Origin of the sequence: Collinsella sp. AM36-4AA (assembly GCF_003467795.1) — a bacterium.
GTDB lineage: Bacteria > Actinomycetota > Coriobacteriia > Coriobacteriales > Coriobacteriaceae > Collinsella.
On record NZ_QSHS01000007.1, the window covers coordinates 1 to 57,671 of the forward strand.

Here is a 57,671-nt window from a genome sequence, read left to right on the forward strand (position 1 = left end):
TCGGTGGAGACGTGGTGGTAGCGGATGCCATATTTCCTCACGGCCTCAAGCAGGCGGAAGGTGCCCTCGACGTTGGTGCGCAGGAAGGGCTCCGGGTCGGCGATGGAGTTGTCGTTGTGGCTCTCCGCGGCGTAGTGGACGATGGCGTCATGGCCCGGGACGATGCGGTCGAGCAGCTCGGCGTCGCAGATGTCGCCCACCACGAGCTCCACGCGGTCGGAGGGCAGGCCCGCGATGTTCTCGGGGTTGCCGGCGTAGGTCAGCTTGTCCAGGACGGTGACGTGCACCTCGGGGTGGTTGTTGACCACGTAGTGCACGAAGTTGCTGCCGATGAAGCCGCAGCCGCCAGTGACGATGATGTTCTTGGGTTCGAAAATCTCAGACATGAAAATCCAATCTGAAGCATGTACAGCTTCTTTAGTATGCCGCAGGAAGTGACGCCGCGACGCTATTCAACAAAACTATCGGACATTTCGGCATGCGATAAGAGCCATTACCTTCGCAGAATTACCTCCTGTACAAAACGCCTCCGAAATGCAGTCTTTGTCGTAGTGAAAAACCGAATCCCCAGTTATTTCACGTAAGTACTTATAGAAGAAATCCTCCCAGCTTTTATACTTCTCACTGTTTACAAAGGCTTCTGGGGTTTCCAAAACCGTCTTAACATCTAGCCCTGAAATTACGCCGGAGCTCAGTAGAAGCCACTCGAATGATTCGGGAAGACAAACCGTAACAGTATCGCGGTGAATGTCTTGCAGCTTAAGGACGCGGTCCGCATAGCACCCAAATGCCGCCCCGTCCGCGACAACAAACACGCGATCGTCGAGATGCTGATCCAACCAGCGCAAAATCGCGCTGTTCGTCATGGCCGAAGTGCAGGTAAGCTCACTGTCAGCGAAATGCCGTTCAAAGAACTGGAAACCAGACTTACTGTCCTCGCATAGAAGGATAGAAAAGTCCCGTTTTGGCGCCGACCGGGAAATAGCATAACGATGATTCCCGCGATCTTGATAAACAGGGACGAAAGAATGGTATTTTCCGCTCGTCTTAATCTTGTAAATCTCATCCACGCTATACGGAAGATTGGGGAAATCAGCCCTTGAGATCAGCACGAAATAATTCGAGGAAAACAGCACATGATGGGCAAACTCATCAGAATTGATCTCTTTTAAGCCCTCATCGACAAATACAATCGAGTCATGAACGGACGAAAGCTGGTTTCGCCAATCATAATCGGTCAGGGCGACACAGGGACAATCGCATTGCAAGGAAACACCCGACTGCTCGCCCGTTCGCATGTAGTCTGCGACCATGTCAAACAGTGTCGTCTTACCCGTGCCGCTATCGCCACGCACAATAGTGATGTTCCGCTTGATGGTAAATGTGTACTTGGTTCCCCTGCGGCGGGAAATCTTAACGAGATGCGAACCGTTCATAAGCAGTACCTACAGATACGGGATCGACTCGTGAATCAAATCGGCCATGCTGTGAACGATTCGGCCGCTATTCACGACTTTAATTTTAAAATCCTCGCGACCAAAGTCCATCACATGATAGAGATTCACAACGAGCTTGCGGCCTTTCGCCATGTCGAGAATCCACTTGGCACAGTTGTCACCACAGGTAGAAGCGTTAAAAATATGCTTACGATCAAATCTCATAAGCAGCAGCGTTTTCACGCCACCAGAAAGCTGGAGTGGGGAGATGGATCCAAGCACAGGGCTTTCGATGACGTTTTCGGAGACAACAACCGATCGATCGACATCTTTAATTATCGAGACTGCATAGGGATCCGTAATCCAAGAAGACCGGTAAGAGTTTTTGAAATATGTCGCTGTGTTGTAAATCGCTTCTGGCATATCGCCAAAGTAGACGCTTAACACATCCACTCCCAATCATATTGTCTTTATGGTCAACGTAATCATAACGAAAGGGGCCACCAGATAAACGGTGACCCCTAAAGAAAACAAGCTTGCGCTAGTACTCGCGCGGGCTGTTGACGATCTCGCCGGCGGCGACCTTCTTGAGGTGCTGCCCGTAGACCGACTTGCCGTAGGCCTTGGCCGCCTCCTCCAGCTCGGCGGTCGTGATCCAGCCGTTCTCCCAGGCGATCTCCTCGGGGACGGACACCGGCAGGTCCTGGGAGTGCTCCACGGCGCGGACGAACTCCGCCGCCTCGTGGAGGCTCTCCATGGTGCCGGTGTCCAGCCACGCGTAGCCGCGGCCGAGGGTCACCACGGACAGCGTCCCCTCCTCCAGGTACATCTGGTTGAGCGTGGTGATCTCCAGCTCGCCGCGGGCCGACGGCTCGACCTCATGCGCCTTGGCGGCCACGTCGCCCGGGTAGAAGTACAGGCCGGTGACGGCGTAGGAGCTCTTGGGCTCGGCGGGCTTCTCCTCGATGGACACGGCCCTCCCCTCGCCGTCGAACTCCACGACGCCGAAGCGCTCGGGGTCGTCCACGTGGTAGCCGAAGACCGTGGCGCGGCCCGACTCGGCGTTCTGGACGGCGCGCGTCAGGTGGCGCGACAGGCCGTTGCCGTAGAAGATGTTGTCGCCGAGCACCAGCGCGCACGGCTCTCCGCCGATGAAGTCCTCGCCGATGGTGAAGGCCTGCGCCAGGCCGTCCGGCGAGGGCTGCTCGGCGTAGGAGAGGTTCACGCCGAAGCGCGAGCCGTCGCCCAGCAGGCGCTGGAAGTTGGGCAGGTCGGTCGGCGTGGAGATGACCAGGATGTCCTTGATGCCCGCCAGCATGAGCGTGGACAGCGGGTAGTAGATCATGGGCTTGTCGTAGACCGGCAGCAGCTGCTTGGAGGTCACGAGAGTGAGCGGGTACAGTCGCGTGCCGGACCCGCCCGCGAGGATGATGCCTTTCATTTAATCTGTCCTCTACAATCGAAATGCGCTTTAGATCGAGTGATAAATAAGACTTGGGTATCCTATTTTGCTAAACCCCCTCATTCTTAACGAAATAGGCAAGGTAATGACTGCGGAATATGGCTACCTGAATTGCCCCTTCCATTTTTCAATGCTCGACCAAGGGAGATTGATTCCGGTTATTTCAGGTTGGTTAATCCAATCAGCCATTTTGAGTAAAAAGTCATCTTCTCGTTCGAAAACAGGAAGTCCGGTATCTTCACCGATGATCGCGTGCCAAATGTTGGTAATGGACTCACTTTGCTTTAACGCTATGAAAAGCGCCAGTATCGAAAATCAATTTATAATCCCACAATGATGTGAATTCGTTCGGGCAAATAACGACCGCAAAGTGATACAAGCGAATAAGATCCGGCAAGAGTTAGCGCCCAAACAGCAAATGTCGAAACACCAAGTGGAATGACGAATAATCCAAGCAGTTTCCAAACGGCCTTGAGAACAAGTATATGGCAGAGGTAGATTCCAAAAGAGGCGTTCCCAAGGTCAACAAGCAAAGTAGAAGATAATCGCGACTTGAATGATCCCGGAACCGCCATAAGAAGCGCGATCACAGCTAAAGAGGTCGCGGCAGAACCGAGCTTAAGCTGAGTTGTGGCCATATTGAAATCGCCAGTCAAATACCACCAGAAGCCTGCGACCTCCTGAATTATTAAAAATATAAAGAGCACTGCAACAAGCTGAGTGGTTCGTCCTTCAATGAGCGCAGCCCAACGCCTCCAGTCGAGACCGAAAACATAAAAGATGAGCCACATGGGGCAGAAAACCTGTATTAGAGGCAATGCGATACCGGCAACGGCAGCGAGCTCCCTTAGAAGCAAGCAAGCCGGTGTCACACAATAGACAAAGAACCTATACCGTGAAAGGAGCCTGAACAGTACCGGAGTAAGCAGCACAAGCTGTGAATGGACCAATAGATAGTACATCTGAGCCGATACGGAGCCCACGGCGAACGCCAGAAACCCAGACGCCCATGAAGGGCGGGAAACGCCGCAAGATAGATAACGCTCCAGAACGCATAAGGTCCGGCAACCTTGCTAATGCGGCGTCGAAGACCCCTCCCGCATTAAATTTGCGCTCGTCGGTAAGAACACCGGATAAAAACAAGAACAACGCAACAGAAAAGTTGAGGAATGGGCGAATGGCGACCGACGCGGCACATTGAGGAAGACAGTGGATAAGCACCACTGCGGAAATCGCAAGCCCACGAAGAGCTTGAAGGTAGCGATCCTTGGCCATCTAGGCTCTCCTTCCAACGAGTCTCTTTAGTCGTCGTTTAATACCACCAAGCTTGCCGCGGACACGCTGCCAGAGAGTGGGACGGAAATCCCACTTGTCCATGAGATCTGGGATGGAAAGCCCGGCAGACACGTCGTTCAAGAACTCGTCGCGCTTTGGATAAGGCGTGACAGAATGGACGAGGCTAGGGTTGCCCGCGATTACCCCATCAAGCGTCGCCGGACCGTTTGCAGTAAGCCCAGAAATAGCCTCGAATGCCCGCACGCCCTTCTCGGTATTGCATAGGACGGCAGATACGCCCTTGGAGTTGTCGACCTCGGGATGGGTATTCTGGAACCCCCAGAAATCACCGAGCGTGATATCGGCGCCGCTGGAGCGCTTTGCTGGACATGCCAGACAGGACGAACGAAGGCTCGCATTGGCCAGAAACGCTTTCATGTACCAGTCTTTGCCGAATATCTGGGACTCGGTGTCCCCGGTGTTGTCTTTCTCCGCTATGTGCTTGTACATAGCGGAGTAAGACAACCATCCGGTTGTCTTACTCCGCATATTGACGTCGCAGACGTCCGTCCCGAAGGCCTCACCACGGTAGTCGACCCAGCGCGACCAGAGCTCTGGAGACGGAACACCGTGGCAGATGACGTCGACGCCGAGGAAGAGGTCAGAGTCGGCGAGTTTCCCCAGGTATGAGCGCATGCCAGCCACCTGGCATGCAGTACCGGCAAAGAGCGCCGGCCTGCCTTCACGCAGGGCAGCGCGGACGCCCTCGAAGACGCCGCGGCCAACCGCGCTCTGAACGTATTTCGAGCGCATAACGGCGCCGAGCGCCGGCCTGTCCTCCACGAGCACGTGACGAAGCTCGCGGCAACCGTCCGTCCACGCGGCGCCCGCCACAACACCGCCGCGCGAGAGAGCGTCACCGGCGAGTAGACCGAACACGCCGCCCGACGACGATCTATCGAGCAAGCCGACGTCATGAGCCTTCGCCCAGAGGGCGAACTCGCACCCGTCCTCCCCAGGGGCGTTGAGCGCCGGGCATACGGCGTCGCACGCCCCGCAGCCTACGCACCCGGAGGCGTCGACGGTGGGGTGTAGGAAGCCACAATCATCGGGTTCCATGGAGATGCATGACTTGGGGCAGCGGGCAGCGCACGCGCCGCAGCCGCAGCAACGGTCGCCAAGCGAGACGACCCTCGGGGATTTCTCGGAATCATTCATGATGGACCCTATCTAAGGAACGGGAGACGAGAGACGACCGCGATACGTTCGTCCTTCGTTAGGACGGCGAGCCAAAGGGCTATGGCGAAAAGCGCGCTGTAAACGGCGCCCCACTCGAGGAACGCGGGCCATCCGTTGACGGGCAGGACCGCCGTGCCAGCGAGGCAGGCGACGGTGACGGCAGCCCAGGCGAGCAGCACCGGCAGGTTCCGCTTCCAGAAAAAGAGCATGTCGAGACCGACCCGCTTCTGGTAGTACCAGTTCATCCACAGTCCGTTGCCGAGCACGATGCTGACGACATAGGCGATCGCGGGGGCCCACGGCCCCAGCGCCGGGGCGGCCGCGGCGGTGAAGGCAACGTTCCCGACCGCCATCGCAAGGTAGACGAGACTCCTGGCGTGGTGCATGTTCTTGGCCCTCTGGATCTCGATGCCGACGTTCTGACAGAGGGGCACCATGACGGGTAGCGTCATGGCGAGCACGAGCCAGTAGGCCTCGGCGAAGCCCGGGCCCGCCCACCTCGTCACGAAAAACTTCCCGAGAATAGCGAAACCTCCGTACACCCAGCAAAACAGTACCATCTGGTAGCGGCCCACGCGCGTCATAAGGCGAGTGAGCTCGGCGTTGTCGTCCGAGGTGGCGACGATGCGGTTGACCTTCGGAATGAAGACGTTCGACATCGTGGTGGAGAGCGAGTAGAAGACCTGGCGGATGTTCACGGCCACCGCGAACAGAGATACCGCAGTCGCGCCCGAGATGGCCCCCAGCATGATGTTGGGCACGCTCTGATTGACCATCTCGCAGACCTGGTTACCGAAGATCCAGGCACTGAAGGCGGCGATGCCGCGCATGACGCCCCAGTCGGCACCCCTGAGCTCGAAGCGCATGCCCAGCACGACGATGGCGTAGCGCGCGTTGAGGGCGAGCAGGACGAGGTTCACCGCGAGCTGTGCTAGGGCAACGCCCACGGGCCCCATACCGGCGGCCAGCAGGGCCCAGGCGCACAGCGGCGTCGCAAGCGTGGTGACGAGCTGCCTGGTCTGCTGGTAGACGAAGCGCTCGTGCGCCGTGATGTAGGAATTGAACACGACGGTGAACAACGTCGAGGCGACGTTGAGCGTCATGATGGCGAGCAGCTCCCGGGCGAGCGAGACCTGCGCCTCGGTGAACCCGGCCGAGAACACCGCGCCGGCGTTTGCGGAGAAGCCCATGCCGAGGGCGACCGCCGCGGCTGTGACGGCGACGTAAAGCGTGAGGTACATGCCGTTCAGGTGCCGGATGTCGCGCTCGCCGCCGTGCGCCACCGTCTGCGTGTAGAAGCGCACGTAGGCCTCGGAGAAGCCGAAGGACAGGAGCGTCAGCGAGAAGACAAAGGAGTTCGAGCTCTGGAAGACGCCGTAGTCCGCCTGCCCCACGTAGGACAGTAGCATCGGCGTGTAGACGAGGTTGACGAGGTTCTTTGCGAGGATGTTGGCGTAGCCGAGGAGGGCGCCCGCCTTACGCTGGCTAGCCACGGGCGGCCTCCGAGGGAATGCTCAATCCACATCTATCGAGGAATTCAACAACGATCTTCCTCTGAGCTGCCAACCTGTCATACGCCTTTGAATAGTCACTCTCGAGCAGTTCCGAATTACATACGGAAAGAATTGACCGCTCAACGAAAGAAACACCCAGCTCGCTGGCTAGCGTGTCGAATCGGCTGCTCATGTCTGGACCAGTGGACTCACGAGGGCAATAAATCAGCGGCTTCCCGAACAAGATCGAGAAAATTGATCCGTGATATGAATCTGTCGCTACAAGCTTTGCGTGACGGACGGCATAGAGGAACTCTGAAGGCCCGAGGGCGTAGTAGCGCGCATCCCCTAGTAAATCGACCCTCTTGCAGCTAAGTGAATCACAGATTTCGGCAACCCTCTCTTCGTAAGCTGCACTCCCGAGGAAGTACGTCAATACATAATCATTTGGAAGCCCGCAGTGCGGCTCTTTTTCATACCTTTCCCACCAGGAGCCGTCAAACATCAGTGTTGGGTCAATCAACACCTCGGCCTTTAAGCCGTACAGACTGTTTATAAGCTCGGCGCTCTTCTGCTCACGAACGGACAGCCTATCAAACCCCTCGAAATAGCCGTGGAACAGCTCACGCTTCTCCTCGGGAATCGTCGGAGCTGCCAAGCTTGGCGAAAAAGCAATGCGCTTTTCTCTTGGCGAAAACGTGAGAAACATAGTGGAGTTAGCGTCAGGGGAATACGGAGACCAAACTTGGTCGCTCCCAGCAACGAAAAAGTCATAGGATTTAATGTCACGTGGAGGGTTGGAATCAGATATAACCTCCCGGCTAAAGGAAATGTTACGGGAATTGAAATCCTCAAACGAACGATGCCTCTGGATGTGGGCAACGGCAAGCCCCTTTGGAATGAGCGAAGCCAAAGACTTGAGCTTGTATTTGGCAGATCTCGAGTCCTTCTGTCTGAACGTAAGGACATCTGCACCCGAGAGTTTGAGAGTTTCTTGGACAGCAAGGTTCTGGAGCCTCTGCCCATAGTTGTCCCCATGCGTAAATGTGGAAATGCCTATTTTCATGTTCAAACCTGTTCTTCGTCTCTATCAATAATCAAATAGTCTGCAGCCGAGGAATTCCACGACCAAGCCAGCGCTCCACAGAGCAGCAGTAGGCACAAGCAGCAGTTCACCCTTGTAAAGCACTGCGTATACAGAAAGGTAATAAGAATTGTTAGCAAAAGGAGCAAACGAACAATCCGGCCATTAGATCCTTTTTCCTGCTCCATAAACTCACTAACCACGGAGTGGAAAAACGCTACATACGCTGCCGTCTCCCAAACCCCCATGAGAATCAAGAAAGACCCCATATCCGCTTGACCAAAGTGGTTAAACGACATGAACCCGGACGCGTAGAAGCTTGAGGCTCCAAGACCCTCTCCGAGACTCCATGTAGCCGGTCTCAAGAGAGCGAAGCCGATGATAGCAATCCTCTCGTTACTGCCGTCGGCAGCAGTACCGACGGAAGCTGAACTGCCAACCATATCGAACAGACCAAACACTTGCGTATCCACGAGGATCTGGAACGCAGGCACCAAGGCGTATGCAATTGTCAGGATAAAATACAAGGCGACAAGCCAAAAGAAGGGACCCGAAACATCCGCTTCTCCTCTCATGACTGAAATAAGCCAGAACATCACTAAAACGAGAGGAAGGATTATGAAGAGCGCCTTATTATCGTTGAGTGTCGCAAGATAGAAGGACAGGACGATAAGGCAGACGTTGTAAGCGATGGCAAGGGATGGCCAGAGAGGACCCCGAAGCCTCCTAATCCAGACGAAGTTGTAGAGCACGACGAATGAAGTGTAAAGGGCCACCGCATGGACGGACGCATAAGAGAACAGGCCGGAGATATTGTCCTCGAAGTAACTGATGTCGTTCGTTGTCGCAGCGATCATCCCATGGGTAGAGTACTGGATAAACATGATCGCCATATTGAGAAGCAGTATGGCGTTGAAGACCGGAAAACCTGCATCAAAGAGTCCAAGAAGAAAATCCCTCTTGTTAGTGACCAAAAGAAAGAAGTAAAGCGTATAGACAAACGGGTAGAGGAGCAGCAAAATATTCGCCCTAAACGTTTCCATATTGCCACCCAAGAGGGCACCAGACAGCCACCCTGCAACGGTAATCAGCCCAAGTAGTAGCGCTCTACCGCTATATTTCCATCCGGAGAAGAGCGCCCTCACGCAAATCATGCCGGTAATTACCCAGTTGAGGTATCGCCCCAGACCATAGTACTCAAGGAAGAAAACCTGCGCCAAGATACCTATAACGATCGTCGCATCCGCCAGGTCACCCATGCAAACGGTTAGAACGCCTTGCTTATTAGGGAGATACCAACGACCTCTTCGACCAGCCCGCTCCTCCGCTTTATTTATAACGAGCCTCGCATGCCTATGATCTTGCATTGAGTACCTCCAGCAGCACACGTTCAATCAGCCTCGTGTGCATGTGAACTCCCGTGTTGAGACCTACCGAGGAGCATGGAAGCAGGTCTACGATCTCATCTGAATCGACAAGATCGAGCGGACCAGGCTTTCCGCTCCTGAAACGATTGACCTCCCTGATAAGCCGGCTCTTATCCCTAAACAGCCCGATTAGCTCCTCCTCGTTATTCAGCACCAAACCGGACCCATGCTCAACGACAAAGTCGGCGACATTGCCTGCACATGCACTCGAAATCGTATAAGCGTTTGCGGAGTAAGATTCCATACAGGTGTAGCTATAGGTCTCTGGACAAGATGGCCACATGACAACGATGGCAATCTCGCACTCCCTGAGAGAGTCGGTCATGGCATTTGGGTGCTTCTCATCAAATTCGACAAACCGCTTGTTCATCCCTGGATACATATCGTTCGAGCTGTTGAAGACGAAGAACTCGTACTCTTGTTCATCGACCGCAGATACGAGGCGAAGCCAGGTCTCCCAGCCCTTTGTCTTCCTCGGCATCCCCAGAAAGGCAACCCTGATGCGCTCCCCTGCGTTCAGAGGACGTCTGTTGCCCAGATACTCTCCAAGCAGCTTTTGGTGCGGTATTACATCAACAAGGCCCTCGTATTGGGGCCTGAATGAGAGAAACCGATTCTTCGTATAGGTCGAAGGTGCAACAAAACGGAGATTTTTGATGGAGTCAAACAGCCCTTGGATCTTCGACTCCACACGAAGGCTGTTACTGAAGTGGGGGCATTTCTCGCAGGGAGCGTCGCCGAGCCTTGAGCTGTCACAAAAGCCGCTCCTATTTTGGAGGTTATAGCTTGTACAACACAGGTAATAGTCGTGGAGAAAGGCCCTGACCGGTGTTTTGCCTGTAACTTTTAGCAGTTCGGAGACTTTCTCAAGGCTCACGTACAGAAGGTGGTGGATATGAAGCTCAAGAAGGCTGAAGCCGCTTTTTTGCCAGCTGCAAAGGGCCTCGCACACCTGGGCAATACTGAAAACACCAGCCTCCACCCCGTCGACCGTAACCCCGAATTCGCAAAATAGCATCTGGTCGTCCCTGAACAGGGTCTTCTTAACCGAGTGGAGATAGACGTAACTTATGCCGTGCGACGCCATGGCCTGCTGACTCGCCATAATAGCCTTTGGGGTGCCGGTCTTGTCCTTGAGATAGTCGCAAAAGGCAAGCGCTAGGACGTACCCACTATTGTGCGGTTTGGGGATGCTTTTACTCATATCATCGCTTCCCAAACAAGAGGAGAGATCTATTGAAAAGGCCCTCTTGTAGACTGCCGAAATTCAGCCTCGAAGAGAAAGAAACCCTGCACCTAGCCATGAAAGAAGCGTCCATTTTCGATACCAACTCTCCAAGAGCACGCTCTGGAGGAAGAATGCAGTCGGAATAAGTTGAAAGAAGTCCAGTAACTTGCTTTGCAAGAGTAATCTCTCGCGGATGACAAAAACTATTGATTTTCTCAATCACTTTAGATGGTAAATCAGTACTCACACCGACCACATTACGACCATGCTGGCGATATCCCATATGAGGAGAAGCATCGAAAACAATCCGATAACCCAGCAGCACGCATAGATTAGCTATCAGCTTATCATGCATGATGACGGGATGGGGCAGCTCATGCAAGCAAACAACTTCCCAAATACGCCTATCAAATACTTGCGTACATCCCATAGGTGACCCAATGCAAAGCTGGTTGAGAGGGTCGTTATCTCGATAAGATATGCACCTTTGTTGCCCATAGGTTAACCGGCCCATCTCATTACCAGCTGAATCTACAAGTCTTGAATTGCAATGATAAAGAGCCAAATTCTCCTGCTTCTTAAGCTGTTTAATCGCAGTTATCAGTTTATCGCTATCCCAAATATCATCTTGGTCGGAAAACGCATAGTAATCAGCTTCGGGAGCATTCCGCAACAACGTCAAAAACCCTAAAGCAGGTCCTAGGTTTTCTCCTGTTAACAAAGTCAGACTGCCCTCATCTGCATAGCGCTGCAGAAGATCACGAGTACCATCAGATGACCCGTCATCACGGACAAAAAGACGTACGTCAACTTCAGCCTGCGAGAGAATGCTGTCAATTTGTTCTGAAATAAATGGGATGCCGTTGTATGACGCCATTAATACGACGCACTTTGGCACCTTGGAATTACTCAACATATGGATTACCTTATCATTAATGCCTAAAGCAAACGCTCTCGATGTGTTAACCCCTGAGCAAACCCAGTGCAAGCAGTATATCCTTGACCAAGTACTTGGCGCAGTCTTTTGGCCTCGCCCTGAGAACGAGTCGGTTAACCCGTACCCCGTTACGAAAGCCGTCCATAAAGGTATTTCTTTCTATAGGCTTCGTCGAAGGACGTTGAAGCTGTTCATTGTTGGCCACAGCTAGACCAGGATCAACCGGCAAAAGCTCAAGGTCCGTCATTTCTAACAGTTCTCGACCCTTGTCTGTCTGCACAAGTGCGAGGGATATCCCGTTCGCGACCTCATCAGAAAGCTCGCTACCCCATGAATCGCCAAGCGTAATATCGGAGACACGATCACCCTTGGCGTAGCGGCAGGAGTAGCAGCCTTCCGTATACGGTAAACCCGAGAGGAAAGCAATCGAGTAGCGATCGCGGACACCCGTCCTACCCACAGTTTCAGCTCCGCGATAGCGGAGCTGAAACTGGACTTTCTTTCGAAAGTCCAGTATCAGCTCATTAGACAGGTTGTTACCTGTCTCTTCCAAGAATCGGCTCAGGACCTTGGGGGACGGTGAACCATGACAGATAAGGTCGATGGTGTAAAGGGAATCGGCTAAACGGCTTCCAACGAAGTTACGCATCGCAGCAACCTGACAAGGAAGACCGATAAAGAGAACCCTTTGACCACCTTGCAGGGCCTCCCTAACCTCGCGGTACGCACCAAGCGGATTGCTTTTGACGTATTTGGAGCCTTGGGCCCTCCTCAAGTAATCCGCATCAGAAGTGAGGTGGAACCGGAACTCACCGCCCTCCTGTGCACATGAACACACTAATCCATTTGACGCCACAAACGCCTCCGAGATGGCCGTAGCCAGACCCCCGGACGAAGATGACATTCTGAGCGATGTATCTTTCGCCCACCCCTGTAGCCACTCGAGAGGACGCAACGAAGATGGGGATACCATCTGGGGACACGTTTTCTCGCACAGTCCACATCCCACGCACCTTATAGGATCAATACGGGCGTTATACGCCTCAATCGTATCCTCAATGGCAATCGCTCCATGTCGGCATGAATCGACGCAGGCCATACAGCCAGCGCACATATCCTTCTTGCATACCGTCCTAGTGCCAACGTTTGACAATGCCCTACTCCTCAATCATGCTCTTGAGCTGCGCTAGGGACTTCTCCCTCTCCGCACCCATCACATCGTTGACCCGACCAAAGTCAATCTGCTTGGATGCTAACTCGACATCATCTAGATTCTGAAGCACTCTGTCCGTGAGGTCCGTGAGTCGCAGAATACTCACGTTCCTGCTCGAGGTTCCGTTCTTGGGCAGCACTTCTACCAGCGGCGTATTGAGATTTATGGCAAAAGCCGTACCGTGGAACGAGTCCGTGACTAGGCATGCTGCGTTGTCGACATACGAGAGAAACTCAGCAAGCGTCGGCAGCCACTTGAACTTGCCCTCGCGTGAGGCCTGGTGCAGGCTTGCGGAGATCCGTATCAGGGGCAAGCCAAGCTTTTTGGCAACCTTCACGGCGTACTGCCCTACCGTCGGGTCGCTGTGAATCTGGTAGACGAGGATGTATTCGCCCTTCGGAGCAGGTGCCGCCATCCTTCTCCACGCCTCGCCATCAAGCAGCAGCGTGGGATCGACAACCTGTCCGGCCTCTATGCCCCACGAGGCAAGCTGCTCGCGCGCGGCATCCTCGCGTACGAACACGGCCTCATATGCTCGAAGGTCCTCGAGAAACCTGGGGCGCACGCTATCCGGGATATTCTTCTTACCAAAGCTTGCCGCATATGAGATGCGCCTTGAGCCCTCGGGAGCAAACTCAAGCGCGTATGACAGGTCGTATGCGCCCGAGCTGATGGGACCCCACACCTGATCGCTTCCAGTCATATAGACATCGGCCTTGGGCGGATTAGCCTTCAGCTCCTCCAGGGATGCATAGTGAGGGCTCATCTTAAGCAGCTGGGAACGCTCACGCGCAAACCGCTTGCCCGCCACCCTTGTCTCAGGCTCCATCAGAAGTCTGTAGACAGACTTCTTCAACGGGTTCCCGTTCCAGGACGGCTTTGTCGAAAGAAGCGTCCTCACCTGCTGGGATACGTCCTCACAAGCAGGTACATAGTCCATAATCTCGAACTCATGCCCCAAGCTCTCTACCGCTCGTTGTGTCGCATATGCCTGGAGCAGGGAGCCATAATTAGAGATTGCGTGCCTGGTTATGCAGGATACTTTCACGTGTTTCCTCCGATTGATATCGAGCAACCGCTATTTCTGAATTTTTGCATTCGATTTTTCCACCCGGCTGCACTACAGCGCCTCCTCAGTCTCGTACACGTGCGCGTCGGCTCGGCTTGCGTCGGAAAGGCCGTCGTTGATCGCGGCGTGCATGTCGCAGGTGGAAAGAGCGTCCAGCTCCTCCTTCGTCACCTTGCCCGACTCGTAGTCGCGCACGATGGGGAGCTCGTGCATGTCGAACTTCTTGCCGGGCTTGAGCTTGTGCGCCAGCACCCACGACGCGGGTTTCCAGATGTACTTGTGCATGGCAGGAGACACGGAGCCGATCATCCAGCAGTTGCGGTCGCAGTGGCGCACGCAGCCGCGCACTTTCTCGGCCTGGGCGCTCTCCCACAGCTCATCCCAAGACTCGTCGTTAAGGTTGCCCATAACGAGCTTCTCCTTGGTGCCGTTGCAGGGCATGACGTCGCCGTAGGGGTCGATGAAGAACGTGTCGAACGCCATATCGCACGGGAGCAGGCGCTTCTGCCCATAGATGTAGTTGATGAGGCCCATGTTGAAGTACGCGCGGAACCACTTCTTGGGCTCGTTGGACTTGAGGAGCTCGTTTACCAGGTCCTCGAAGTTCTGGGCCACCATGGGACGGTCCTTGATGATGTTCTTCGCCTCGACAAAGTAGAAGCTGTTGTGCAGGCTGGCGGTGGCGAACTCCATGCCGAGCTCGTCGGAAAGCTTGTACAGCGGCACCAAGTCCGCAGCGTTGCGATCCTGCACCGTCATGCCAAAGCCCACGTCCGGGTGCTTCATTTCCACGAGCTTCTTGAGCGTCTCGTAGCCGCGGTTGAAGCCGTTCTGGAGACCGCGGATCTCATCGTTGGTCTGCTGCAGACCCTCGATGGAGATGCGGATTCCCACCTGGGGGAATTCCTCGGCAAGGGCGATGATGCGGTCGGTGAAGAAGCCGTTGGTGGAGATGACGATGCGGTCGGACTTCTTGTACAGCTCGCGCACGATATCCGCAAGGTCGGTCCTGATGAAGGGCTCGCCACCGGTGATGTTGGTGAAGTACATGCGCGGGAGCTTCTTGATCACGTCGAGGGAGAGCTCCTCCTCCGGACGGCTGGGAGCCTTGTAGCGGTTGCACATGGTGCAGCGCGCGTTGCAGCGGTACGTTACGATTACGGTTCCGTTGAGTTTCTTCTCGGCCATGGGTTAGGCCACCACCTTCCGGTCAATTAGTTCTTGATACAGGGAGACGAGATTCCGGATGTATTTCTCTTGATTACAGTTCTCTGCCACGAATGAACGGCAATGCGCGCTCATCGCGGCGTAAGCCGCAGGTTCGGCGGCCACCGCCGCACCCCTACGGATTGCATCTGCGAGTCCTGCCTCATCGTGGGCTTCAGCCAGGAAGCCCGTTTCACCCTCACGTACCAGCTCGGGTATTCCGCCCATGTTCGTACCGATAACGGGCTTGCCCGCGGCGAGTGCCTCGAGAACCGCATATGGCGCGTTCTCGAGCCACTCTGACGGCGCAGCCGCCAGAGTGGCTCGATTCACAAGTCCGCGCAGGGCGTCACCGGTTTTATATCCAACCAGCTCAATCCTCGAGCTTATTTCGTTTGGCATTGCGGAAACTTTGACCTTCACAGCATCACATTCAGGGCCATCGCCTGCAATAACAAGACGCCAATCAGGGATCACCGGTGCCGCCTTCTCAAAAGCATGCACGAGCGTTAACACGCCTTTCTCGCGAGAAAGGCGTCCCAGATACAGCATGTAGGGATCTTCATTATTTTGGTTGGCAACTTCCCGTGACATCGAATCGGGATTCAGGAAATTCCGCATGAGGACAAGCTGACGCTCGGGAAGCCCCGCTTCAATAAACTTGTTCCGCATGAACTCACTCGGGCAGATGATGCGATCGAGACGTGAATAGGTTTTGTGCCGTTTAAGCCACTCCGCCTCAGCCACCGCTAACGCGCTTTTTGCGATCGAACCCTTTACGCACTTCTTCTTAAGGCAATTGCCAAAATGACCCCCGAGACACGAATCGCAAACGTTGCCCTCGGAATCAAGCATAAGATAGCTCGGGCAAGCAAGAATCAAGTCGTGCGAGGTATACACAACCGGCGTTGGATGCTGCTTTAGCCAAGGAGCGTCCAAGATGGAAAACGTAATCTGCCTATGAGTGAGATTGAGATGGATTACATCGGGCTGGAATTCACGGCACAGCGCATCGAACTTCTCGCGCGCCTCTTTGGAATACACAAGTGCCTGCGCGGCCTTCGCCTTATCGACAATAGAGCTCGGTCCGTTATAGTCGCGATTCGTTACAAAGTAACGCGACCACTCAGTCGGCTCATTACGCTCATCCTCCATGCTGAAGAAGGCAACTTCATGCCCAAGAGCGCGAAGACCATCGGCAAGAGCAAAGTAGTACGTCTCGCTTCCACCCTTGCGCCAATGAAACTTATTTACAAGAAGGATCTTCATTACGCAACACCCTCATACAAAGCAAGCGTCCTTTGGACGACGCTGTTCCAGTCATAGCCATTAATCGCGCGGTCACGTGCCATGGCGCCCAGCCTCTCCGCTTGGGCAGAATCCGCTATCAGGCCTTCAAGCACGTCGCGCAGCGCCCCCGCGTCTCCGTGTGGGAACGTGAGCCCGCAACCCTGCAGAACATCCGCGCACTCGGGAATATCCGAGGTAACGCATGCCGCACCGTGAGACATGGCCTCCAGCAAGCTCATGGGCAGGCCCTCAACGTCGGAGGGGAGCGCGTAGCAATACGCGTTGGAGTACAGCTCGGAGAGCAGGTTGCCCTCAACGTGGCCCGTAAAGAGCGCGCGGGGGTCGGACGCGGCAGCCTCTTTGAGCGCCACGGCGTAGTCGTCCGTATCGGAGGAGTCGCCCGCGATAACCAGGCGCTTATCCGTCTTTACCTGCTTGTACGCCTCCACCAACAGTTCCGGTCGCTTCTCGGGCACAATGCGACCGAGGTAGAGGACATAGGAGCCCTGGGTGAGCCCCAAGCGCTCGGAGATCTCCTTCGCGGGAAGATCCGCCTCGGGAGTGATGCCGTTGGGAATGAGCGTAGCCTCGCGGCCGTAAGCCTCCTTGAAGTACTCCTGATTGCCCCGGGAAAGCACGATGAGCGCATCCGCGCACTTGGCCGCCGTCGCCTCGCCGAACTTGATGTACTTGGAAGCCAAGCCGCCCCATTTTGCACGCTGCCAGTCCAGGCCGTGGATCGTTGCCACGGTCCTGATGTCCGCGGAACGCGCAAAACGAAGGGGGACACACGGCCCCTCTGCGTGATAGTGAATTACGTCTGCCCCGTCTTTGATGGCGGCCCTTGTTGCGGCAAAGCTGCTCGTGAGCGCAGAGAGCCCCTTGATGTCCAGAGCCTTTACGGGAACGATGCGGTAGCCATCCTTCTCGTAGGGCTCGGAAGGAGCTCCTTCGCCCATACGGTCGTAGCAGGTTACTTGGTGACCAAGGTCTGCCATACGGCGAGCAAGCTCGCCTACCACCACTTCTACGCCGCCCTCGCGCGAACCCGTTCTCTTTTGGCCTATCATGGCGATGCGCATGCTACACGGCACCTTCCCCAGAGAACATCGTCTTCAGCGTGCCGAATATCAACCGCAGGTCCTGGCGCAGGCTGCGATTCTCTATATAGCGAAGATCCAGCTCAACCATTTCGTTGAAGCCCAGGTAGCTGCGGCCCATTACCTGCCAAGGACCGCTGCAGCCGGGTTTTACCGCCAGGCGCTTCATGTCGTGCTCGCTGTACAGGGCAACCTCGCGCGGCAGGCCGGGGCGCGGGCCAATGAGGTTCATTTGGCCCAAGAACACGTTGATGAGCTGGGGCAGCTCGTCGATGCTGTGCTTGCGAATGAAGTTACCCACACCGGGAATAATGCGCGGGTCGTGCTTCATTTTAAACATGGGGCCAGTGGCCTCGTTTTGGGCCTGCAAGTCCTTGAGCATTTGGTCTGCGTTGGGAACCATGCTGCGGAACTTGTAGATCTTAAACAGGTAGAACGTGCCGTCTTTGCGCACGCGGCCCACGCGCCACTGTGAATATAGGGGGCTGGCGCCCGGGCTCTTTATGCAAATGACCACGCTCAGAATTACCCCGGGAATAAAGAGCAACACCAGGGCTCCGCCGGCGGCGACAATGTCCACCGTACGCTTAACAACGCGGTAGAGCCTGTGCCCAAGCTCGGGCTTCACGCCGGAGTTGGCACCGCGCAGCATCTTGTACGCTTCTTCGTTTGTAAGGTAATCCCCCGCAGCACCGGCTGCGGCAGTAACGGAATTCGCCGTGGCGGCCGTGCGCGTCTCCCGCGCGCCCTGTGCCATGGTCATCATCGTAGGCTTCAAGAGCCCCTCCCCTGATACTTTTTGCCTTCGGTCGTCCGCTTGCGAGCTTGCAGCTAGGCGATCGCTCTTCTGTGATTGCGCATAACGCGCTGCTCTTTTGAAAGCACCGCAAGGCCAACGCGGGTGGTTACGCGTCGGCCGCACAAGTCGAGCTCCAAAAAGGCAGTGCTCTTGCGTCTGTTAATGGTTTTGATAAGGGCCTCGTGCCCCAGCAGCGGGCCTGCCGTTACTACGACCTGGTCTCCATCCTTTAGAGCCTCGCTCATGGGCACCACGCGGTCTCCCCTATTGGTAAAGCTGCCAATGAGCTGGGTCTCTTCTTTTGCCAGCGGCACAAACCGACCGTCCTGGGAAAGCACCCGGGCAAAGTCGTCCATGCGCAGCAAATACTGTTGCACGGTGCGCGGATCCGCCGTATCGCAAATGAGATAACCGGGAAAGAGCGGCTTGGTCGTGCTGACCCATTCGCGGTGTAGCTTGATCTCGGTTTGATATTGGGGATAAAAGAGCTCCTGCATGACGCCAGCCGGCACCATGCGCTCGATGCGCTCGCGCATAACGTCTTCGCGACCGTTAGTGACTTGGATCACATACCACACGAGCACCACCCCCTTGCTGTCTTACGTATGGCTCACGGGGTTTGGGTATGGCTACGCCAAGGCGCTTGTGCGCGAAGGCGCTCCATATTCAAACCCTGAGCCCAGTTAGACAAGCACGTGGCTCTGCCCCACCGTGAACGGTATGTATAAATGCAACGCTGAGGTCACAGACACGTATCGTAAGAATGCCTGCAACCTCAGCTGACTGCGTGCGAGCCGGTCAAGTAATTTCAAAACTGGACCGCACGCAAACAGCTGAAGGACTGCCGTGGTTTGCCGTAACAACTTATTGCACCTTCTAATGCGAACTTATAAATAGCCGCAAAAGCAAGTGCAAAACGTGCATGGCAATCGATATTGGAGCTCGTGGTTTTTCTAACACCGCCGTTACGGCCGGATGCTGATCGACCCTGCGCTTTGCGACTTGCTGGAGCCGCGAGCACAGTTGAACTCATGTAACGTTAGGTATCCTAGCACAAGCTGGTAGCGAAACTGATTTGGCTTGTGGTGGACAACATATCGTTCATTTAGCGTGTTCAAGGGGGTTGTTTTGGGATGTTGTTCACATTGGCGCAGGATATTGGGGTGCTAGCGGAGGTTATGGATGCTCCTGAAGCCCGAATTGACCAGCGAGGCGTACTGGTAATTGCGTTTGTCCAACAAACTATGTACAGACATGGGAAATAAATTGTGCAACTTTTTGTTGGCGTAGGTGGGGTTTGCAGCGCGTGGTGTTTTGGCATGAAAAAAGGCCTTCGGAATTCCGAAGGCCTTTGCATTCACGATGGTGGAGACGAGGGGGATCGAACCCCTGACCTCTTGACTGCCAGTCAAGCGCTCTCCCAGCTGAGCTACGCCCCCGTGACGAGGAGATACTATAGGGGAAGTTGGCGTGGGGTGCAAGGACTTTTTTGGGTCAGACTCTAAATGTCTCTTGATATAGGTAAGCGATGGCGGTGCCGGTATGGACTTGGATCGTGGCTGTTGACCTGACGACGTTGCTGATGCCGGTGTCGGCCAACAAACCCAGCGGGGCGTGATTTAGTTCCCATTCTAGGCCGTGTTCGCTTACCTCGGTGTTAGGGGCAATGGCGATGATGGAGAACGTCTTGCCCTCGTGGCCTTCGATGGTCCACGATTCGCCTGCGCGAAGGATGCGGGCGACAACTTTGTCCTCGGCAATCCAGACTGGGGCATCCTCGTAGCCTGCGAGCAGGCCCAGTACGGATAGCGCCATATCAGGACGGCCACCCGTGGCGCAGGTCGCAACCACTTCGGCACCCGGCCAGCGACGACGGACGGAATCGAGCGCCAGCGCCAGATCGGTATAGTCCTTGTACGGGTCGTGGCGCTCAACTTCAAAGTCGGTGGCGTCATCGACCAACGCGCGACCGGCGTCGCTCACCGTGTCGGCATCTCCTACATACACGTCGCACCCCAGTCCCGCGACCAGCAGCGCGTCGAGTCCGCGGTCCACGGCAACAACGTAATCGCACTCCCCTGCTAGCCTACGCAACAGATCCGCGCTCACCACCACGAGCGAGCCGCAGACCACTAATACCTTGCAAGCCACAGCCCTCGCCTAGCCCTCAAACTCAAGAACGCTGACCAGGTACAGGTCCTCGTAGCTGTCGATAAAGATATCGCAGTTGGCGCGCACATCGTCGCGCTTCATGCGGCCGTGCGGATCATAAATGCCCACGCGCTTAAAGCCGGCGGTGCCAGAGCTCTTAAGGCCAAAGACGGCGTCCTCAAACACCCACACGCGCTCAAATTTGCATCCGTGGCGCTCCTCCAAGCGGCGCAGCGCCAACTCGTAGACATCGGGGAACTGTTTGGAGCGTCCTGCCTCGCCCGTCGTGGTAACAAACTCCATGTAAGCATCGAGCCCGGCACCCGCAAGCGCAGACTTAACCAGCTCGGCCGGTGTGGACGTAGCCACGCACATGGCAATACCGGCCTCCTTCGCCTGCTCCAAAAATGCAAGCAGACCCTCGCGTGGCGGCACCTTAGAGTAGCCATCGATCAGAATGTCGCTCAGCTCGCGATACAGCTCCTCGCCATTTGCGCCAATGCCCCAGGTGTCGTGGTAGGCCTGGCACTCGTCCTCGAGCGACAAATGCTCAAACTGGGCAAAATCGTCGACCGTCACGTCAACTCCGTGGCGGTGCAATAACTCGGGCTGGGCATAGGCCCAAACGGGGGTGCTATTAACCAGCGTGCCGTCGCAATCGAAAATAAAAGCGACATTGGGAGCGGCGGTCTGGGACATAAATGTACCTTTCGATGTCAAATGGTAAACAACCTGCTAAAAACGTTTTACCAAACGTCAAACCAACAATCAAAAAACCCTTATTGGTAAAGCTGTCAAGAGTTTTACCACGGCAATTCTGCCAGTGGTCTAAACATGGCGCTTACCGATTAAACGCCGCCCTAAAACCACTTTCCTTCATAAAAGTAACGTACAGGTGTTATCGTAGTTTCTGCCGAAAGTTCCACCGAGCACGCGAGGTGGAACGAATCATAGAACTATCGCCGTCCCTTCGATTCGTGCAGCCTTGGACCTTTCGCATCTAGTCACCAAGGCAACACGCTGCCGCGTCATGATGGGATCAAACGTGAGCGATACAAAGCTAAAGCCAACGGCTAAAAAGCCCGCAACCCGTAAAGCCGCCCCGCACGCACCGGAGCTCACCAAGGACGATGTCTATCTATTTGGCATCGGCACGTGGGAGCGCAGCTGGGAAAAGATGGGCGCGCACCCCGACACGCAGAACCGTACGCGCGGCTGGCGCTTTTGCGTTTGGGCGCCCGATGTAAAGAGCGTGCATGTCATTGGTGAATTTAACGACTGGGATGAGGAAGCCAACCCTCTGGTGCCCGTGCATACGAGCGCTATTTGGGAAGGCTTTATTCCTGGCGCAGAACAAGGTCAGCTCTATAAATACCTTATCGAGACCAACGAGGGCGAAAAGCTCTACAAGGCCGATCCGTATGCCTTTAAGGCCGAGTGCCCTCCTGGAACGGCGAGCGTGCTGTGGACACTCGACGGCTATAAGTGGAACGACGCCGCATGGCTCAAGCGCCGCGCTGGCCACAACCACATGTCGCAGCCGCTCAACATCTACGAGGTGCATATTGGCTCGTGGAAGCGCCACGGCGATGCGCCGCAGGGCGAGCCGGACGAGTACGGCAACTACCCAGGCCCCATGGACCCCTTCCCCGCGCAGCGCGGCGAGTTCTATACCTACGACGATCTGTCGGTGGAGCTCGTGGACTACGTGCGCGACATGGGCTACACGCATATCGAGGTCATGCCGCTTATGGAGCATCCCTTCGATGGTTCCTGGGGCTACCAGACGACCGGCTACTATGCCGCCACGTCGCGCTATGGCGACCCGCAGCAACTCATGCACTTTATCGATGCGTGCCACGAGGCGGGCATCGGTGTGATCATGGACTGGGTGCCCGGCGGTTTTTGCGCCGACTCCCACGGCCTTGCTACCTTTAACGGCCATATGCTGTTTGAGCACGAGATTCACCCCAACTGGGGCACGCACAAGTTCGACTTCGCCCGTGGCGAGGTCCGCTCCTTTCTGGTCTCCAACGTGCTGTACTGGCTCGAGAACTTCCATGTTGACGGCATTCGCATGGACGGCGTGTCCAGCATGCTGTACCTCAACTTTGGCATTGATGATCCCGGCCAAAAGAAGTTCAACAAGTACGGTACCGAGGAGGACCTGGACGCCAGCGCGTTTATCCGCCAGGTCAACTGCGCTGTGGAGGCCCACTTCCCCGACGTGATGATGATGGCCGAGGAGTCCACCGCGTGGCCGCTCGTGACCTATCCGCCGCAGGACGGCGGCCTGGGCTTCCACTACAAGTGGGACATGGGCTGGATGAACGACACCCTGCACTACATGCAGACCGATTTTCCGTGGCGCCCCGGCAACCACGGGCTGCTCACGTTCTCCATCATGTACGCCTTTACCGAGAACTTTATTTGCCCGCTGAGCCACGACGAGGTCGTGCACGGCAAGTGCTCGCTGATCGGCCGCATGCCGGGCGACTGGTGGCGCCAGTTTGCCGGCCTGCGCACGCTGGCCTTCTACCAGATGACGCACCCCGGTGCCAAGCTCAACTTTATGGGCAACGAGATCGGCCAGTTTATTGAGTGGCGCTACTACGAGTCCATCCAGTGGTTCCTGACCGAGGAGTACGAGACCCACCGTCATCATCAGGCGTTTATCAAGGCGCTCAACCACCTTTACACCGCCGAGCCCGCCCTGTACGAGCGCGGCTACACCGACGACGGCTTTACCTGGATCGACGCGGACAACTCCAAGCAGTCCATCGTGAGCTTTGTGCGCCAGGGCGAGGACGTCGATGACGACCTAGTGATCCTGATTAACTTTGACCCGGCGAGCTACGAGAGCTTCCGCGTGGGCGTGCCGCGCGAGGGTGACTGGGAGGTCATCTTTGACTCCGACCGTCCCGAGTTTGGCGGCAGCGGCTATGCCGGCGAAGAGCCTTACACCTGCTCGAGCGAGCCCTATCCCTGGAACGGGCAGATGGACTCCATCGAGATTAAGGTGCCCGGGCTGGCTGGCGTGGTGCTTAAGCGCCGCGGCCCCAGCAGCTATAAGCCGCCTGTGGTCGAGGAGCCCAAGAAGGCGACGCGCAAGCGGGCGTCCTCGGTGAAGCCCAAGCCTGCGGCTGCCAAGAAGGCTCCGGCTAAGGCGAAGGCCACGACGACCAAGGCCAAGGCCAAGGCTGCCGCAAAGCCCGCTGCTAAGGCCGCAGCCAAGAAACCGGCTGCCAAAAAGGCCGCTACCAAGGCCAAGTCTGCTTCTGTTAAGCCGTCTGCCAAGGATGCGTAACAAAACCGTTACAGCTGTAATTAACCGCCCCGCGGGGGCGTAGGATACATGTCATAACCGTTCCGGGAGAAACATCCCCGGGGGAAAGGAACGTATGAATAAGATCTTCGACAACAAGCAGGAGTTTACCGAGCTCTATCGCGATGCCGTCATGAGCATCAGCGGCAAGAGCGTCGAGGCCGCCAGCGACCTCGACCGCTTTAACGCCCTGGCCAAGCTCGTGGCCGAGAAGGCGCGCACCGTTGCCACCAAGAGTGACGCCCGCGTCACCGCCGAGGGCAAAAAGCGCGTGTACTACTTCTCGATCGAGTTTTTGATCGGCCGCCTGCTCGACAACTACCTGCTCAACTTTGGCGTGCGCGACATGGTCGCCGAGGCGCTCGACGACATGGGCTTTGATCTGTCCGTCATCGAGAACCAGGAGCCCGATCCGGCGCTGGGCAACGGTGGCTTGGGCCGCCTGGCCGCATGCTTCTTGGATTCCATGGCAGCCGAGGGCATCGCCGGCTACGGCAACGGCATGCGCTACCGTTACGGTCTGTTTAAGCAGGAGATCGTCAACGGCAGCCAGGTCGAGGCCACCGACGAGTGGCTCACCCACGGCTATCCCTGGGAGGTCCGTCGTCAGGATAAGGCCGTGACCATTAAGTTTGGCGGCCGCGTCGAGGGCTTTGAGGAGAACGGCCGCACGTTCTACCGCACGGTAGACACGCAGGACATCCTGGCCGTCCCTTATGACATCCCCGTCGTGGGCTATGCCGGCGAAACCGTCAACAAGCTGCGCGTCTGGGCCGCCGAGCCGGTCGAGGAGCACTTTGATCTGGAGGCCTTCAACCGCGGCGACTATGCCCAGGCCGATGCCGAGCGCGCTGAGGCCGAGGCCATCAGCGCCATCCTCTACCCTAACGACGCCGGCGAGCACGGCCGTCTGCTGCGCCTGAAGCAGGAGTACCTGTTTGTTTCGGCCGGTATCTACAGCCTGCTCGACACCTTTGAGAAGGAGCACGGCGCGAACTGGGAGCTGCTGCCGCAGTTTGTAGCCATCCACACCAACGATACCCACCCCGCCATGTGCGGCCCCGAGCTCATGCGTATCCTCATCGACGAGAAGAAGCTCGAGTGGGATGACGCCTGGAACATCGTGACGCAGGTCGTGAGCTACACCAACCACACCATCCTGCCCGAGGCCCTGGAGAAGTGGCCAATCGGCACGTTCTCCAAGCTCCTCCCCCGCGTGTACCAGATCATCGACGAGATCAGCCGTCGTTGGCACGAGTCTTTCGACACCACGCAGGAGGGCTGGCAGGAGCGTCTGCGCCAGACCGCCATCCTGTGGGACGGCGAGATTCGCATGGCCAACCTGTCTGTGATCTGCAGCCACAGCGTCAACGGCGTGGCCAAGATCCATTCCGACATCATCAAGAACATCGTGCTCAAGGACTTCTATGCCCTGACGCCCGAGAAGTTCAACAACAAGACCAACGGCATCTCGCACCGTCGCTTCTTTGCCGAGGCCAACCCCACCTACGCCAGGCTCGTGACCGAGGCCATTGGCGATGGCTGGCTCAAAGACGCCTTTGAGCTTGAGAAACTCAAGGAGTTTAAGGACGACACCGAGTTCCTGAAGGCCGTGGGTGCCTCCAAGCGCGCCAACAAGGAGCGTCTGGCCGCCTACGTCAAGGCCGAGACCGGTCTGGTTATTGACCCCAACACCGTCTTCGATGTCCAGGTAAAGCGCTTCCATGCCTACAAGCGCCAGCTCATGAACATCATGAAGGTGATGGACATCTACAACCGTCGCATCGCCGATCCCAACTTCCACGTGACGCCGACAACCTTCATCTTTAGCGGCAAGGCTGCCTCGAGCTACACCTTTGCCAAGGAGACCATCCGCCTCATTAACTCCGTGGCCGACGTCATCAACAACGACGCCCGCGTCAACGAGGTCATGAAGGTCTGCTTTATCCCCAACTTCCGTGTGAGCAACGCTCAGCTCATCTACCCAGCCGCCGAGATCTCGGAGCAGATCTCCACGGCCGGCAAGGAGGCCTCGGGCACGTCCAACATGAAGCTCATGATGAACGGCGCCATTACGCTGGGCACCCTCGACGGCGCCAACATCGAGATCGCCGACCTGGCCGGCCGCGAGAACGAGGCCATCTTTGGCCTGACCGCACCCGAGGTCGAGCAGCTCTGGGCATCCAACAGCTACTTTGCGTGGGATACCCTCAACGGCGATCGCGAGCGTCTGGGTCGCGTTATGGACGAGCTCAAGGACAACACCTTTGCGGGTCTTTCGGGCAACTTCGAGAGTATCTACAACGAGCTCATGAACAACAACGACCCCGACCTGGTCATGGCTGACTTCCGTAGCTACGTGGATGCATGGGAGAACCTCACGGGCAGCTACGGCGACCAGGAGACCTGGAACCGCAAGGCCCTGCTCAACACCGCCTCGAGTGGCTGGTTCTCGTCCGACCGCACCATTCGCGAGTATCGCGACGAGATCTGGCACACATAAAGCGCGCGAGCTCCCTTTGCCGCACGGCATTACTCGACGGGCGTGACAGTGCGCCGCGCCCGTCGCTAATGGGTTAGGAACATCGATGACAGAAGGAGAAATCGATGAGTAAGAAAGAATGCATCGCGATGCTCCTCGCAGGAGGACAGGGCAGCCGATTGGGGGCACTCACCCAAAAGATCGCCAAGCCGGCGGTTAGCTTTGGTGGCAAGTTCCGCATTATCGACTTTTCGCTGTCCAACTGCTCCAACTCGGGCATCGACACGGTGGGCGTTCTGACGCAGTACCGTCCCTACCTGCTGCATGCCTACGTGGGCTCCGGCGAGGCGTGGGATCTGGACAGCCGCGACGGCGGCGTGTCGATCCTGCCGCCGTACGAGACGCAGACCGGCGGCGCCTGGTATGCGGGCACGGCCGACGCCATTACGCAGAACCTGGACTACATCAAGGCCAACGACCCCAAGTACGTTCTGATTCTTTCGGGCGATCACCTGTATCGCATGGACTACCGTAAGATGCTCAAGACGCACATTGATAACAATGCCGACCTCACGGTGAGCGTTATGCCCGTGCCGTGGGAGGAGGCCAGCCGCTTTGGCATCCTGACCACCGACCCCGAGGACGGCCGCATCACCAAGTTTACCGAGAAGCCCGAGAAGCCCGATTCGAACCTCGCGTCCATGGGCATCTACATCTTCTCGGCCGACGTGCTGATCGAGGCGCTCGAGGAGGACGCTCTGGACCAGCGCTCGAGCCACGACTTTGGCAAGGACATCATCCCCAAGCTGCTCGGTGAGAACAAGCGCCTGTACAGCTACGAGTTCCACGGCTTTTGGAAGGATGTTGGCACCATCGCCAGCTTCCATGAGACCTCGATGGACCTGCTGGGCAACAACCCCGAGTTCGATCTGTTTGACAAGAACTTCCCCATCATGTCCAACATCACCACGCGTCCGCCGCACTACATTGGCCCTGACGGCCGCCTGGACGACTGCCTGGTCTCCAACGGCTGCAAGATCTACGGCACCGCTCGCCACTCGATCCTTTCGACCGATGTCATCATCGAGGAGCGCGCCGTGGTCGAGGACTCCGTGCTGCTGCCGGGTGCGCACGTTAAGAGCGGCGCGCACATCTGCCGCGCTATTTTGGGCGAGAACTCCACGGTCGAAGAGGGCGTGAAGCTCGGCTCTGTCGATACCACCAAGGATACGGCCGTCGTTGGAAATGACGTCGTTATCGGGAAGGGGGAATGATCCGATGATCAATCGCAAGGCCATCGGTTATATCACCGCTAACTACTCTTCGACCTACGGCAGCGTGCTGCTCAAGGATCGCCCCATCGCGTCCGTTCCATTTTTGGGCCGCTACCGCCTGATCGACTTCCCGCTGTCCAACATGATGAATGCCGGCATCAAGACCGTCGGTGTCGTCATGCCGGGCAACTACCGTTCGCTGATCGACCACGTGGGCTCGGGCAAGGACTGGGGCCTGGACCGCAAGAAGGGCGGCCTGTTCATGGTGCCCGGCAACGCGTATGGCACCACCAAGGGCGGCATGCGCTTCCTGCTGCGCGACATCATCTCCAACAAGACGCTGTTCCAGCGCTCGGAGAAGCCCTATGTCGTGATGATGGGCACCAACATCATCTTTAACATGGACCTCAACACCATCATCGAGGCGCACGAGAACTCTGGCGCCCAGATGACCGTGGTGTACTGCAAGGCCACGCGCAACGTCGATGACGAGACCAAGCTCGAGATTAACGAGAACGGCCGCCTGACGGGCGTGAGCGCCGGCGTCGTGTACGGCGACAACGCGTCCATGGACTGCTGCATCGTCAACCGCGAGACGCTGCTCGAGATCATCGACCACTACCAGGCCGCCGACTATCTGGACCTGCTCGAAGCACTCCAGGGCGACTTTGGCAACATCGACGTGTGCAGCTACGAGTACAAGGGCGAGGTCGTGGGCGTGTTTAGCGAGAAGTCGCTGTATCGCCGCAGCATGGACCTGCTCGACCAGACCGTGGCCGATCAGCTCTTTGACCCCGAGCGCCCGATCCTGACCAAGGCTCACGACGTGCCGCCTTCGCGCTATGCGACCGGCAGCCACGCGTGCAACTCGATTATCTCGGCCGGCTGCATCATCAAGGGCACCGTGCGCAACTCAATCCTGTCGCGCGGCGTCGTGGTCGAGGAAGGCGCTTCGGTGACCAACTCGATCATCAACCAGAGCTGCATCATCAAGAGCGGCGCCCGCGTTGAGAACGCCATTCTGGACAAAAACAACGTGGTTCCCACCAACACCGAGCTTCGCGGCACGCCCGAGAACATCCTGGTGCTGGGCAAGGCTCCGTTAACTTCCGACACCACCATCGTACGTTAACGTTGGCACCGCAACATCGCTCGTAACATGTAGAATAGCCGCCCGGTTAGCGCCAGGCGGCTATTCTCGAATTGCAACATGGGAGACAATATGGCAGATTCCAGCAAAAAGATGCAGATCGTGTTTGCCTCGGCCGAGTGCGCGCCGTTTGTGAAGACCGGCGGCCTGGGCGACGTGGCGGGCTCGCTGCCTGCGGCGCTCGTGCGCGCCGGCGCCGAGGTTATCGTGATGGTGCCCAAGTACGCCACCATCAAGGACGAGTACAAGGCACAGATGGAGCACTTCTCCGACTTTTACGTGAGCCTGGGCTGGCGCAACGAGTACTGCGGACTCGAGAAGCTCGAGCACGACGGCGTCACCTATATGTTCATCGACAACGAGCGCTACTTTGCGCGCGACTATCCGTACGGCTTCTTTGACGACGGCGAGCGCTTTGCGTTCTTCTCCAAGGCCATCACCGAGAGCCTGCAGCACCTGCCCGCCGGCTTTGAGTGCGACATCCTGCACTGCAATGACTGGCAGACGGCACTGGCGCCCGTGTTTTTGCGCGAGTTCTACCAGGGCCTGCCGCTGTATGACCGTGTCAAGACCGTGTTCTCGATCCATAACGTGGCGTTCCAGGGCCAGTTTAGCGACACCGTGATGGAGGACATCCTGGGTGTGGCGCATATTCCGGCGGCCGCCTCGCAGCTGCGTTGCGATGCCTGCAGCATCAACTACATGCTGGGCGCGCTGCGCTATGCCGATGCCATTACCACGGTGAGCCCCACCTATGCCAACGAGATCCAGACGCCCGAATTTGGCGAGGGCCTGGACGGCGTGCTGCGCGAGCGTTCGTACGCGCTGCAGGGTATCCTGAACGGCATTGATGTGGCAGGCTTTGACCCGGCGACCGACAAGCGCATTGCCGCCAACTACACCGTCGGGGACCGTTCCGGCAAGGCCGTGTGCAAGGCCAAGCTGCAGGAAGAGCTGGGGCTCGAGGTTCGCGACGACCGTCCGCTCATGGTGATGGTCACGCGCCTGACGCGCCAGAAGGGCATGGACCTGGTCATGTACGCGCTCGACCGCATCCTGGCCGGCGGCGTGCAGGTGGCGGTGCTGGGCACCGGCGACCGCGACTACGAGGACGGTCTACGCTACTTCCAGGGCAAGTACCCCGGCACCATGGCCGCACGCATTGAGTTCGATCCGGCGCTGTCACAGCGCATGTATGCTGCCGCCGACATGTTCCTGATGCCTTCGAAGTTTGAGCCCTGCGGCCTGTCGCAGATCATCGCCATGCGCTACGGCACCCTGCCTATCGTGCGCGAGACCGGTGGTCTGAAGGACACCGTGATCCCGTATAACGAGTTTACCGGCGAGGGCACAGGCTTCTCGTTTAGTAACTTTAACGGCGACGAGATGGGCGACGCCGTGTTCCGCGCGGCACGCCTGTTCTGGGACAACCGCGATGCCTGGAACCAGCTGGTCACGCAGGCCATGAGCCAAGACTTTAGCTGGACGCGCTCGGCCGATAAGTATCTTGATCTGTATTTCTTTATGCATCCGGAGATTGAGAGGCCGGCGGCTGTTGTCGACGAGCCTGAGGTTGTTGCTGAACCGGTGGCCGCCGAGGAGCCCAAGGCCGAGGAGAAGCCTGTTGAGGCTGAGCCCGCAAAGGCCGAGCCTAAGGTGAAGGCTGAGGTTGCACTTGAGGCAGAGGACGAGGTCAAGACCGCTGCAAAGCCCGCAGCTAAGAAGACCACGACCCGCAAGACGACCGCTAAGAAGGCTACGACGACCAAAGCTGCCGCGACTAAAACAACGGCTGCCAAGACAACGACCACGCGCAAGCGCACGACCGCCGCTGCCAAGAAGGCCGCCGAGGCCGAGGCTGCTCCCGAGGTAAAGGCCGAGGTCGCTGAGGCCAAACCGGCCGCCAAGGCTCCGGCAAAGACCGCTGCCAAAAAGACGACCACGACTGCCAAGAAGGCAACAGCTGCCAAGAAGACCACGGCAACGAAGTCGACGGCCGCCAAGGCTACTGCGACCAAGGTCGAGGAGACGCCTGCCGAGCCCAAGGCCGAAGCAGCTGTCGAGGCCAAGCCGACCGCCAAGACCACCACGCGCAAGCGCACGACGACGGCCAAGAAGACCACGGCAAAGGCTGCCGCTCCTAAGGCAGAGGCTATGCCCGCCGCCGTCAAAGAGGAGACCAAGCCCGAGCCGGCACCGAAGGCCGCCGAGGTCAAGGCTAAGACCAAGGCTGCCCCGAAGGCAGAGGCTAAGCCCGAGCCTGCCAAGGAGACCCCGGTCTCCCCTGGCGCTCCGACCGAGAAAAAGACTCCGACCAAGAAGACTTCCGTCCGCAAGGCAACGGCCACCCGCAAGCGCCGCTAATCCAGACGATCCAAAACCTCATCAAACCCTAAGCAAGGGGCGCTCCAACCGGGCGCCCCTTCTCTGTTAATAGTTGGTAAAACGATTTTCTAGGACAACCGTTCGCCGATGGTAAACGGATGTTGTTTATACAGCCTATGTACAACAGATATACTTACATCCTGTGCGTAAAGCCATGGCCCGCAGGCCGTGATTCTATTGAACTGGACCGTATTATGAGATTGATTCACAACAGCCGTCTGCCGCAGTTTCGCACTCCGTTTGGCGCTGTGACCACAGGAACTTCCGTTTCGCTGTCGGTAATTTTGGAGGATGCCGACCCCAACCAGGCAACGCTTACGCTGCGAACCTGGGTCGATGAGATCGGGGAAACTCTGTATCCCATGACGCACGAGGGCGACGGCATCTTTACCGCCGAGCTGGAGTGCACCGAGCCCTGTCTTATCTGGTACAGCTTTATCTGCAATATCGAGGGCCAGCCCGAGGTTCGTCTGGGCGCACCGCAGGGCCGCACCGGCGGCGAGGGCGTAACCTACGACTACGCCGAGGTTCCGTCGTTCCAGGTCACCGTCTACAAGCACCGCGAAGTTCGTCCCGAGTGGTACGAGCGTGGCATGGTTTACCAGATCTTCCCCGACCGCTATGCCCGCGACGAAAACTGGCGCGAGCGCACGCTGGCCGAAGTCGAAAAACCGCGCAACGGAATCCAGCGCCGCATGGTCGAGGACTGGAACGAGCCGCCCGTATACGAGCGCGCCGAGGACGGCTCCATCAAGACCTGGGACTTCTACGGCGGCTCGCTCAAGGGCATCCAAAATGACCTGCCCCGCATCGCGGAGCTGGGCTTTACGGCCATCTACCTCAACCCCATCTTTGAGGCCGCGAGCAACCACCGCTACGACACGGCCGACTACACCAAGATCGACCCAATCCTGGGCACCGAGCAGGATTTTACCGAGCTGTGCCAGGCAGCCGAGAAGCTGGGCATCTCCATCATCCTGGACGGCGTCTTTAACCATACGGGTGACGACTCCATCTATTTCAACCGCTACGGCAACTACCCCGGCGTGGGCGCGTGGCAGAGCGAGGACTCGCCGTGGCGCGATGCGTTTTATTTCCACGAGGACGGCTCGTACGACTGCTGGTGGGGCGTGGGCAACATGCCCGCCATCAATGAGAGCTCCGAGCTGGTACGCGAGCGGCTTCTGGGCAAGGACGGCGTGATCCGTAAATGGCTACGTGCCGGCGCTCATGGCTGGCGCCTGGACGTCGCTGACGAGCTTTCCGACGACTTCCTGGCCGAGATCAAGAAGGCCGTACTTGCCGAGAAGCCTGATGCACTGTTGCTCGGCGAAGTCTGGGAAGACGCCTCCAACAAGATCAGCTACGGCCATCTGCGTCGCTACCTACAGGGCTCCGAGTTGGACTCTGCTATGGATTACCCCTTCCGCGACATGGTCATCGGCTTTTTGATGGGCTACAAGAACGCCTACCAGGCAGCCGAGGAAATCGAAACCCTGCGCGAGAACTATCCCCGTGAGGCCCTGTCCTGCGCACTTAATCTGCTTTCGAGCCACGACCGTCCGCGCATTATCTCGGTGCTCGGCGGCGGCCCCGACGAGTCGCAGCTGCCCGAGTGCGAGCGCAGCAAATGGCGCCTGGACGAGAACTCGATGGGCCTGGCCAAGAGCCGTTTTTGGCTCGCCACGCTCATGCAGATGACCTTCCCCGGCGTGCCTTCGATCTACTACGGCGACGAATACGGCCTGGAGGGTCTAACCGATCCGGGCAACCGCCGCACCCTGCCGACCAAGGACCAACTGCACGACTTCGACACGCTGGCTATTGTCAAAAACGCCTCCGCCGTACGCCGCGCACTGCCGTTTATGATCGACGGCGAGATCAAGGCCTTCGCGCTCAACGACGAGGTGCTGGCATACAACCGCACGGGCAGGGATGGCGAGTCCGCGACGGTTATCATTAACCGTAGTCTGCGCAATTCACACCGCGTGACGATTCCGGCGCTCGACGAATGCGCGAGTGATGTGATCAGCGGTCACGAGTGCGAGATCCACAACGGCACGGTCACGCTCGATTTGTATCCACTGGGCTCGTCGATTATCTATCACCATGCCGAGCAGCGCCTGCAGGAGCCGCTCGATCACGGCGCGGGCGTTGTGTGTCATATCACCTCGGTACCGACCGATGACGGCAAGCCCGGCACGATCGGCGCACCCACGCGTCGCTTTATCGACCATCTGTCCGCTATGGGCATGCGCTACTGGCAGGTCCTGCCTGTCAACCCAACGGACTTCTTCCGCTCCCCTTACGCCGGGCCTTCGGCCTTTGCGGGCAATATTGACCTGCTGCCCGAGAGCCAAGAGGAGCTGGCGGCCGACTTTGAGACTTGGAAGGCCCGTGGCGGCGAAGATGCCGATCCGCTCTACACCGCGTTTAAACATCGCAACGCCGATTGGCTCGAGAAATACTGCGTCTACATGGCCGTTAAGAAGTACTTTGAGGGCGAGTCGCGCCACGATTGGCCGGCGGATGTCGCGCGCTACAACGAGCACCTGATTGACGACAAGAGTTTCCACGACGAGGCAGAGCTGCAGGCTTACATGCAGTACCGCTTTGACCTAGCCTGGTGCGAGCTCATGAACTACGCGCACAAGAAGGGCATCGAGGTCATCGGCGATATCCCGATGTATGTCTCGGACGATTCGGCCGATGCATGGAGCGAGCCCGAGAACTTCTGGTTGTCCGATACCGGTAAGGCAATCGAGATCTCCGGTGCGCCGCCCGATAACTTTGCGCCCGAGGGCCAGGTGTGGGGCAACCCAACGTTCCGCTGGGACCACATGAAGCAGAACGGCTATAACTGGTGGATGGATCGTCTGCGTCGTGCGTTTTCGCTCTACGACCGTGTGCGCCTGGATCACTTCCTGGGCTTCCACAGCTACTTTAGCATTCCCGCGGGTAAGGCCTGCGCCGACGGGCGTTGGCTGGCAGGCCCGGGCAAGGACCTGTTCCAGACCGCCTATGACGAGCTGGGGCCGCTCAACTTTATCGCCGAGGACCTGGGCTACCTGACGCCCGGCGTTCGCGCCATGGCTTCGACTTGCGGCTTCCCCGGTATGGACGTACTGGAGTTTAGCGATTACGACGTTCGTTGCGGCGTGCACCCTACGCCCGGCAAGATCCTGTACACATCGACGCATGACACGTCGACGCTCGCGGGTTGGTGCACGCGCTCCTTTGCGGGCGGCGACGAGCCGAGCGGTGTTGAGGTGGCAGCCAAGCTGATGAGCGACGCGCTGACAAGCGACGCTCCCCTGGTGATGATGCCGCTGCAGGACGTGCTGGGGCTTGGCGACGACACGCGCATGAACGTACCGGGCGTGGCCACGGGCAACTGGACCTGGCAGGCCGATGAGGGAGATATTGAGGCGGCTGAGGATAAAACTGCACAGCTCCTGCGCAACACCCATAGATTCTGGGGCGAAGCGTGATAAAACCCCCGATATAGGGTACAGTTACAGACGTTTGAATTATTGCGGGCAGAGTAATCTGCCCGCTTTGTGCTGAAAAGGAAGTATTATGGCGCGCTACGATTACAAGTGCTCGAGCTGCGGCAACGTGTTTGAGTTTGAGCACCCCATGTCCGAGACCCCCGAGGTCGTGTGCCCCAACTGCGGCGCTCCGGCCGCCAAGACGTTCTCGGCCAGCGGTATTAAATTTGAGGGCAGCGGCTTCTACAACACCGACCAGCGCAGCGGTGGCTCAAGCACCAGCGCCACGAGCGGTTGCTGCGCCAACTGCCCGCACAGCCACTAGAAACCAATCAGCCCCGCGACCGACACCAATCGCGGGGCTGATTCTTTAGCTGCCCAGGTTTCCTTATGAGTTGCGGTGAAATAAGGACTTCATGGCGGGTAGATGCCGCTATTCAATCCCTATTTCACCGCAACGTAGTAATTACTTGTGAACCAGCCTGGCGCAAAAGTGGCCGTCGTAGGAATCGGCGTTTACCGGCACGCTTTGGAAGAGGCCTCGATCGTTCTGGCGTACGGATACGAGCTTCTTGGCCTGATCGAACTCGGGGAGTTGCAGAATCTGTGCCTCGGAAAGCGGCGCCACGCTAAAGCCGGCACCCTCGGGAGAAGCAAGGAACGCTTCCACCACCTGCGTGTTCTCCTCGTCGAAGACCGAGCACGTCGCATAGATGAGCTCGCCGCCGGCAGCCACGCGCGCAGCAGCCTCTTTGAGCATCGTCAGCTGCAGCTTGGGCAGCTCAACCGTCACGTCCTTTTCGGTCAGGCGCCACGGGATCTCGGGATGACGACGCATGGTTCCGGTGCCAGAGCACGGCGCATCGATAAAGACCGTGTCGAACTTAACCGGCTCGCCAAGCATGGCATCAAACGATGTGAGCACCTCATCAAGCTCGCAAGCATCACCCGAAACCGTACGAACGCCCTGAATACCGGCCTTATGCAGGCGAGCAAGATTCAGATCGCACTTACGATCATGTAGATCGAGCGCCGTATGCTGACGCTCATAGCCCGTACGCTTGGCCTGGCACATCATCACATAGGTCTTGGTGCCACGACCGGCACCAATCTCAAGGCAGCTACCAGGGCGCGTGGCAGCTGTGGCGATAAGTTGCGCGTTGAGATCAGATGCCACCGCGGCAGCACGCTCAAACGCACCCGAAGCAACGGTAACCTGGGCATCAACCGGGGCATGGCAGCCCGGGAAGACAGGTGCGACGAGCTGCGAGATATACGGATCGGGCTTGGAAGCAAAAGCGTTCTCATGCAGGGCCAGCGGCGCGGGGGCCAGATTGCCGGCAAAGTTAAGCGCACCCTCTGGCGTGTCAAACGATGCCATAATGCGAGCGCACAGCCATCGCGGCAAGCCCATCAGGCGAGACAGGCGAACCAAGCGTCGCTCAGACTCATCCACATCGGACGCAGTAGCAAAGTCCTCAACATTGTCCGCAACCTTATGCAATACAGCATTGGCTAAGCCAGCGGCGGACTTAGCACCACTGCGAACGAGCTCAACTCCCTGACTTACGGCAACGCGGCCCGGCGTATGCAGATAGAGCATCTCGAAGGCCGAGATACGAAGCGCCATGCGAACACGCGGCGCAACCTTTTTGGGCTTATCGAGAAACTGATCGAGCAACTCGTCCAAAATACCCTGCGTGGCGGCAACACCGAGCGCCAGGCGAGCGGCAAACGCAGAATCGCGCTGGTCAATGGCCTTGGCCGATGCGCGAGAGGACAGCACGTCGCGCGCATACATGCCGCGGCGATCGGCCTCCATCAGCACATCGAGCGCAAGCTTGCGCGCGGGAGACAGCTTGCTCATGACAAAACACCCCAGATAAGATCGGCACCCTGCAGGCCAGCAGCCCAAGCAGAAGCAGTCATAGCACGCTTGCCATCAGGCTTAACCTCGAGCAGTTCAACCGAGCCATCAGAAAGGCCCAGGTAAACACGCTTGGCCTTAACGAGAACCTGACCCTCGCCGAGCGACACATCAGCCGCCGCAGCATCGAGCACACGCACGGTCTTGCCGGCAATCACGCAACGAGCAGGCGCGGTATCGGACGAAGCCAGCACATGACGCACGCAATCAAGCGCCGCCATGTGCGGATCCAAGCGCATCTCCTGCTTAGAAATCTTGGCAGCATGGGTAACAAGCGACTCATCCTGTTCAGTCCACACGGCGGTGCCATCGGCAAGCGAAGGAAGCGTATCGGCAAGCAGTTTGCCGCCGAGCTCAGCGAGCTCCATAGTCAGCGCCTCAGCATGCTTACCGGCAACCGAGGTCGAGGCCTGCGCACAATAGGCGCCGGTATCCACGCCATGTCCAATGCGCATAATGGAAACGCCGGCAACCTCATCACCAGCGAGAATCGCACGCTGAATGGGAGCAGCGCCACGCCAACGAGGCAGTAGCGAAGCATGAACATTCACAATACCAAGCGGCGCTATATGCAGCACCTCATCAGGCAAAATACAGCCATAAGCAGCCACACAGAAAATATCAGCCTGGGCAGCCTGGAGCACCTCAACAACCTCAGGCGTCATACGATTAGCCTCAACAACAGGCAGACCAAGCTCGAGCGCCTTAGCCTTAACAGGAGACGGCTCCAGCTTCTTACCACGCCCACGAACAGCATCAGGACGAGTAACAACAAGCGCAATCTCATTCCCAGCCTCAACAAGCGAAGTCAGCGAAGGCACAGCAAAATCAGGCGTACCCATAAACACAATACGCAAAAAGAACGTCTCCTCTCAACCAAAGCCGAGACGGCTACAAAGAACAGCGGAAAGCCAAGTCACCAGCCCATCCGCAATAACATTTCAACAAGAACAAATATACCCAAAACCAAAGAAAGAGCCGCAATAAAAGCAGCTCTTTCAGCAAAGCACCTATCAGTGAAGACGCCCATCCCTGGCCCGACGGCACCCCGGGGACGGACAAACCTACTCCATCTCGCCCGGTCGAGCGCCGCGGGCCAGGGCGTCCTGGTACTCCTTGACGGCCTTGAGCCTCTGCATGGGCTTCAGTCGCTCGAACATAGTGTTGCCATGCAGGTGATCGATCTCGTGCTGCAGGCACACGCAGAACAGATCGCCCGTAGCCTCGTAGCGAATCAGGTTTGCGTCCAAGTCGTACGCCTCGACGACGACATGGTCGGGACGCTCGATCTCGCAGCTAATGCCAGGGATGGACAGGCAGCCCTCGCTAAACGGCACCAGATGGTCACTCTGCTCAACAATGACAGGGTTGATGAGCACGTACGGGTCGTAGTCGTTCTTGTCGCTGTAGTCGCAGTCAATGGTGACGAGCTGAATAAGCTCGCCGATCTGCGGAGCAGCCAGGCCGCAACCGCCGTTGTCGAACATCATCTTCTTCATCTTCTCGGCAAGCGCCTCGATCGCTGGGGTGATCTCCTCGATCACGGCGCACTCCTGACGCAGGCGAGGGTCGGGCGACAGTACGATTCCGTTGGCTTCCATGGCCATCCTTTCGGGTTGTTACATCAAATCATAGGCATCGACGTCAACGCTCACGCTCACGCCGCGCACAGAGCCCACCTCTTTGAGGCAGGCGTCGATATCATCAGAGACATGGTACCCCACAGGCGACTTCACAAGCAGATGGAAGCGGTAACGGTCCTTGGCTCTCTCGATTACACACGAAGCCGGGCCCAGCACCTGCGGCATGGCACTCCCCGCCCTCAAAAAGTCGGGCGCGGCGGCATGCCAGCGGCGCTTAAGAAGCTTTGCAATGCGCCCAATGTAGTCCTGCGCGTCGTCTCGGTTTGCCGACCACACCAAGATGTTGACCAGGCGAACAAACGGCGGGTACAGCGCGTCGCGGCGCTGGTCCAGATCGTAGTCGGTAAAGATCGAACGGTCGTGCTCAGCGACGGCACGAATGACCGGATCCTCGGGCAGATAGGTCTGGATGATGACCTCGCCGGGACGATCGCCGCGGCCGGCGCGGCCCGCCACCTGCTCCAGCAGATCGTAGGCGCGCTCCCCTGCGCGGAAGTCCGGCAGCTTGAGGGCGAAGTCGGCATTGACCACGCCCACGAGCGTGACCTCGGGAAAGTCGAGACCCTTGGCGATCATTTGGGTGCCCAGCAACACGGCGCAATCGGCCGCATCGAACTGCTCGAGCAGCTTTTTGTGCGCATCCTTGCCGCGCGTGGAATCGGCATCCATGCGGATGATGGCGACGTCCTCGGGCAGCATCTGGTGCAGTGCGTCCTCGATCTGCTGCGTGCCCAGCCCCATTTTTGCCAGGTAGCGGCTGCCGCACTTGGGGCAGCGACTCGTGGACGCGGGATACGGCTGCACGCGCCAAGACGAACCGCAGGTGTGACATTGCAGCGTGTGCGTGCGCTCGTGATACGTAAGCGCGGTGGAGCAGTGGTTGCAGGTGGGAACGCAGCCGCACTCGCGGCACATCAGGAACGGCGCAAAGCCACGGCGGTTATGCAACAGCACGGCCTTCTCGCGGCGTTCGACCACGCGATCCAAGCCCTCCATCAAGGGTTTTGAGAACATGGAGCGGCTGCCGTGAGAAAACTCACGGCGCAGGTCGGCAATTCGGACCATGGGAAGCACGGCGTGTCCCGGGCGCTCGGGCATCTCGACACGCGTCCAAGTGGCACCGTTATACGTGCCACGACGGCAGCGGTCGAGGGCCTCGGCCGAGGGCGTGGCGGAGCCCAACACGAGCGGGCAGCGATAGCGCCGCGCCATCTCGGCCGCCACCTCGCGCGCGTGGTAGCGCGGACTGGAGCCCTGCTTGTAACTGGTCTCGTGCTCCTCGTCGATGATGATGAGGCCCAAGTCGCTGAGCGGGCAAAAGAGCGCCGAGCGAGCGCCGACGACCACGCGGGCCGCACCGCTGGTAACCATATCCCACTGGTCCAGGCGCTCGCCGGCCGAAAGCCGCGAATGGAACACGGCGACCGTCTCGCCAAAGCGCGAGCGGAAGCGGCCGACGGTCTGGGCCGTCAGCGAAATCTCGGGCACCAGCACGCAGGCCGAGCGACCGGCTGCGAGCACGCGCTCGATGGCGGAGAGGTAAACCTCGGTTTTGCCGGAGCCGGTGACGCCGTCGACCAGCACCACGTCGCCATGAGCGTCCAGACGGGCGCGCTCAATCTGCGCGAGTGCGTGTTGCTGGCCGTTGGTAAGGGAGACCGGCGCCTTGCCGCTTGCCGAGGACAGCGTGGTCTGCTCGCTGCAGCCACGCCAGGCGCGGCGCTCTTCCACCACCACGACGCCGCGTTTTTCGAGCGACTTGATGGTCGCCGACATACTGTTATAGAGAAGGTTGAGGTCGCGCGACGTGACAGGACCACACTGGAGCGCCTCGATGAGTTGGCGCTGGCGGACCGCGGTCTTGGGTGGCGTGTAGTCAAAGCCTTCGGGCGTAAGCATCACCCAGCGGTTTTGGATGGGTTTGACGGCTGGACGTTCAACCGTCCACACGCCGTCGTCGCCCTTGACCACACGCGGGCTGCCGCCCGGTGGCAAAAACAGGCGCAGGCACTCGGAAAGCGTCGCGACATACTCGCGGCTCATCCAGCGCGCAATGCGTGCAGCCTCGGCGGTAAAGAGCGGTTTGCTGAGGATAGCCTCGATGGGCTTGATGCGCACGGGGTCGAGGGCGTTGTTGCCCGGCAGATCGCCCAGCTCGGGCGCGATGTCGACGATGTAGCCCGCGGCCGCACGGTTGCCAAAATGAACTAGGACGGTGGAGCCGATCTGGGCATCGTTGGCAAGGGGCTCAGGGATGCCGTAAACAAACGGTTCGGACAGCGCACGGGTAGGGATGTCCAGGACCACACTCGCATGGGCGGCAACGGGCTCAGGCTGCGCCGGGGCGACGGCAGGGGCCGCGGACTTCGGAGCTTCCTCCGGTTCCGGCGAACCAAACAGCGACAGTTGCTCGGCCATGGTCTCTGTACCTCCCATCCCATACGTCTTTAGAAACAAGAGCCCCGCTCGGGTGAACGGGGCTCGGATACATGCGTTTACGCAGCTGCTACAGCGCCATCGTGCGGGCGCGGTCGATGCGTGCCAGGCAGTCGTCGCGGCCGACGAGCGCCATGGTCTCGCCCAGCGGGGGGCTCACCATGTTGCCGCAGGCGGCGACGCGCACGGCCTGGAACACCACGCGCTTCTTAAGGTCCATCTGCTCGGGCAGCGGCTCAAGCGCGGCGTCGATGGCCTCGGCAGTCCACTTGTCCACGCCCTCGAGCGCGGCCTTGGCGGCATCCAGAATGGCGCCCATGCCTTCCTTAGCCAGGCCCTTGTTAACGGATTTCTCGTCATACTCGAGCGTCTCGGCCGTAGCGAAGATGGGAGCGGCGACGGTCACGGCGTCGGCCGGCATCTTGGTGCGCGGCTTGACGATGGCGGCAAGCGCATCGATCCAATCCTCGCCGTACTCGACGTTGCCCTCGATGAGACCCGCCTCGTGCAGCTCGGGGACCATGATCTCGTCGGCAAACTGGGCATCGGACATGCCGTTGATGTACTCGGCATTGACCCAGTCGAGCTTCTTGGGGTCGAAGGTCGCCGGGTTCTTGGAGATGCGGTCGAGCGAGAACTTGCTGGCCAGGACATCGCGCGGGATGATCGTGGTCTCGCCGTCGAGCGACCAGCCGAGCAGCGCCAGGTAGTTGACGAAGGCGTCGGAAAGGTAGCCGGCGTCGCGGTACTCCTCCACCGAAGTTGCGCCGTGGCGCTTGGAGAGCTTCTTACCGTCGGCGCCCAGGATCATGGAGATGTGGGCGAACGTGGGCACGGGCGCGCCGAGGGCCTCGTAGACCATGACCTGGCGCGGGGTGTTGGACAGGTGGTCGTCGCCGCGGATGACATGGGTGATCTTCATCATGGCGTCGTCGACGACGGTCGCGAAGTTGTACGTGGGCGTGCCATCGGAGCGGAAGATGACAAAGTCGTCGAGCTCCTTGGCGTCGAAGGTCACCTCGCCGTGAACGGCGTCGTGGATGACGACGTCGCCGCGGTCCTCGGGCACCTTGATGCGCAGGACGTAGGACTCGCCGGCCTCGATGCGACGGCGGGCCTCCTCGGGATCAAGGTCGCGGCAACGGCGCTGATAGCCCTGGAAGGGGTCCTTGCGCTCCTGCGCGGCCTTGCGGTCGGCGTCGAGCTGCTCCTTGGTGCAGAAGCAGGGATAGGCCTTGCCCTCGTCCCAAAGCTTCTGGGCGGCCTGCTTGTACAGGTCCAGGCGCTCGGTCTGGGCATAGGGGCCATAGTCGCCGCCCACCTCGGGACCCTCGTCCCAGTCCAGGCCCAGCCAACGCATGGCGCGCAGGATGATCTGCGTATTCTCGTCGGTGGAACGGGTGGGATCGGTGTCGTCGATGCGCAGGATGAACGTGCCGCCGTTTGCGCGGGCGAAAGCCCAGTTATAGATAGCGGTGCGGGCGCCGCCGATGTGCAGCTTGCCCGTCGGTGAGGGTGCAAAGCGGACGCGAACGTCTGATGCCATGGAAATCTCCTCGATTGCAGGATGGATGTCTAACCGCACAAGTATAAAGCATCAAAGCAACCTCCGCACAAAGGGCACCGACCCAGTCATTGGGGACAGACTTAAATGATCAGTCTTTGGGCAACCTGTCGGCACTTAGGTAAGGCTGGTCATTTAAGTCCGTCCCCAAAGAGTAGGTGCGGAAAGGGTGTGAATGTTTGATTTACGCGCTATGATGTGCCCTTGCATAGAGAGCCCGGCGGAATGGTAACGGTCGCCGGGACACGTTTTTGAAAGGACAATCATGTCAGAAGAACTTCGTTCCATTCCACCCCAACACGGGTCCTTTGTTTTTACGTCGGAGTCGGTGACCGAAGGTCATCCCGATAAGATCGCTGACCAGATCAGCGACGCCGTCCTCGACGCAATCCTCGCCAAAGAAATAGAGCTGCAGGAGCAGGGCTATATTGCGCCCAACGGTGTGCCCGCCAACGTGGAGAACGTCCGCTGCGCCTGCGAGACCCTCGTGACCACCGGCACGGTCATCGTCGCCGGCGAGATTCGCACCCAGGCCTACGTCGACGTACAGGAAATCGCCCGCGGCGTCATCCGCCGCATTGGCTACAACCGCGCCAAGTTCGGTTTTGACTGCGACACCTGCGGCGTTATGAGCCTCATCCACGAGCAGTCGCCCGATATCGCCCAGGGCGTTGACGAGTCCTTCGAGACCCAGACCGGCGCTACCACCGACCCGATCGACCTGATCGGTGCCGGCGACCAGGGCATGATGTTCGGTTATGCCTCCAACGAGACCAAGACCCTCATGCCCATGCCACACTACCTGGCAAGCCGCCTGGCCGAGCGCCTGGCCGCCGTGCGTCACGACGGTACCCTCGCCTATCTGCGTCCCGACGGCAAGACCCAGGTCACCGTGCGCTACGAGGAAGGCAAGCCCGTCGAGGTCACGACCATCGTCATCTCTACGCAGCATGCCGCCGAGATCGAGGACATGGGCAAGATCAAGGCCGACCTCATCGAGCACGTCATCACCCCGGTCATGGCTGCCGAGAACATGCCGTGGGACAACGCGGACATCTACGTGAACCCCACCGGTCGCTTTGTCGTAGGCGGCCCCATGGGCGACACGGGCCTGACCGGCCGCAAGATCATCGTCGACACCTACGGCGGCTACGGCCGTCACGGCGGTGGCGCCTTTAGCGGCAAGGACTGCACCAAGGTTGATCGCTCTGCCGCGTATGCCGCGCGCTGGGTCGCCAAGAACGTGGTCGCCGCCGGTCTGGCCGACCGCTGCGAAGTCGAGCTTGCCTACGCCATCGGCGTTTCCAAGCCCCTTTCAATCATGGTCGACACCTTCGGTACCGCGCATGTTGCCGAGGACAAGATCGTCGAGGCTGTCGAGAAGACCTTCGACCTGCGCCCGGGCGCAATCATCCGCGACCTAGACCTGCGTCGCCCCATCTACGAAAAGACGGCAGCCTACGGCCACTTCGGCCGCGAAGACGCCGACTTCACCTGGGAGAAGACCGATCGAGTCGAAGAACTCAAAGCGGCCTGTGGCCTGTAAGCTAGCGGCAAAAGCTACAGCCAAGAAACAACGCACCAAAAGAAGTACCGGCTCCAACCGGTACTTCTTTTTTATTTAAAGGTGGTGAAGATGAGCCGACCTGGGACATGGAATAGGTCATAAGCCGATAAATTTCGCAGCAGAGCGACTCCAACCATGTATCCTAAGTTCCGAGGGCTTTGGTATTTGGTCGGTCGCGAGTTCCGCACGAGCCGGAGAGCACTTAATGTGCTCTCCGTGCGAGCAGGACTGCCCGAGCAGGCGACCAAATACCAAAGCCCTCGGAACGGCGGGACAGAGTATGCCCCGCCCCTCGGGACGACGGGATAGAACAGGAGCAACCATGGCAGGCAAGCCGCAAACACTAGCTACGACCTCGGCATTCGAGATCTTGGGGCCCGTCATGGTCGGCCCCAGCTCATCGCACACCGCTGGCGCCCTGCGCTGCGCACAAGTTGCCGCCAGCCTGCTGGAAGGCCGCATCACCAAAGTCACCTTTGGCCTGTGGAACTCCTTCGCCCACACCTACCGCGGCCACGGCACCGACCGCGCTCTCGTCGCGGGCATTCTGGGCCTCGACACCGATGACGAGAACATCAAGCAGGCCTTTAACCTCGCACGTGAGCAGGGCCTCGAATATCACTTTGACATCAAGGGCGACGACGCCTCCATCCACCCCAACACCGTCGACATCGATATGGTCGACGCCACGGGCGCCACGGCGCAGGTCCGCGGCGAGAGCTTGGGCGGCGGCAAGATGCGCATCAGCCGCATTAACGGCGTCGGCGTCGACATCTCGGGCATGTATTCCACGCTCTTCGTGGCGCACCAGGACGTCCCCGGCGTGCTCGCAGCGCTCACCAACCTGCTCGCCTACGCCCATGTGAACATCGCCTTCTGCCGCACCTACCGCACCGAAGTGGGCGGCCAGGCCTACTCCGTCTTTGAGACCGACGGCGCCCCCGACGACACCGTCGTCCCCATGCTCCGCAAGCTCGACAATATCGATTACGCGACCTTTATCGAACTCCCCGGTTCTGCCTCGTCGCTCTCCCCCGGCGTCTCGGCAAAGGAAATCTTCGACGACGGCGAGCAGCTGCTCGATGCGTGCGAGGAACTGGGGCTCAACATCGGCGCCGTCATGGCCGTGCGCGAGGCACGTCTGACCGGCGAGGCACACGCTATCGCCGCCATGCGCCGCGTACTCGACGTCATGCGCGAAGAGACCACAGCCCCCATTTCCAATCCACAGCGCTCGCTCGGCGGCCTCATCGGCGGCGAGGCAAAGCTTGTCGATGCCACCAGCCGAAACGATCTGAGCATAAGCCTGATGGGCGCCGTCCAGACCGACGCCGTGGCCCGCGCCATGGCCGTGCTCGAGCGCTCCGCCACCATGGGCGTGATCGTCGCAGCTCCGACGGCAGGATCCGCGGGCGTTGTGCCCGGCTGCGTGCTAGCGCTCGCAGACCATCTGCAGCTGGACGACGAGCAGGTCATGGATGCCCTTTATTGCGCCGCCGCCATCGGCCTCAACCTCACCACGAGCGCCTGCGTTGCCGGCGCCGAGGGCGGCTGTCAGGCCGAGGTCGGAAGTGCGGCCGCCATGGCCGCCGCCGCACTGGTGCAGATGCTCGGCGGCACACCCGAGCAGGCGCTCGACGCCAGTTCCATCGCGCTGAGTAATCTGCTGGGCCTCGTTTGTGACCCCGTCGGTGGCCTCGTGGAGGTGCCCTGCCAAAACCGCAACGCCATCGGCGTGGCAGCCGCCTTTAGCTCCGCACAACTCGCCCTCGCCGGCATTAAGAGCCTGGTGCCGTTTGACCAGATGGCACACGTCATGCTCTCGGTGGGCCACGCGTTGCCGGCCACGCTGCGCGAGACGGCAAAGGGCGGCATCGCGCAGGCTCCGGCCGCACTTTCGGCCTGTGCAAAATGCGGTGTGTGCGGATAGCGACAAAGAACGACTCGAAGGTGGGACAAATGTCCCACCTCTTTTGAATGCCACCGTTTCCATACCACAATCAACTAGGTAATCGCTATAATGCAAGCCCAGTAAAAACACGATGAGCCGCAAGGCGAAATTCGAAGGATATGCACACGATGTCGCAAAACGATCGAACTCAACTGATTCCCGATCCGCAGCAGCCGAGCAGGCACACCGGCGGCGTTCAGTCGCCGCGTCCTATCGCGCCGAGCCACGGTCAGCAGCGTGGTGCGGCAAACGCTTCGCAACGCCCGAACCAGCAGCGCCAGCAACGTCAGCAGCGCCAGGCAAACGGCAATACGCCCAAGCAGCCCCCCACGCACGGTCGAGGCGATCGCGGCCCCGCGCGCAAACCCACCGGGAACAATAAGTCGGGCAAAAAGACGACGCTCTTTGTCCTCCTGGGTCTTATCGTCATTGTCTATATCGTAGGCGTCGTAGCGTTTTCGCAGGTAGCCTACCCCAACACCACTATCGCCGGCGTCGATGTCTCGTTCTCCAACGCTTCGTCTGCCGCCACCAAGGTCAACTCGGCGTGGAAGCACTATAAGCTCACCGTGACAGGCGATGACTTTAGCTGGACCTATCAGCCCGAGTCCGATGAGCCCATTGTCGACGGCGAAGCTGCCGCAAAAGAGATTATCAGCCGCAACGAAGCCTTTGTATGGCCGGTTCGCCTTGTAGAATCCTTAAGCGGCAAGACCAAAACAACCGCTAGCTCCAACGAAGTCGATCTTGATCAAGACGTCGACCTGTCCATGCTCTCCGACACCTTTGACCAAAAGCAGTTTGAGAAGGATCTGGGCGCCGCCATCGACGAGTTTAACGAGGGGCGTTCGGGCGCGTTCGAGGCCAATAGCTCCTATGACGAGCAGGCCGGCAAGTTTACCGTCGAGAAGGCGCGCTCCAACGAAAAACTCAACCGCGAGCATGTCATTAAGTATGCCGAGCTCGAGCTTGCCTCGCTGGCCGAGACCGTAGATCTTTCCAAGCTCGGCAACGATGCCTATGAGCCGCTCAATGGAACGCTGACCGATGATCAGATTCAGGCCGCATGCGATGCCGCCAATAACTTCTTGGGCGTCAACGTGACCCTCAAGCTTAACGGCGAAGATGCCGGCAAGGTTGATGGCGGCTCCGTATTGCAGTGGATCAGCTTTGCCGATCCGGCCAACCCCACGCTCGATACGTCGCAGATCAGCAGCTGGGCAGCCGAGCTCGCCAACGGCTTTAATACCGTGGGCTCCACTCGCTGGTGGACGCGCGCCGATGGCAAGCAGTGTGCCGTTGAAGGCGGTGACTTTGGTTGGTCCATCGACAGCAGCTCGCTCGCCAAGCAGGTCGAGGACGCCATTAACAACAAGCAGACCGGCGAAATCGAGATCAAGTACTCCCAGAAGGCCGACACCTTTACCGCAAAGGGAGAGCCCGACTGGAAGGCATACATCGATGTCGATCTGTCCGAGCAGCACGCGCGCTACTACGACGAGAGCGGCAATGTCGTATGGGAGGCCAACTTTATCTCGGGAAAGCCGGGCGAGGACGCCACGCCCGAGGGCGTCTGGCAGATCAACAGCAACAATGGCGCCAGCAAGCTTATCGGTGCCAAGGACCCCGAGACCGGCAAGCCCAAATACGAGAGCCCGGTCAGCTATTGGATGCCGTTCGAGGGCAATATGGTCGGATTCCACGACGCCACCTGGCAAAACGACAAGAGCTTCGATAATGCCGAGTCCTATAAGTGGTGCGGCAGCCACGGTTGCATCAACCTGCGCCTGGCCGATGCAAAGGCACTTCACGACTGCATCAAAGTCGGCCTGTGCGTGGTTGTCCACTCGTAGTGCAACGCGCGCATTCCCACAACATGGAGCTGCTGCGACCAATCTAACAGTTCCGAAAGAATCCGCCATATGCGCCCGCCTTACGCGACGGGCGCATATACTTATTGAGGAAATTTCTATAAAGGAGACGCTATGCCGAATGTCCCCACCATCACCCCAGGCCCGGATGATGCCGAGTACACGCCCGAAGGTGCCACCGAAACGATTCCTTTGATTACAAACGTACATGCCGAAAAGCAGAGCGGACGCACGAACGATACCGCCGAGATTTCCGATGAAGAAGCGTATGCCAAGCTCAAGGCAAAGCGTGCCGAGCGTCGGCGCAAAAAGCTCATCCGACGCGGTATCGCCGTCGGTGTCGTTGTTGCCATCGCGCTCATTGCCATTGTCGCAACCCTGGTTATCAATGCGCAACCACAGGGCGCTAGCGAGCCGGTAACCGACATGGTGACCGAGGGCACGTTTAGCACAACGGTCGAGGCGAAAGGCCAGCTCAAACCCATTTCATCCTCAGTGGTCTCCCCTTCTGTCGACGGCACGGTCGATTCGATCAACGTGCAGGCGGGCAAATCCGTCAACGAGGGCGACGTGCTCATGACCATTAAAAACGACGAGCTCGATCGTAACGTTGCCGAGGCGCAGCGTGCAGTTGCAGCCGCTCAGGAAGACCTCGCCAACGCGCAGAAAGCCGTCGCTTCCGCACAGGCCACCCCAACGACAGACGTCGATAGAGCTTCCGCCGCAGCGGCAGGCGCCTCCGCTGGGTTCGCCGACACGAACGCCGTATCGGCCGCTCAGCGCAGTCTCGCATCGGCCCAGGCAAACCTCGATCAGGCGAACGCCAAGGCCGCCAGCCGAACGGTCACGGCCCCGAGCTCGGGCAGCATCGTGGAGCTCAACGCCAAGGTGGGCGCCACGGTAACAGGCGGAATGATCATGGGCGAAAGCGATACGAGCGGCGGCAAGCAGTGCATGCAGATCGCCGACCTGTCCAAGATGAAGGTGACGGTTCAGGTAGGCGAAAAGGATATCGCCAAAATTGCCGTGGGCCAAAGCGCCAACGTGACCTATCCCGCGTTTCCCGATATCGTGAGCCAGGGCACCGTCACGGCTATCGCCTCGGTTGCAAACTCTGACTCCGGCTCCGGTAGCGGCGGCAGCGTGACCTTTAACGTCGACATCCTCATCGAAGCAGCCGACAGTCGCCTCAAGCCGGGTATGACTGCCGAGGTCTCGGTAGTGACCGAGAAGCTCGACGACGTGGTTATGGTGCCGACGATGGCGCTCATGACCGAAGATGGCGAACACTATTACGTCAACGTGGCAACCGATGACGAGGGCAAGCAAACCCGTCGCGTGAAGGTGACCGTCGTGACGCAAAACGACAACGAGGCTGTAGTCGGTAAGACGCAGGTCAAGCGCGACGACCAGGGCAACGAGATCAACCCAGACGTCCCGGTTACCAAGTTACGCGACGGCGACACCATCGTGACGGATACCGGCACAGGCATGACGGCAGACGGCGGCGACAATATGTCTGCTGACGAGGGCAAGTAATGCGTCCCGTCATCGACATCCGCAACGTGCACCGCATCTTTGAGAGCGAGGCCGGTTGCGCCCACATCCTGCACAACGTGAGCCTGGCGGTGAACCCCGGTGAGTTCGTCGCCATCACCGGCCCCTCGGGCTCGGGCAAGTCGACGCTCATGAACATCCTGGGTTGCCTGGACAAGCCGACGGCGGGTGATTATTTCCTGCAAGGGCTCAACGTCGCCGAGCTCGACGATGATGAGCTCACCGAGGTGCGCGCGTTGAGCATCGGCTTTGTCTTTCAGAGTTTTAACTTGCTGCCGCGTCTGACGGTGATCGAAAACGTCATGCTGCCGCTGTCCTACACCAATGTGCCGCGTAGCCAGCACGAGATGCGCGCCGTGCACGCGCTGCAAGCCGTCACACTGCCGGTCGACCATTGGGACCACCGCATATCGGAACTCTCGGGCGGACAGATGCAGCGCGTTGCCATCGCGCGCGCCCTCGTCAACGACCCGCCCATCATTTTGGCCGACGAGCCAACGGGAAATCTAGACTCGACAACCGGGGCGCTCGTCATGGAAACCTTCCACAAGCTCCAGAAAAGCGGCAAGACCATCGTACTCATCACGCATGACCCCGGCATCGCCGCCGAGGCCGATCGAGCCGTAACCATCCGTGACGGGCGAATCCATGACGGCGCATATGTCGCGCATACACCGAATACGTTACGCGGGGCCGTCAACAACCTGCCCGCGATTTCTGCAACCACCAATCAGCCGAAAGGAGCGAAGGCATGAGCACCCGTGATCTTGTCCAAGAAGCCCTTCACTCGCTCGAGGCCAACAAGGGACGCAGCCTGCTCACCATCCTTGGCATCGTCATTGGCATCGCCTCGGTCATCGCCATGACTTCACTCATCGGCGGCATCCAAAACAGCCTGGTCAACAGCCTGGGCCTCAATGCAGCCCGCATGGTAGAGATCTATTCGTCCCAAGAACTCACCGATTCGGATGTGGAAAAGCTTCGCAAACTGGTGCCGCAGATTGAGCAGATCGGCATCGTCGATAGCGCCTATTCCGAGTACAAGGTCGGGGATAAAAGCTATACCGTCATGGCACACGGCGTCGATAGCGACATGCTCGATGCCGTGGGCGCCAGCAAGCTCGTTGCGGGACGTGTCTATTCACAGGCAGAGTCTCAATCAGGCTCGCGCGTGGCACTCATCAGCCGCGGCGGCGCCGATCAGCTTTACGGCAATGAACAGGACGCACTGGGGAAAACCATCAAGGTGTCCAACGGCGAGGTGCAGATTGTAGGCGTGATTGATGGCGGCAGCGACTCCATGGGCTCGCTCACGCTGTATATGCCACGCGAAACCATCTCCGGCCTGTTTGGCGACGAGAATCCTTCATTTCCCAGCGTGACGGCACTTGCCGCCGAGGGCACAGACATGGACGAGCTCTGCAAGACCATCGAGTCTAAGGTGCGCGCGATGAAGGGCATCTCGGAGGATGATGAGTACGACAGCGTATCGGCGACCTCCATGAAAAGCGCCATCGATGCACTCAACTCGTTTATGGGCGCCTTCTCGCTCATCATGGGCGCTGTCGCCAGTATCTCACTGCTTGTCGGCGGAATCGGCATTATGAATATGATGCTTACCAACGTGACTGAGCGCATCCGCGAGATCGGTATTCGCCGTGCCTTGGGCGCCAGTCGCCGCGATATCACCGCGCAGTTTTTGGCCGAGTCCTCGGCGCTGTGCGTCACCGGTGGCCTGCTGGGTGTCCTGATTGGCTATCTGCTGGCCTGGGGCCTCGCGATGTTTGCCGCAGGATCAGGGGTTCTCAACGAGCTCGGTGCCAGTGGGGAGATCACACCGAGCTTTTCAATCGCCACGGTGCTGCTGGCCTTCGGCGTCTCCGTCGGCATCGGCGTAATCTTTGGCTTCTACCCCGCTCGCCGCGCGGCAAAGCTCAACCCGGTGGAGTGCCTACGCTACCAGTAAGCCACCACCAACAAGTTGCGGTGAATTAGGGACTGAATATGCTATCTAGCAGCAAAAACAGACACTATTTCACCGCAACTTATTGAAGGGCTGTTTGCGCCAGTTCTGGGCGTCGTCCTCGAGCTATTGATGGATGACGGGCTTGTACGGGTCGAGCTTGCTCGGGACGCTCCTCCTCGCGGGCGGGAGGGCGCGCAGGCGCGGCGAGCGCCTAGCGCGCGAACTCCTGTAAGAGCGCGTCTTCCACTTCCCGAAGCGAAAGGGCCCCGCTTCCCTCGGCGGGACGGGTGACCACGATGCAGCGCGCTCCCACGTCGCGCGCGGCGGCGAGCTTCTCGGCCGTGCCGCCTACGGTTCCCGAGTCCTTAGTCACAAGCCACTGGGCGCCCACCTGCCGAAGCATCGCCTCGTTGAGCTCGCGGGTGAAGGGCCCCTGCATGCCGATGACGTGCGACGGCGAAAACCCCGCGTCGATGCACTTCGTTATAGCACCGGGCAGCGGGAGCACACGCACGAAGAAGCGCTCCGCGAAATCGGCGACGCGCGTGTAGGGAGCAAGCTCCTTGCTCCCCGTCGTGAGAAGCGCGCGACCCGGGTTCTCAGAGAGAAAGCGCGCCGCGCAGGCGATCGACGCGACCGGCACGACGCCTTTGGGCAGCGCCTCGACCGGGCGCGCAAGGCGCAGGCATCGTGCACCCACGGCGAGCGAAGCGGTCCGGATGTTGCCGCTTGCGAGCGTAGCGAAGGGGTGCGTGGCGTCGACAACGATGTACGCGCCGGAAAGCTCGCGCTCCATGTCGGCATCGTCGAGCCTGCCCGCATGCACCTCGATGCCCGGAAGCTCGCCCAAAAGCTCGCCTCCGTACTCGGTTGCCGCGTAGGCACGGGCGGGGATGCCCGCCCTGCTCGCCCATTCGCACAGAAGGCGGCCCTCGGTGGTGCCGGCGAAGATGCGCAGCGCCAGCGCGGATGCGGGGGCCGTCACTTCGGGCCGCCTGTGCGCGTGATCTGGTAGAGCAGCGCGTTCATAATGGCGGCCGCCACGGTCGAACCGCCCTTGCGACCCCTCGCGACGATGGCCGGAACGCGTCGTGCTAGTAGCTCCTCTTTCGCCTCGACCACGTTCACAAACCCGACCGGCACCCCAACGACGAGCGCGGGCGCGATCTTCCCCGCGTCCATGAGCTCGGCGAGGCGCAGAAGTGCTGTGGGAGCGTTGCCGACGGCCACGATGAGCGGACCCTCGATGCCGCAAGCTTTGTCCATGCTCGCAACGGCGCGAGTCGTGCCCGCGGCGCGCGCAGCCGCGGCGACATCAGGGTCGGCCATGAAGCACACGGCCTTGCAGCCGAGCTTCTCGAGCGCGGGCTTGCTTATGCCTGCGAGCGCCATGTTCGTGTCGGTGAGCACCGTGGCCCCTGCGCGCAGTGCGTCGAGCGCACAGTGCGCGGCGTCATGGGTGAACACGAGGGAATCGGCGTACGAGAAGTCGGCAGTGGTGTGGATGACGCGCTTCACGACGGGCTCTTCGAGCGGCGGGAACGTGCGGCCGCCGAGCTCTTCGGTGATGATCTCGAAGCTGCGCCGCTCGATGTCGCCGGGCGCCATCTCCTTGGAATCCATCTAGTACTCCACTCCTTCCCTTGCACATATCCCCTGCTCGTAGGGGTGTTTCTCGCACCGCATCTCGGTTATGTAGTCGGCCTTCTCCACGATCTTGCGGGAAGGCGCGCGCCCGGTGAGCGCTACTTCGACGCCGCGCGCGGACATATCGAGCGCGCGGTCCACGAGCGCCTCGTCGACAAGCCCCTTCGAAAGCGCGTCGAGCGCCTCGTCGAGCACGAGCAGTCCCTCTTGCGCGCCCTCGAGCTCGGCGAGCGCAGAAGCGAGGATCCCATCGTGCAGCTCGCACGTCGCGGCAAGTTCTTCCGACGTCATCGACCAGGTAAACTTGTCCGACACCTTCCCCGCGAACACGGGCACGCCGAAATGCTCGGCGAGCAGGCGCGCCTCCCCGCTTTCGCCGTCTTTCAGGAACTGCACGACGACGACGTGGCGGCCTGCGGCGAGCATGCGAAGGGCGAGGCCCATCGCCGCCGTGGTCTTGCCTTTGCCGTCGCCATGATACACGTGGATCATACGCCCTCCTCGATAATGCGGTAGATATACTCCATGTCGAGCGCCCCGCGCACGACGTCGGCCAGGCGGTCGAATTCGCGCGCACGGTGATCGGCCGCGGACGCTGCGCCCGCAGCACCCACGACGCTCTCGGGCAGGCCGCGCATGCGCGCGAGCGAGCGCGCGAGGGCGAGCGCCACACCCGGTTCGTCGAACAGGCCGTGGAGATAGGTTCCGAACACGTTTCCGCAGGCCGCGCCTTCTGGTTTGCCGCCAATCGTGCCCGCAGGAGCGCAGGAGACGGTCGTTTCTCCGTCGTGAATCTCGTACCCGCGCGCCGTCATGCCGTTCCACACCGAAAACGCGCCTTGGGCGCCCGTGATGCGCAGCTCCGACTGGGCGAGGCGCTTTTCCTCCTTGAACACCGTACTTGCAGGGATGAGCCCGAGCCCGCGCGCGGTGCCAGCGCCTTCCCTGCCGTGCGGGTCGGAAAGCTCGTCTCCCAAAAGCTGGTAACCTCCGCATATGCCGAGCACCGGTGTGCCCGCGCCCGAAAGCGCGCGGACACAGGCTCCGATGCCGCTAGCCGCAAGCCAGCGCGCGTCGTCGAGCGTGGACTTCGAGCCGGGAAGCACCACCAGGTCGGGTCGGCCCAGATCGGTCGTCGAGGAAACGTAGCGCACGCCCATGCCGGGCACGCGCGAAAGCGGGTCGAAGTCGGTGAAGTTCGACAGATGCGGAAGGCGCACGACGGCGACATCGATGACGCCGCGCGCCTCGCGGGCAGATAGGCGCGGCGCGAGCGAGTCCTCGTCGTCCAGGTCAAGCGTAAGATACGGCACGACCCCCACGACGGGAACCCCGCACATCTTCTCGAGCGGGGCCAAACCCGGGCGCAGGATTTCCACATCGCCGCGGAACTTGTTCACCACAAGCCCCCGCAAAAGCGCGCGATCCTCGGGCGCAAAGAGCGCGACCGTGCCGTAGAGCTGGGCAAACACCCCGCCTGGGTCAATGTCGCCCGCGAGCAGCACGGGGGAGGACACGGCGCGCGCGAGCCCCATGTTGACGATGTCGTTTTCGGAAAGGTTGATTTCGGCGGGGCTGCCGGCGCCCTCGATGACGATGACGTCGTTTTCCTCCGCGAGCGAATCGAACGCCTCCAAAATCTGCGGCATGAGCGCCTTCTTTCGTGCGAAGTAGTCCCTCGCAGCGAAGGCTCCCTGCGCCTTGCCGGCCACGATGAGCTGGCTTCGGTGGTCGCTTTCAGGCTTGAGAAGGATGGGGTTCATGCGTACGTCGGGCGCGATGCCGCATGCCTCGGCCTGCATGATCTGGGCGCGCCCCATCTCGAGCCCGTCGGCCGTGACACCGCTGTTGAGCGCCATGTTCTGGCTCTTGAAGGGAGTCACGCGCAGGCCGTCCTGCGAAAGCACACGGCACAGTCCCGCCGCAAGCAGGCTCTTCCCCGCGTTCGACATGGTGCCCTGGATCATGATGGGCTTCGCCCTACCCACGGGTATCGACCTCCTTCGCCGAGCCTCGGCCATCCGCGCCCGCCATAGCGCCGCTGCAAGAAACGCCGCCCCATTCGTCGGGTTCGCCTTCGCCCGATGCACCTTCCGCCCGAAGCACGCGGCTGAACGCCATCGCAAGCCGGGCATTCTCCTTGCGCGTGCGCACCGCGACGCGGCACCAGAAACGGGACAGTACCGAAAACGAGTCGCACGTGCGGACCAAAACCCCCTGTTTATACAGGCGTTCGGGGATGTCTTTCGCCGGAGTGCGGACTAAAAGGAAGTTCGCATCCGATGGCACGACGGAAAGCCCGAGCGAGGAGAGCTCATGGGAAAGCCACGCTCGCTCGCCCGCCAATACATCGCGCGTGCGCGAGACGTATTCAACGTCTTCCAGGGCGGCGATGCCCGCGGCCTCGGCGACCGAGGAGACAGGCCACGCCTGCCCCGCCCGGCGAATCCCCTCGATGAGTTGGGCGTTTCCGCTGATCAGATATCCCAACCGCAACCCCGCCATTCCGTAGAGCTTGGTGAACGCGGAGAGCACGGCCACATGGCGCGAACACGCGGCGCGTGCGGCCACGCTCCTTTCGCGGGCGTCGGGCGCAAATCCGAGGAAGCACTCGTCCACGACGAGCAGCGCGCCCACCTGCTCGCAGCGGCAAGCCGCGGCCTCGATCACGCTGGGGTCGACGAGGCGCCCCGTCGGGTTGTTCGGATTGCAGAGGTACGCCACGTCTCCCGGCCCCTCGATCGCGCGGGCGAAGGAGGCGGGCACGTCGAAGTCGTCCGCTTCGGAGAGCGGGAACTCCTGCACGCATGCGCCGTAGTACGATGCCGCCTCCGCATATTCAGAGAACGTCGGCGCGCACACGACGATGCGTTTCGGGCGCACCGCCGCGGCGAGCCGCCAGATGATGTCGGACGCGCCCGCGCCGCAGACGATAGTATCTTCGGGAATGCCCTGGTCGCGCGCTAGCGCGCGAACGAGGGCGAGGCTTTCCCTATCGGGGTAGGCGTCGATTCGAGAAAGCGCCTTGCAAGCTGCGGCGACGGCGCGCGGCGAGGGGCCTGCCGGATTCACGTTCACCGAAAAGTCAATGAGGTCGGAGGCGCCCCCTTCGCAAGCGATGCCGAGCGATTGCGCGCTGCCCCCATGCGTACGGGCGCGCAGGATTCCCCCGGCAGCCCGGGGCGCGGCGTGGTCTTCCATCATGCCATCGCCCCCACGGCGAGCACGACCGCCGCGCGCGCGGCGCCGAAGACGACGAGCGCGCATACGGACGCAGCGAGCATGAGCCTTGTCGCCCGGGCGATGTCGCCCCACTCGATTTCGCGGGACGCGTCTCCTATCGTCGTTTTCTCAACGAGCTTGCCGAAATACACCGCGGGTCCTGCCAGGCGCAGCCCGAGCGCGCCCGCGCACGCTGACTCGGTCTGCGCCGCGTTCGGGCTCGCATGGCGACGCCTGTCGCGGCGCCAGATGCGCGCCGCCCCGCGCGCGTCGAGCCCGACGATCGGGCACACGGCGATCATGAGCAGGGCCGATAAGCGCGCGGGAATCCAGTTCGCCGCATCGTCGAGGCGCGCCGAGGCGCAGCCGAAGTCGATGTAGCGCTCGTTTTTGTAGCCCACCATGCTGTCGAGCGTATTCACCGCCTTGTACGCCATGCCCAAGGGCGCACCCCCGATCATAAGGTAGAAAAGCGGCGCGATGACGCCGTCGCTCGCGTTCTCCGCCACCGTTTCCACGGCGGCACGCGCGACGCCGTGCTCGTCGAGAACAGACGTGTCGCGTCCCACGATGAGCCCGACGGCTTCGCGCGCCGCGACAAGGCCGCCCTTCGAGAACGCGCGGGCCACGGCCAGGCTCTGGCGGCGCAGCTCGCATGTCGCGAGAATCTGATAGCTCGCCCATGCCTCGGCAACGAAGCGCAAGCCGGAGTGAACCATGCCGCAAAGATGCAGGATGCCCCAGGTCAAAAGCCCACACGCAAGCGGAAGCGCCACGGCGAGCACAAGACCTGCGGCGCGCGTGCCCGCGGACGTTTGCGGGAATGCGCCCCGCAGGCGGCCTTCGGCCCACGTGATCGCGCGCCCCATGGCGACGACGGGATGGGGAAGCCAGCGCGGGTCGCCGAAGGCAAGGTCGGCCGCGAACCCGGCGGCGACGGCAAGAATCGTCATCACCGGGCATCGCCCCCCGAAGCGGGGCGAACGTCGCGAAGGCAGCGCCCATCCCAGGTGGCGGCCCATGCGCCGCCCGGCTCGGTATGCACGTCGAAGTATCCAATTTTCGGGACAGCTAACTCGGAGAGCAGCGCTTTCACGGTACCCGCGTGAACGACGAAGACGGCGCGCCCACTCCCCTGGGCACGCTCCGATTTGCACGCCTCCCGAAACGCCGCGACGACGCGGCGGGTGAAATCGCTCTTGCCCTCGCCATGCGGGCAGCGCGTCTCGCACCAGGAGTCTACCCAGGCGCGGTAGCGCGCATCCTCTTTAAGCTCGGCGGCGCTTCGTCCCTCGAAGTCGCCGAAATCCATCTCGCGCAGACCGGGGCACGCCATAAGCTCCGCGTTCGGGAAGAGGATGCGCGCCGTCTGGTCGGTGCGGGCCATGCCGCTCGTGATAACACGGAACACGTCACGATAGCATGCGAGGTCGCGCAAAGCGCGCTCGCCCGCGCTCGACAGGGGCTCGTCGGTGCCCGCCCCGCTGTAGCGATGGTCTTCCGTGCCCGCCGTGGCACCATGGCGCACGAAAACGACTTCCAAAGGCGCGCCCGCGCCCTGCGTCCCTCGAGGCGCATCATCAAGGTTTCCCTTGATGACCTGGGGAATCCCGCACGTCATGCGCACGACGACGTCGGCGCGCGCAGCGAGCGCGCATCCCAGGCGCCCCGCGCGCTCGCGCCATTGGGCGTCTTCCGCACGCATAGGGACGACCCCCGAGCCGACCAAGGACAGAATCACTACGTCGAAGCCGATCAGCCGCTCGAGCGCCCGGTCAGCGTCGAGCGCGCGTACGAGTTCCTC

At 59.7% G+C, this 57,671-nt stretch carries 46 protein-coding genes and 1 tRNA gene (1 of these 47 running past the window's edge); 13 read left to right on the plus strand and 34 right to left on the minus strand.

What is annotated here, in order from left to right:
- The 22 genes from DW850_RS03615 to DW850_RS03715 all read right to left on the minus strand — a co-directional run.
- On the minus strand, positions 1-386 hold a 386-nt coding region (locus tag DW850_RS03615; RefSeq protein WP_117786256.1), incomplete at its 3' end, for a GDP-mannose 4,6-dehydratase.
- Positions 387-461: 75 nt separating this feature from the next.
- Positions 462-1,436, minus strand: a complete 975-nt coding sequence (locus DW850_RS03620) for a hypothetical protein (protein ID WP_117786257.1) — start codon at positions 1,434-1,436, stop codon at positions 462-464.
- Positions 1,437-1,445: 9 nt separating this feature from the next.
- Entirely contained in the window at positions 1,446-1,883 is a 438-nt protein-coding gene (locus tag DW850_RS03625) for a DUF4869 domain-containing protein (RefSeq protein WP_117786258.1), read from the minus strand.
- 94 nt (positions 1,884-1,977) lie between these two features.
- Positions 1,978-2,877 carry a glucose-1-phosphate thymidylyltransferase RfbA gene (rfbA, locus tag DW850_RS03630; RefSeq protein WP_117786259.1) on the minus strand — a complete coding sequence of 300 codons (900 nt, stop codon included), beginning with the start codon at positions 2,875-2,877 and terminating at the stop codon, positions 1,978-1,980.
- A 341-nt stretch (positions 2,878-3,218) separates the two neighbouring features.
- Positions 3,219-3,860 carry an acyltransferase family protein gene (locus DW850_RS10115; protein ID WP_118225746.1) on the minus strand — a complete coding sequence of 214 codons (642 nt, stop codon included), beginning with the start codon at positions 3,858-3,860 and terminating at the stop codon, positions 3,219-3,221.
- Positions 3,787-4,173: a hypothetical protein gene (locus DW850_RS03635; protein WP_117786260.1), complete on the minus strand. Its 387-nt coding sequence runs from the start codon at positions 4,171-4,173 to the stop codon at positions 3,787-3,789. The genes DW850_RS10115 and DW850_RS03635 overlap by 74 nt, the downstream gene beginning before the upstream one ends.
- Positions 4,174-5,391 (minus strand): Coenzyme F420 hydrogenase/dehydrogenase, beta subunit C-terminal domain, encoded by a 1,218-nt coding sequence (locus tag DW850_RS03640; RefSeq protein ID WP_117786261.1) that lies wholly within the window; start codon positions 5,389-5,391, stop codon positions 4,174-4,176.
- A gap of 8 nt (positions 5,392-5,399) precedes the next feature.
- Entirely contained in the window at positions 5,400-6,905 is a 1,506-nt protein-coding gene (locus DW850_RS03645; RefSeq protein WP_052044164.1) for a lipopolysaccharide biosynthesis protein, read from the minus strand.
- Positions 6,898-7,971, minus strand: coding sequence for a polysaccharide pyruvyl transferase family protein (locus DW850_RS03650; protein ID WP_117786262.1), 1,074 nt, complete (start codon positions 7,969-7,971; stop codon positions 6,898-6,900). The genes DW850_RS03645 and DW850_RS03650 overlap by 8 nt, the downstream gene beginning before the upstream one ends.
- A gap of 2 nt (positions 7,972-7,973) precedes the next feature.
- A complete protein-coding gene (locus tag DW850_RS03655; RefSeq protein ID WP_117786263.1) occupies positions 7,974-9,248 on the minus strand; it encodes a hypothetical protein in 1,275 nt (424 codons plus the stop codon).
- 94 nt (positions 9,249-9,342) lie between these two features.
- Positions 9,343-10,620 (minus strand): hypothetical protein, encoded by a 1,278-nt coding sequence (locus tag DW850_RS03660; RefSeq protein WP_055287332.1) that lies wholly within the window; start codon positions 10,618-10,620, stop codon positions 9,343-9,345.
- Between the two features lies 1 nt (position 10,621).
- A complete protein-coding gene (locus DW850_RS03665; RefSeq protein WP_082421944.1) occupies positions 10,622-11,560 on the minus strand; it encodes a glycosyltransferase in 939 nt (312 codons plus the stop codon).
- 46 nt (positions 11,561-11,606) lie between these two features.
- Entirely contained in the window at positions 11,607-12,695 is a 1,089-nt protein-coding gene (locus DW850_RS03670; RefSeq protein ID WP_370215595.1) for a Coenzyme F420 hydrogenase/dehydrogenase, beta subunit C-terminal domain, read from the minus strand.
- 43 nt (positions 12,696-12,738) lie between these two features.
- Entirely contained in the window at positions 12,739-13,842 is a 1,104-nt protein-coding gene (locus DW850_RS03675) for a polysaccharide pyruvyl transferase family protein (RefSeq protein WP_199575516.1), read from the minus strand.
- Positions 13,843-13,914: 72 nt separating this feature from the next.
- Positions 13,915-15,051, minus strand: a complete 1,137-nt coding sequence (locus DW850_RS03680; protein ID WP_035138273.1) for a radical SAM protein — start codon at positions 15,049-15,051, stop codon at positions 13,915-13,917.
- A gap of 3 nt (positions 15,052-15,054) precedes the next feature.
- Complete coding sequence (locus DW850_RS03685) at positions 15,055-16,338, minus strand: glycosyltransferase family 4 protein (RefSeq protein ID WP_117786266.1); 1,284 nt, start codon at positions 16,336-16,338, stop codon at positions 15,055-15,057.
- Positions 16,338-17,441, minus strand: coding sequence for a glycosyltransferase family 4 protein (locus DW850_RS03690; RefSeq protein ID WP_035138271.1), 1,104 nt, complete (start codon positions 17,439-17,441; stop codon positions 16,338-16,340). Before DW850_RS03690 ends, DW850_RS03685 begins: the two co-directional genes overlap by 1 nt.
- 1 nt (position 17,442) lies before the next feature.
- Positions 17,443-18,237: a sugar transferase gene (locus tag DW850_RS03695; RefSeq protein WP_199575518.1), complete on the minus strand. Its 795-nt coding sequence runs from the start codon at positions 18,235-18,237 to the stop codon at positions 17,443-17,445.
- Positions 18,238-18,290: 53 nt separating this feature from the next.
- On the minus strand, positions 18,291-18,842 hold the full coding sequence (loaP, locus tag DW850_RS03700; RefSeq protein WP_233540603.1) for an antiterminator LoaP: 552 nt from the start codon (positions 18,840-18,842) through the stop codon (positions 18,291-18,293).
- 779 nt (positions 18,843-19,621) lie between these two features.
- Positions 19,622-19,697: transfer RNA gene (locus tag DW850_RS03705), tRNA-Ala, on the minus strand.
- 55 nt (positions 19,698-19,752) lie between these two features.
- Positions 19,753-20,409 carry a thiamine diphosphokinase gene (locus DW850_RS03710; protein ID WP_117786268.1) on the minus strand — a complete coding sequence of 219 codons (657 nt, stop codon included), beginning with the start codon at positions 20,407-20,409 and terminating at the stop codon, positions 19,753-19,755.
- Between the two features lie 9 nt (positions 20,410-20,418).
- The gene (locus DW850_RS03715) at positions 20,419-21,108 is read right to left on the minus strand and encodes an HAD family phosphatase (protein ID WP_117786269.1); all 690 of its coding nucleotides are present in this window, start codon (positions 21,106-21,108) and stop codon (positions 20,419-20,421) included.
- 331 nt (positions 21,109-21,439) lie between these two features.
- Here DW850_RS03715 and glgB point away from each other — a divergent pair, with 331 nt between their 5' ends.
- The 7 genes from glgB (at position 21,440) to DW850_RS03750 (ending at position 34,841) form a co-directional block, all read left to right on the plus strand.
- Complete coding sequence (gene glgB, locus DW850_RS03720; RefSeq protein WP_117786270.1) at positions 21,440-23,716, plus strand: 1,4-alpha-glucan branching protein GlgB; 2,277 nt, start codon at positions 21,440-21,442, stop codon at positions 23,714-23,716.
- Positions 23,717-23,810: 94 nt separating this feature from the next.
- Positions 23,811-26,237, plus strand: coding sequence for a glycogen/starch/alpha-glucan phosphorylase (locus DW850_RS03725; RefSeq protein ID WP_117786271.1), 2,427 nt, complete (start codon positions 23,811-23,813; stop codon positions 26,235-26,237).
- A gap of 104 nt (positions 26,238-26,341) precedes the next feature.
- On the plus strand, positions 26,342-27,490 hold the full coding sequence (locus tag DW850_RS03730) for a glucose-1-phosphate adenylyltransferase (RefSeq protein WP_117786272.1): 1,149 nt from the start codon (positions 26,342-26,344) through the stop codon (positions 27,488-27,490).
- A 4-nt stretch (positions 27,491-27,494) separates the two neighbouring features.
- Entirely contained in the window at positions 27,495-28,622 is a 1,128-nt protein-coding gene (glgD, locus tag DW850_RS03735; RefSeq protein ID WP_099431724.1) for a glucose-1-phosphate adenylyltransferase subunit GlgD, read from the plus strand.
- 90 nt (positions 28,623-28,712) lie between these two features.
- Complete coding sequence (gene glgA / locus DW850_RS03740; protein ID WP_199575525.1) at positions 28,713-31,004, plus strand: glycogen synthase GlgA; 2,292 nt, start codon at positions 28,713-28,715, stop codon at positions 31,002-31,004.
- Positions 31,005-31,219: 215 nt separating this feature from the next.
- Positions 31,220-34,516 carry a 4-alpha-glucanotransferase gene (locus DW850_RS03745; RefSeq protein ID WP_117786273.1) on the plus strand — a complete coding sequence of 1,099 codons (3,297 nt, stop codon included), beginning with the start codon at positions 31,220-31,222 and terminating at the stop codon, positions 34,514-34,516.
- Between the two features lie 88 nt (positions 34,517-34,604).
- Positions 34,605-34,841 carry an FmdB family zinc ribbon protein gene (locus DW850_RS03750; protein WP_117786274.1) on the plus strand — a complete coding sequence of 79 codons (237 nt, stop codon included), beginning with the start codon at positions 34,605-34,607 and terminating at the stop codon, positions 34,839-34,841.
- A 141-nt stretch (positions 34,842-34,982) separates the two neighbouring features.
- On the opposite strand, the gene DW850_RS03755 is transcribed toward DW850_RS03750, so the two are convergent.
- From DW850_RS03755 to gltX, 5 genes are all read right to left on the minus strand, one after another.
- Complete coding sequence (locus DW850_RS03755; RefSeq protein ID WP_117786275.1) at positions 34,983-36,383, minus strand: RsmB/NOP family class I SAM-dependent RNA methyltransferase; 1,401 nt, start codon at positions 36,381-36,383, stop codon at positions 34,983-34,985.
- Positions 36,380-37,300 (minus strand): methionyl-tRNA formyltransferase, encoded by a 921-nt coding sequence (gene fmt, locus DW850_RS03760; RefSeq protein WP_117786276.1) that lies wholly within the window; start codon positions 37,298-37,300, stop codon positions 36,380-36,382. Before fmt ends, DW850_RS03755 begins: the two co-directional genes overlap by 4 nt.
- 207 nt (positions 37,301-37,507) lie before the next feature.
- Positions 37,508-38,044: a peptide deformylase gene (gene def, locus DW850_RS03765; RefSeq protein WP_117786277.1), complete on the minus strand. Its 537-nt coding sequence runs from the start codon at positions 38,042-38,044 to the stop codon at positions 37,508-37,510.
- Positions 38,045-38,062: 18 nt separating this feature from the next.
- Positions 38,063-40,504: a primosomal protein N' gene (gene priA / locus DW850_RS03770; RefSeq protein ID WP_233540604.1), complete on the minus strand. Its 2,442-nt coding sequence runs from the start codon at positions 40,502-40,504 to the stop codon at positions 38,063-38,065.
- Positions 40,505-40,592: 88 nt separating this feature from the next.
- Entirely contained in the window at positions 40,593-42,068 is a 1,476-nt protein-coding gene (gltX, locus tag DW850_RS03775) for a glutamate--tRNA ligase (protein ID WP_117786279.1), read from the minus strand.
- A 283-nt stretch (positions 42,069-42,351) separates the two neighbouring features.
- Between gltX and metK the strand changes: the two genes are divergently transcribed.
- From metK to DW850_RS03805, 6 genes are all read left to right on the plus strand, one after another.
- The gene (gene metK / locus DW850_RS03780; protein WP_022094972.1) at positions 42,352-43,632 is read left to right on the plus strand and encodes a methionine adenosyltransferase; all 1,281 of its coding nucleotides are present in this window, start codon (positions 42,352-42,354) and stop codon (positions 43,630-43,632) included.
- A 343-nt stretch (positions 43,633-43,975) separates the two neighbouring features.
- A complete protein-coding gene (gene sdaAA / locus DW850_RS03785; RefSeq protein ID WP_117786280.1) occupies positions 43,976-45,583 on the plus strand; it encodes an L-serine ammonia-lyase, iron-sulfur-dependent, subunit alpha in 1,608 nt (535 codons plus the stop codon).
- A 149-nt stretch (positions 45,584-45,732) separates the two neighbouring features.
- Positions 45,733-47,457 (plus strand): L,D-transpeptidase, encoded by a 1,725-nt coding sequence (locus DW850_RS03790; protein ID WP_158565215.1) that lies wholly within the window; start codon positions 45,733-45,735, stop codon positions 47,455-47,457.
- 132 nt (positions 47,458-47,589) lie between these two features.
- Positions 47,590-49,014 carry an efflux RND transporter periplasmic adaptor subunit gene (locus DW850_RS03795; protein WP_117786282.1) on the plus strand — a complete coding sequence of 475 codons (1,425 nt, stop codon included), beginning with the start codon at positions 47,590-47,592 and terminating at the stop codon, positions 49,012-49,014.
- Positions 49,014-49,787: an ABC transporter ATP-binding protein gene (locus DW850_RS03800; protein ID WP_117786283.1), complete on the plus strand. Its 774-nt coding sequence runs from the start codon at positions 49,014-49,016 to the stop codon at positions 49,785-49,787. The genes DW850_RS03795 and DW850_RS03800 overlap by 1 nt, the downstream gene beginning before the upstream one ends.
- The gene (locus DW850_RS03805; protein ID WP_117773810.1) at positions 49,784-50,998 is read left to right on the plus strand and encodes an ABC transporter permease; all 1,215 of its coding nucleotides are present in this window, start codon (positions 49,784-49,786) and stop codon (positions 50,996-50,998) included. The genes DW850_RS03800 and DW850_RS03805 overlap by 4 nt, the downstream gene beginning before the upstream one ends.
- A gap of 211 nt (positions 50,999-51,209) precedes the next feature.
- Here the strand turns inward: DW850_RS03805 and cobK are convergent, their stop codons facing one another.
- The 7 genes in view from cobK to DW850_RS03835 are tightly spaced (each overlapping or abutting the next) and all read right to left on the minus strand, a layout consistent with a single transcriptional unit that may run on beyond the window.
- Entirely contained in the window at positions 51,210-51,983 is a 774-nt protein-coding gene (gene cobK, locus DW850_RS03810; protein WP_117786284.1) for a precorrin-6A reductase, read from the minus strand.
- Positions 51,980-52,621, minus strand: a complete 642-nt coding sequence (locus tag DW850_RS10260) for a precorrin-8X methylmutase (RefSeq protein WP_117861862.1) — start codon at positions 52,619-52,621, stop codon at positions 51,980-51,982. Before DW850_RS10260 ends, cobK begins: the two co-directional genes overlap by 4 nt.
- Positions 52,622-53,137 (minus strand): cob(I)yrinic acid a,c-diamide adenosyltransferase, encoded by a 516-nt coding sequence (locus DW850_RS10265; RefSeq protein ID WP_199575527.1) that lies wholly within the window; start codon positions 53,135-53,137, stop codon positions 52,622-52,624.
- On the minus strand, positions 53,134-54,633 hold the full coding sequence (locus DW850_RS03820; RefSeq protein ID WP_233540001.1) for a cobyric acid synthase: 1,500 nt from the start codon (positions 54,631-54,633) through the stop codon (positions 53,134-53,136). Before DW850_RS03820 ends, DW850_RS10265 begins: the two co-directional genes overlap by 4 nt.
- Positions 54,626-55,849, minus strand: coding sequence for a histidinol-phosphate transaminase (locus tag DW850_RS03825; RefSeq protein ID WP_158565216.1), 1,224 nt, complete (start codon positions 55,847-55,849; stop codon positions 54,626-54,628). Before DW850_RS03825 ends, DW850_RS03820 begins: the two co-directional genes overlap by 8 nt.
- The gene (cbiB, locus tag DW850_RS03830) at positions 55,846-56,820 is read right to left on the minus strand and encodes an adenosylcobinamide-phosphate synthase CbiB (RefSeq protein ID WP_117786287.1); all 975 of its coding nucleotides are present in this window, start codon (positions 56,818-56,820) and stop codon (positions 55,846-55,848) included. Before cbiB ends, DW850_RS03825 begins: the two co-directional genes overlap by 4 nt.
- Positions 56,820-57,671, minus strand: partial view of a histidine phosphatase family protein gene (locus DW850_RS03835; RefSeq protein WP_233540605.1) — the 3' portion only. Its footprint extends 213 nt past the window's final position; 852 of the gene's 1,065 nt are visible here — the last part of the coding sequence; its start codon lies off the right edge, out of view; the stop codon is at positions 56,820-56,822. The genes cbiB and DW850_RS03835 overlap by 1 nt, the downstream gene beginning before the upstream one ends.

What these genes read in the sequence shown, in the direction of transcription:
- DW850_RS03620 (WP_117786257.1), bottom strand. Translation starts at nt 1,436, where the DNA reads ATGAACGGTTCGCATCTCGTTAAGATTTCCCGCCGCAGGGGAACCAAG.
- rfbA (WP_117786259.1), bottom strand. Translation starts at nt 2,877, where the DNA reads ATGAAAGGCATCATCCTCGCGGGCGGGTCCGGCACGCGACTGTACCCG.
- DW850_RS10115 (WP_118225746.1), bottom strand. Translation starts at nt 3,860, where the DNA reads ATGTACTATCTATTGGTCCATTCACAGCTTGTGCTGCTTACTCCGGTA.
- DW850_RS03635 (WP_117786260.1), bottom strand. Translation starts at nt 4,173, where the DNA reads ATGGCCAAGGATCGCTACCTTCAAGCTCTTCGTGGGCTTGCGATTTCC.
- DW850_RS03640 (WP_117786261.1), bottom strand. Translation starts at nt 5,391, where the DNA reads ATGAATGATTCCGAGAAATCCCCGAGGGTCGTCTCGCTTGGCGACCGT.
- DW850_RS03650 (WP_117786262.1), bottom strand. Translation starts at nt 7,971, where the DNA reads ATGAAAATAGGCATTTCCACATTTACGCATGGGGACAACTATGGGCAG.
- DW850_RS03655 (WP_117786263.1), bottom strand. Translation starts at nt 9,248, where the DNA reads ATGGGTGACCTGGCGGATGCGACGATCGTTATAGGTATCTTGGCGCAG.
- DW850_RS03660 (WP_055287332.1), bottom strand. Translation starts at nt 10,620, where the DNA reads ATGAGTAAAAGCATCCCCAAACCGCACAATAGTGGGTACGTCCTAGCG.
- DW850_RS03665 (WP_082421944.1), bottom strand. Translation starts at nt 11,560, where the DNA reads ATGTTGAGTAATTCCAAGGTGCCAAAGTGCGTCGTATTAATGGCGTCA.
- DW850_RS03670 (WP_370215595.1), bottom strand. Translation starts at nt 12,695, where the DNA reads ATGTGCGCTGGCTGTATGGCCTGCGTCGATTCATGCCGACATGGAGCG.
- DW850_RS03680 (WP_035138273.1), bottom strand. Translation starts at nt 15,051, where the DNA reads ATGGCCGAGAAGAAACTCAACGGAACCGTAATCGTAACGTACCGCTGC.
- DW850_RS03685 (WP_117786266.1), bottom strand. Translation starts at nt 16,338, where the DNA reads ATGAAGATCCTTCTTGTAAATAAGTTTCATTGGCGCAAGGGTGGAAGC.
- DW850_RS03690 (WP_035138271.1), bottom strand. Translation starts at nt 17,441, where the DNA reads ATGCGCATCGCCATGATAGGCCAAAAGAGAACGGGTTCGCGCGAGGGC.
- DW850_RS03715 (WP_117786269.1), bottom strand. Translation starts at nt 21,108, where the DNA reads ATGTCCCAGACCGCCGCTCCCAATGTCGCTTTTATTTTCGATTGCGAC.
- glgB (WP_117786270.1), top strand. Translation starts at nt 21,440, where the DNA reads ATGATGGGATCAAACGTGAGCGATACAAAGCTAAAGCCAACGGCTAAA.
- DW850_RS03725 (WP_117786271.1), top strand. Translation starts at nt 23,811, where the DNA reads ATGAATAAGATCTTCGACAACAAGCAGGAGTTTACCGAGCTCTATCGC.
- DW850_RS03730 (WP_117786272.1), top strand. Translation starts at nt 26,342, where the DNA reads ATGAGTAAGAAAGAATGCATCGCGATGCTCCTCGCAGGAGGACAGGGC.
- glgD (WP_099431724.1), top strand. Translation starts at nt 27,495, where the DNA reads ATGATCAATCGCAAGGCCATCGGTTATATCACCGCTAACTACTCTTCG.
- glgA (WP_199575525.1), top strand. Translation starts at nt 28,713, where the DNA reads ATGGCAGATTCCAGCAAAAAGATGCAGATCGTGTTTGCCTCGGCCGAG.
- DW850_RS03745 (WP_117786273.1), top strand. Translation starts at nt 31,220, where the DNA reads ATGAGATTGATTCACAACAGCCGTCTGCCGCAGTTTCGCACTCCGTTT.
- DW850_RS03750 (WP_117786274.1), top strand. Translation starts at nt 34,605, where the DNA reads ATGGCGCGCTACGATTACAAGTGCTCGAGCTGCGGCAACGTGTTTGAG.
- DW850_RS03755 (WP_117786275.1), bottom strand. Translation starts at nt 36,383, where the DNA reads ATGAGCAAGCTGTCTCCCGCGCGCAAGCTTGCGCTCGATGTGCTGATG.
- def (WP_117786277.1), bottom strand. Translation starts at nt 38,044, where the DNA reads ATGGAAGCCAACGGAATCGTACTGTCGCCCGACCCTCGCCTGCGTCAG.
- priA (WP_233540604.1), bottom strand. Translation starts at nt 40,504, where the DNA reads ATGGCCGAGCAACTGTCGCTGTTTGGTTCGCCGGAACCGGAGGAAGCT.
- gltX (WP_117786279.1), bottom strand. Translation starts at nt 42,068, where the DNA reads ATGGCATCAGACGTTCGCGTCCGCTTTGCACCCTCACCGACGGGCAAG.
- metK (WP_022094972.1), top strand. Translation starts at nt 42,352, where the DNA reads ATGTCAGAAGAACTTCGTTCCATTCCACCCCAACACGGGTCCTTTGTT.
- sdaAA (WP_117786280.1), top strand. Translation starts at nt 43,976, where the DNA reads ATGGCAGGCAAGCCGCAAACACTAGCTACGACCTCGGCATTCGAGATC.
- DW850_RS03790 (WP_158565215.1), top strand. Translation starts at nt 45,733, where the DNA reads ATGTCGCAAAACGATCGAACTCAACTGATTCCCGATCCGCAGCAGCCG.
- DW850_RS03795 (WP_117786282.1), top strand. Translation starts at nt 47,590, where the DNA reads ATGCCGAATGTCCCCACCATCACCCCAGGCCCGGATGATGCCGAGTAC.
- DW850_RS03800 (WP_117786283.1), top strand. Translation starts at nt 49,014, where the DNA reads ATGCGTCCCGTCATCGACATCCGCAACGTGCACCGCATCTTTGAGAGC.
- DW850_RS03805 (WP_117773810.1), top strand. Translation starts at nt 49,784, where the DNA reads ATGAGCACCCGTGATCTTGTCCAAGAAGCCCTTCACTCGCTCGAGGCC.
- DW850_RS10260 (WP_117861862.1), bottom strand. Translation starts at nt 52,621, where the DNA reads ATGGATTCCAAGGAGATGGCGCCCGGCGACATCGAGCGGCGCAGCTTC.
- DW850_RS10265 (WP_199575527.1), bottom strand. Translation starts at nt 53,137, where the DNA reads ATGATCCACGTGTATCATGGCGACGGCAAAGGCAAGACCACGGCGGCG.
- DW850_RS03825 (WP_158565216.1), bottom strand. Translation starts at nt 55,849, where the DNA reads ATGATGGAAGACCACGCCGCGCCCCGGGCTGCCGGGGGAATCCTGCGC.
- cbiB (WP_117786287.1), bottom strand. Translation starts at nt 56,820, where the DNA reads ATGACGATTCTTGCCGTCGCCGCCGGGTTCGCGGCCGACCTTGCCTTC.